Below are 55,746 nucleotides of genomic sequence, written 5' to 3' on the forward strand. Positions count from 1 at the left end.
ATCTACGCAGCAGCTAAGCGCAAAAATGTCTTTGTCATGGAGGCGATGTGGACTCGTTTCTTGCCAACTATGACTGCAGTATTTGCCGCGATTAACGCAGGAGAAATTGGCACACCACACTTTGTCTATGCCGATCACAGCCAGTATCTGCCAATCGAAAGAGCACCGCGTCTTTGGAATCGCGAACAAGGTGGCGGTGCGCATTACGATCTCGGAATTTATCCAATGCATATGGCAATTCGCACCTTAGGTTTCCCAGATTCAGTTAGCGGAAAATCGATCATGACTGACACCGGGGTTGACTCTGCAACGGCTGCTGTATTGCAATACAACAACGGCAGCCTGGCGCTGATTAACTCTTGCATGACAATGGCAGGCACACTCACCGCGGCAATTCACGGCGATAAAGGTCGCATTGAAATTGATGGTTGGTTCTTCGAACAGACCACATTTAGCATCTTCGATAATAAGCATCAGCTAGTGCGCACTTATGAAGAGAAAATTGCGGGACGCGGAATGCAATATCAAGCAATTCACGTTGAAGAGTGCATCGCTAAAGGGCTAACTGAAAGTCCAATTCTTAGCCTTGCTGAAACTGTAAAAATTATGGAAGTTATGGAGCAGGTTCACGTCTTTTAAGCCTGGCTTGCCCGTATCTGACTAATCGCGTTACTATTTATACATGACACTTCGCAGCCTCCTCCTTCGCTGCCGTGGCGGGGCCAAGTAACCGGTCCCCTCGCCGCGGGGTTTGTCGCACCGGTAAAACCCGACAAAACCCAAAAAATTAGGAGTTAAGAAATGTCTCAAGATAAGAATTTCCCTGATCAAAAACCTTCCGCGATGCCCGTGCATCGTTATTCATCATTTATTCCAGTAGATCTCAAAGATCGCACCTGGCCAACTAAGCAGATGACCAAGGCGCCGCAGTGGTGTTCGGTTGATCTTCGCGATGGCAATCAAGCGTTGATCGATCCCATGGATACACCACGTAAATTGGCGATGTTTAAGCTTTTGGTAAAGATGGGCTACAAAGAGATCGAAGTTGGTTTCCCATCTGCATCACAAACTGATTTTGATTTCGTTCGTAAAATCATTGACGAAGATATGATCCCCGATGATGTTGTCATCCAGGTTCTTACTCAAGCCCGCGAACCGTTAATCCGCCGTACCTATGAAGCGATCAAAGGCTCTAAGCAAGCGATCGTCCACCTTTATAACTCAACATCTACTCTGCAACGTCGCGTGGTCTTTGGCCTAGATAAAGAAGGCATAAAGAAGATCGCAACTGATGGTGCGCAACTCTGTCTTGATCTGGTTTCAACTGTGCCTGGCACCAAGGTTTCCTTTGAATATTCACCTGAGTCATATACCGGCACCGAACTTGAATTCGCAGTTGAAGTTTGCAACGCGGTAAATGCGATCTGGAAGCCAACTCCGCAGTGGAAGACGATCATGAACTTGCCAGCAACAGTTGAGATGGCAACGCCAAATGTTTACGCCGATTCGATCGAGTGGATGTGTCGTAACCTGGTAAATCGTGAGAGCGTAATTGTTTCACTTCACCCACATAACGATCGTGGCACCGGTGTTGCAGCAGCAGAACTTGGTTATTTAGCAGGAGCAGATCGCATTGAAGGAACGCTCTTTGGAAATGGAGAGCGCACCGGAAATGTTTGTCTGGTAACTCTTGGTATGAACTTGGTTTCACATGGCATCGATCCGATGATCGATTTCTCAGATATCGATGAGATCCGCCGCACCGTGGAATATGCCAACCAACTTCGCGTTCCAGAACGCCATCCATATGGTGGAGATCTAGTCTTCACCGCCTTCTCTGGTTCGCATCAAGATGCGATTAAGAAAGGCTTTGAGCACCTTGAAAGAGATGCGCAGGCGGCGGGCGTTGATAAAGATAAGTTCACTTGGGCGATTCCGTATCTGCCAATTGATCCAAAAGATATTGGTCGTTCATACGAAGCAGTTATCCGCGTTAACTCGCAATCTGGCAAGGGTGGAGTTTCTTATCTGATGAAGCACGAGCATCATCTTGATCTGCCACGTCGCCATCAAATTGAATTTAGTCGCGTTGTGCAGGCTAAGACAGATACTGAAGGTGGCGAGATTACTTCAGATGCGCTGTGGCATATCTTCGAAGATGAGTATCTGCCAACTGAATCTGCGCCTTGGGGACGTTTCAGACTTAAAGGACTTTCGCAGACTTCAGTATTAAATGAAGATGTTCACCTAACTGTGACAATTCTTGATCGCGGTGAAGTTAAAGAACTTTCTGGCCAAGGCAACGGTCCAATCGCTGCCTTCTGCAATATCTTGCAGAACTACGGCGTAGATGTTCGAGTCCTTGATTACTACGAGCATGCACTTTCTGCCGGTGGCGATGCATCAGCTGCTGCCTACCTGGAGTGCTCAATCGGTAGCGAAGTTTTCTGGGGCGTCGGAATCGACCCAAACACCACAACTGCTTCACTTAAAGCGGTCGTGTCTGCAATAAATCGCGCTATTCGCTGACTACCTTTACCTTCGTGAGCCTTTATCGTGACGAAGCAATTATTTTGCGCACCCAGAAGTTGGGTGAAGCAGATCGCATCATCACGCTCTTAACTCGCGAACATGGTCGCGTTCGTGGCGTTGCCAAAGGCGTTCGCCGCACCATGTCTAAATTCGGAGCGCGCCTTGAACCCGGTAGCCATGTAGATATCCAACTTCATAAAGGGCGCACCTTCGACACGATCACCCAAGTTGAAGCGATCAATAATTACGGTGAAGCGCTAACTGATGATTACCAGCGCTGGACAATCGCATCAGCGATTCTGGAAACGGCGGAACGTTTTACTTCGCAGGAATACGAACCAGCGCTGCAAGAGTTTCAATTGGTTGTTGGCGGCATGAAGGCGCTAGCCGAAAATCGTTATGACGCATCGCTTATCTTGGATGCATTCTTACTGCGCTCACTTGCTATCGGTGGCTATGCGCCATCAACTACCAATTGTTCACGCTGTGAAAAACCCGGACCACATCGCTACTTCTCACTCGTTGGCGGGGGATCGGTCTGTATGGAATGTCGTCCATCGGCATCGGCAACTCCCTCCCCCGAGACTCTGCAATTACTTGGCGCGCTTTTGAGTAGTGATTGGGATATCGCGCAAGCAAGTGAACCGCGCCATCGCCGCGAGGCTAGTGGTTTAGTCATTGCTTACTTACAATGGCATCTCGAACGTGGCCTACGAAGCCTGCCGATCGTGGAGAGAGTTTAAGAGTTGAGCAAAAAGATCGAGATCCCAGAACACATCGCGATTGTGATGGATGGCAATGGCCGTTGGGCAAAAGATCGCGGACTCGCGCGCACCGCAGGACATGAAGCTGGCGAAAAAGTTCTATTTGATTTGGTCGAAGCAGCAATTGGTTTTGGCGTGAAAGAGCTAAGCGCTTACGCTTTTTCAACTGAAAACTGGAAGCGCACCCCCGAAGAAGTTAAATTCTTGATGGGTTACAGCCGCGATGTATTGCGCAAGCGACGAGATCGTTTAAATGAGATGGGTGTAAAGATTCAATGGATCGGCCGCCCACAGCGTTTATGGAAATCAGTTATCTCAGAGCTCGAAGAAGCCCAAGAGTTAACAAGGAAGAACAAGACCTTAACTTTAAATATGTGCGTTAACTACGGGGGACGTTCTGAACTCGTAGATGCCACAACTGCACTGGCGCGCGATGTAAAGCGTGGCAAGTTAAAGCCCGATGCGATTACTGAAAAGACGATTGAGAAATATCTTTACTCACCGAAGATGCGCGATGTTGATTTGTTCTTACGTTCATCAGGGGAGCAGCGCACCAGCAACTTCTTGCCGTGGCAATCGGTCTATGCCGAGTTCGTCTTTATGGATGTGTTATGGCCGGATATGACGCCAAAACAACTTTGGAAAGCTATCGAGATTTATTCGGAGCGGGATAGAAGATTCGGAAAAGCGTAGCGATTCCCGAATTGATTGAAATGTGGGAAGGCTTGACCTTCCCAACCGTGGGGATTGCGGGAAGGCTTAAGGCTTAGCACTTAGCGCAGAGGCCAAAGATCTCTGCGGTATGCCCAACATCTCGAAAGCCATGTTCTTCAGCCATCATCTTCGCCCACTTTTCAATTGCGCCGCCTTCAATTTCAACGGTATCGCCGCAACCTTTGCAGACTAGGTGATGGTGGTGCTCTTCTCCGCATAAGCGATAGATAGCTTCACCGTCATCGCGGCGCAGAACATCAACGATCTTGTCGTTAACCAAACTCTGCAGCGCGCGATAAACGGTGGTTAAACCGATGCTTTCGCCTTCACGTTGCATGAGGCGATAAATTTCCTGCGCGCTGGCAAAACCACCAGCGCGCTCAAGGGTGCTCAGAACCCTTGGGTTGGATCTAGACAACTTTTATTCCATACCGTGGAGCGAACCGACCAGCGCCCACATCACAAGAACACCAACGATAGTTGCCATGATTGTGTATCGAGATTTATGTCGTGAATGTGCCTCTGGCAAAATGTGTGAAGTCGCGAGATATATAACAATTCCGGCAAAGAGCGCCAGATAAAGTCCAACGAAGTTATCGTTGACGGCAAAACTAGAGCCAATCGCGGCACCGCTGATACGGGCAATTGCATCAACGCCAAGGAGCCAGAGCCCCTTCTTGCTCCATGATCCGCTCTTAATTAAAAATGAAACTGTATTTAGGCCATCAGAAAATGCGTGGACAAGAAGTGCGATAAAAACTGCAACGCCTAAGTTATTGCTGACTGAAAATGCCACACCTAGTGCAACGCCATCAAGAAATACGTGACCACCCATGGCAAGGGCACCAAATGCGCCAGCGATGTTAGATGAGTGTTCATGTTCGTGGCCGTAATCAGATTCGGCGGGTTCGTGTGAACCGAAGAGTTGTTCGTAGAAGTGCAAAAGCAAGAAACCTGCAATCAACGCAATTGAAGCAGCAGGTGCATGGAGAATCTCTTGGGTATTTAACTCGAAGATTTCTGGAAGAAGATCAAAGGCGACTAGACCAAGGAGTAGTCCTGCCGATAGCCCAAGTATGAGATGGAGGCGATCCTTAGATTTAATGGCCAAGTAACCGCCGGTGGTTGTTGCGATTGCAGTCGAAGCTGCCAAGATGATTGCGATATTCATGGCTGGAAGGTATCACAAATGAAAATGGTTTTCATTTCCGTATGCCATCTACGGCGTGGCGCTAGGCTCAAGCCATGATCGCGATCGCAAGATTTGAGCAGGCGTTGAGCCAAGCTGTGGATTTTCGTGCTGAACTCGAGTCGGTGAAGGCGGTTTTATCAGAGGCAGCTGGATTTATCTCAGCCACGATCGGTCAGAATTTAGATGAGCCAACCCTTTGGGTCTTAACGACTGAATGGGAGAACGTCGGTTCTTATCGCAGGGCGCTGAGTTCAACTCGTGCAAAGTTAGAGGCGATTCCAGTGCTGGCTCGCGCAATCGATGAACCCGGAGCCTACGAGTAAACTAAGCACACGATAGCAACGCCCGTTGTGATTCGCCGACAGCCAGCCGGATGGAGATTTTGAGATGGCCGTAGATCGTTTAGAAAATATTGTTTCCCTCGCCAAGCGACGTGGATTTGTTTATCCCTCATCAGAAATTTACGGCGGACTTCGCGCCTCTTGGGATTACGGCCCGCTCGGAGTTGAACTTAAGAACAATGTAAAGCGCCAATGGTGGAAATCCATGGTGATGGGCCGTGAAGATGTTGTCGGCCTCGACTCATGTGTGATCTTGGCGCGCGAAGTCTGGGAAGCATCTGGACACGTTGCCACATTTAGCGATCCGCTTACCGAATGTACCGCTTGTAATAAGCGTTACCGCGCAGACCATCTTGAAGAAGCATATGAAGCAAAGCATAAGAAGAAGCTTGAATCACTTGCCGATATGAACTGCCCAGCTTGCGGAAATAAAGGCCATTTCACAACTCCAAAACAATTCTCTGGTCTGCTAAAAACTTTCCTTGGACCAGTAGAAGATGAATCAGGACTTGCTTATCTGCGCCCTGAAACCGCGCAAGGAATCTTTATCAACTTTGATCAGGTAATGACGACATCACGTCGCAAGCCACCATTTGGTATTGGCCAGATTGGAAAATCATTCCGTAACGAAATTACCCCTGGAAACTTTATCTTCCGTACTCGCGAATTTGAGCAGATGGAGATGGAGTTCTTCGTAGTACCTGGAACCGATGAAGATTGGCACCAGTACTGGATCGATACTCGTCTTGCTTGGTATAAAGATCTCGGAATCAATCCTGATCGCTTGCGTATCTATGATCATCCAAAAGAGAAGTTGTCACATTATTCAAAGCGCACCGCAGATATTGAATACAAGTTTGAATTTGCAGGCACCGAATGGGGCGAGCTCGAAGGTATTGCTAACCGCACAGATTTCGATCTAAAGGCGCACTCTGCTGCATCCGGTAAGGATCTTTCTTACTTCGATCAAGAGAAGAACGAACGCTGGACACCTTATGTAATCGAACCCGCAGCAGGTGTAGACCGTTGCGCACTTACCTTCCTTATGGATGCCTTCACTGAAGATGAAGCGCCAAATGCCAAAGGCGAGATGGAAAAGCGCGCGGTACTTAAGCTCGATCACCGTTTAGCTCCGGTTAAGGCTGCCGTATTGCCGCTTTCACGTAACGCTGATCTTTCGCCGAAGGCGCGCGATCTTGCGGCGCAGTTGCGTAAGAACTGGAATATTGATTTCGATGATGCCGGTGCAATCGGTCGTCGCTACCGTCGCCAAGACGAAATCGGTACTCCATATTGCATCACGATTGACTTTGAGACACTTGATGATCAAGCTGTAACAATCCGCGATCGTGACACTATGGCGCAAGAGCGAATTGCTATTGATCAAGTAGAAGCTTGGCTTGCTCCACGACTTTTGGGTTGCTAACAAGTGTCGCCAACCCGTCATCTACTAAGTTGCTAACCAGTGTCATTAACTCTGCCGCTTGCAAGTGGTGACCATGTAATTGATCCACCGGTAGTTCTTGCGCCGATGGCTGGTATTACCAACTCTGCTTTTCGCGCGCTCTGTCGCGAACAAGGCGCTGGGTTATTTGTCTCGGAAATGGTTACTGCACGCGCTTTAATTGAGAGACGTCCAGATACCTTGCGCATGATCGCACCCGGCGCCGGAGAATGGCCGCGTTCGGTTCAGTTGTACAGCGTTGATCCGCACACGATGCGCGCCGCAGTAACCATGATCGGTAAAGAGAATTTAGCCGATCACATTGATATGAACTTTGGTTGTCCGGTTCCGAAGGTGACTCGCAAAGGCGGGGGAGCAGCTCTTCCTTACAAGCGAAAGTTATTTTCATCCATTGTTGATGCAGCGGTACAAGCGGCAAAGCCATTTGGAATTCCAGTCACCGTAAAGATGCGTATTGGTATTGATACCGATCACCACACATATTTAGAAGCAGCAAAGTCAGCATCAGATAGCGGTGTTGCTTGGGTAGCACTTCATGCGCGCACTGCAGAGCAGATGTATGAAGGAAAAGCTGATTGGTCGGCGATCACGCGCTTAGTTGAACACTTGAAGCCAACCGGAACGCCAGTACTTGGAAATGGCGATATCTGGTCAGGCGCAGATGGCATAGCGATGATGGAGCAGACAGGTTGCGCCGGCGTCGTTGTTGGTCGCGGATGTTTAGGACGCCCTTGGTTATTTGCCGATCTAGTTGAAGCTTTTAAGGGCGGCGATACGCGAGTCCTGCCATCGCTCTTTGAAGTGCGCGAAGTTATGTTCCGTCACGGCGAATTGATCGTGGATTACTTCGAATCCGAAGATCGTGGATGTCGCGACCTGCGCAAACATATGGCTTGGTATTTAAAGGGCTTCAGAGTTCCAAGTGAGCTCCGCCGCCAATTCGGAATGCATTCATCGTTAGCCGAACTTCGCACTCTGCTGGATCAATTAACAGATCAGCCATATCCAGTTGAAGTCGCAGAAAAACCACGTGGTCGCGTCAGCCATGGCCGTCCACCAACCCTGCCAGATGGCTGGTTGCTAGATCCAGATGAAGATGTTTCAGTTGAATTAGAAGATGCGTTTTCGGGCGGATGATCTTCTTTAAAATAATTCGCCGCGTAATTGCTGCCGTACTTCTAATTGTTATCGCTGTTCCGCTCTATGCGGTTGGTGTTACTTGGCAGGCGGCTAATAATCCACTAACCCGCAATGGCGATGTGATTGTTGTTCTCGGTGCAGCGCAGTTAAACGGTCGACCAGGTGAAGTTCTAGAAGCGCGTCTGCAAGAGGCGAAACGAATTTATGAACTCGGTCTGGCTCCACAGATTATTACCGTTGGTGCCGGCGCTCCTGGTGATCGCACAACGGAAGCAGCATCTGGAAAGTATTGGTTATCAAATAATGGTGTTAAGTCGCGCAATGTAACTTCGCTCGAAGTTGGACGCGATACTTGGGTCTCAACTGAAAACTATGTAAAGTTTATGAAGGTCAAAGATTGGAAAGATGTAATCATCGTTACCGATCCATTTCATTGTCGTCGCGCGATGACGATGGCTAATGATTTAGGGGTGGTTGCAACCTGCTCGCCCGTAAAGACTGGTCCGAACTCCTTAGAAAAATCCGGAAAGCGCTATTTAGTGCGGGAAACTGGGGCCTATCTCTCGTATGTGACCTTAGGCAGACGCGGCATTCATATCAGCGATCATTTAGGGTAGGGCTATGAGCAGCGGTACAGAGAATTACTCAGAGAAAGATCAAGAGCGCTTTCTCTTTGAACCTGCCAAGCGCGCAGGTCGTACCGAATTTATGCGCGATCGCGCCCGCGTTATTCACTCAGCAGCGCTTCGTCGCCTAGCTGCTAAAACTCAAGTCGCAGTGCCTTGGGAGAATGATTTTCAACGTACTCGCCTTTCACACTCTTTAGAATGTGCGCAGATTGGTCGCGAACTCGGTGAATCACTTGGTGCAGATCCCGACTTACTTGAAACTGCTTGTCTCTCGCATGATTTAGGCCATCCACCATTTGGCCACAACGGTGAAGAAGCGTTAGCTGAAGTCGCTAAAGATTTTGGTGGCTTTGAAGGAAATGCTCAGAGCTTTCGCTTACTTACTCGTATTGAAGCAAAGACTGTTGATGAAGATGGTTCAAGTGTTGGCTTGAATTTAACTAGAGCATCACTTGATGCGGCAACAAAATATCCCTGGCCGCGCGCGATTAACCCACGTAAATTTGGGGTCTATGACGATGATGTCGAGATCTTCAATTGGATGCGTCAAGGTGCGCCTTCTGATCGCAAATGTATCGAAGCGCAGATTATGGATTGGTCTGATGATTGCGCATATTCAGTTCATGATCTAGAAGATGCGATCTTTGTCGGTCAAGTTAAGGTCGATAACTTTGAACGCGACTTCGATATTTTGCATAAAGAGATGCGCGATGGATATGGCTCAACCGCAACTAAAGAGGAAGCAGCAGCGGCTTTGCAGCGTCTGCAACAACTTTCTTGCTGGCCGCGTTATTACGATGGCAGCCATCGCTCACTTGCTCGCTTAAAGGATTCAACTTCACAACTTATTGGTCGCTTTGTACTTGCCGCAGAACTGGAAACACGCAAAGTTCACGGTCATGGTGCACTCCGCCGTTACGAGGCAGATCTAGTTATTCCACGTGAACAAGAAGTAGAAGTAGATTTCCTGAAGGCAGTGGCCGGTTATTACTTAATCAACGCAGCAATTTCGCAAGAGCGTTATGCCAAGCAGCAGATCGTTATTAAGGAGCTAGTTGAGATGTTGCATAAGCACGCTGCAACTTCACTGGACTCGATCTTCGTTAAAGATTGGGAACGCTCCAGCGATGAGACCGCGCGCATGCGCATCATCATCGACCAAGTGGCTAGCCTGACCGACCCCGGCGCCTACGCGCTCCATGCCCGCTTGAGCGCGCTCTGATATCGGTCTAGAGAGATAACATGTATTTATGAGCGGACGCATTAAGGAAGAAGATGTTGCGCATGTGCGCGAGCGCTCACCTATCGATGAAGTCATCGCAGATTATGTACAACTCAAATCTGCCGGTGGCGGTCAGAAGAAAGGGCTCTGTCCTTTCCACGATGAGAAATCACCTTCATTTCATGTAACCCCAAGTAAAGGCTTCTTCCACTGCTTTGGTTGTCAGGCAAGTGGCGATGTAATCGCTTTCTTAATGAAGATAGATCACTTGAGTTTTACCGAAACTATTGAACGCCTTGCTGATCGTATGGGCTATCAATTGCGCTATGAGCAAGGAAATTTCACACCAGCACCCGCCGGCAATCGCTCTCGCTTAATTGCTGCAAATGCACTGGCCGCAAAGTTCTACCAAGAACAGTTAAATACTTCACCACTTGCCGCACATGCACGCGAGCTAATGACCAAGCGCGGATTCGATAAAGGCGCCTGCGAAACTTTCGGTGTTGGTTATGCCCCAGATGAATGGGATGGCCTAACTAAGTTCTTGCGCGAGCAAGGATTTACGATCGATGAACTTGAAACTGCAGGGCTTTCCAAGATGGGACAGCGCGGACCGATCGATAAATTCCGCAATCGCCTTACCTGGCCAATCAAAGATATCTCTGGTGATGTAGTTGGTTTTGGTGCGCGAAAGCTCGCCAGTGATGAAGAAGATCAAGGCCCAAAGTATTTAAACACATCTGAGACCCCAATTTATAAGAAGAGCCAAGTCCTTTACGGCCTTGATATGGCGAAGAAAGAGATCGCGAAAAAGCGCCAGGTTGTAATCGTTGAAGGCTACACAGATGTAATGGCGGCGCAGTTAGCTGGAATAACAACCGCAGTTGCAACTTGTGGCACTGCATTTGGTGCAGACCACATCCGCATCATCCGCCGTTTACTTATGGATGACGATGCTTTCCGCGGAGAAGTTATCTTCACCTTCGATGGTGATGCGGCAGGCCAAAAGGCTGCGATGCGCGCCTTTACCGAAGATCAAAAGTTTGTAACTCAAACCTTTGTGGCCGTTGAGCCAAATGGGTTAGATCCATGCGATCTGCGCCAACAGAAAGGCGATCTAGCGCTACGCGATTTGATTGCTAAGCGCGTTCCGCTATTTGAGTTTGCGATACGTACTGAGCTTGCGCTTCATAAATTAGATTCTGCCGAAGGTCGCGTTAACGCGCTAAATGCAACTGCGCCGTTAGTTGCGCAGATTCGCGACAAGTCACTTCGCCCCGAGTACACACGTTTGCTGGCAGGATGGCTTGGCGTTGAAGTCGAGACAGTTTCTTCTGCTGTTGCGCAAGGTGTTAAGCGCCAGCCACAACAGAGCGCGCCAGTTGTAAATGGTGAAGAAGAAGCGCCACAAGTGCAGTGGCGCCCAAATCCACAAGAGCCGCGTTTAATTCTGGAACGTGAAGTATTGAAGGCGCGTCTGCAGATGCCATCTTTGATATCAAATTGGCGAGAGATTGAAAGTGGCGCCTTTACACATCCGGCCTACATTCAATTGGCTCAGATAATTGCTGCAGTTGATGAGCAGAGTTCGATTGAGATTGAACAAATCTCAGATGAGAATATGCGCGCGCTCTTTACCGAATTAAATGTCGAGCCGATTCGCGCCGATGGTGAGGTCACTGGCCATTATGTAGAAAGCATTGTTGCGCGCCTGCGCGAAGTTGGAATCTCGCGAGCGATCGCAGAACTTAAATCTTCGCTGCAACGGTTAAATCCTGTAGAAAATGAGCAGGAGTACAACCAAGCCTTCGCTAGCCTGGTGGCCCTTGAGACCACCCGCCGCGGTCTGCACGATCTCGCGCTTCGCTCGATTTAGACCCACTGCGCCTCGTGCGCTAGAGTGTGCGCCTGCACGACAAGTTGTAAATCTTTGCCCCATAGCTCAGTTGGTAGAGCGCCGAACTGTTAATTCGGATGTCCCTGGATCGAGGCCAGGTGGGGCAGCCAGCAAGAGATTTAGACCTTAAGGGTCTAAATTGAGTTTATGAAGTTAAAAGCCTCATGGAGAAATCAACTCTGGCCGCTGCGCGTTATGCGCCTCTGGCTTGGAGCTACTTGGATCTATGCCGGTTGGGATAAGGCAAGTGATCCCGGATTTTTAACTTCTGGTTCGCCAACATTTATCGGATCACAACTTGCTGCATACGCGCAAAATTCACCGATTGATTTCTTACTCAATAAAATTTTAGATCACGCAACTCAGGTTGGTATTTTGGTGATGGCTGCCGAATTTGCAATCGGCTTTGCAACACTTCTTTGGATAGCGCCAACATGGGCAGCCTTTGGCGGTTTTTTAACCTCCCTATTTCTATGGCTGTCTAGTACATGGAACGTTCAGCCATATTTCTTAGCAAGCAATTCGGTCTACACGGTTTTTTGGTTCACTTATTTCTTATTCCTCTACGGCTCTCGTCGCAAGAGCAATATCTCAATTGATCGCCGCGGCTTCATCCGCGTTTCATCGATTGCCGCACTTGCCGTTGCGAGTGCTGGGCTTGGGCGCTTGCTTCCTAAGAAATCGGCAGCGGTGAGTGCTGGCCCCGCCAAAATCATTGAAGATAGCGCGCTTGCGGTGGGTAAGATTCATAACTTCACATCTAAATCTGGATCACCTGCAGTTTTATTTAAGAGCAAAACAGGGGTTTATGCATATTCGGCAGTGTGTACCCATGAAGGTTGCACCGTGCAATACAACTCAGCAACTAAGAACCTGCAATGTGGCTGCCACGGTGCGGTATTTGATCCAGGAAAAGATGGAACAGTTGTGACAGGCCCTACAAATAAGCCGCTGCCTAAGATTAAAGTAGCCGTTGAAGGTGCCTGGATCGTAGAAGCCTAATAATCTTTACACCGAAATCACAGGATTCGCTAAGAATTAAGAGAGATGATCAAGCCATGAAAATCACACGCACACCTCTAAAAGTAACTATTGCTTTTGTTGCCGGCGCACTCTTAGCCGGAACCGTTGCAACCGCCGCGACCACAACTTCCGCAGGCAGCGTTGTAGTTTGTGCCGACAACCGCACCCAGGCTTTGACTTTAGCCAAGAACAACACATGTCCTGTTAATAAAACAGCTATTGAAATTGGCAATAACACTATAAATGCCAAGACAATTTCAGCGCTAGTCACACCATCTGTGGTTTCTATATCCGTAAAGACTGCAGCAGGCGGCGGAACTGGATCAGGATCAATTTATAAATCCAATTCGACTAGCAGCTACATCATCACCAATAACCACGTAGTTGAAGCAGCCGCAACTAGCGGCACAATTAAAGTTGAGTTTGCTGATGGCAGTGAAATTGCTGCAACTATTGTGGGCCGCGATCGCATGTATGACATCGCCGTCTTGCAGGTAAAGAAGGGTAATTTGCCAGCAATTGCACTTGGTGATTCTTCTAAGATCAGCGTCGGTGAAGAAGTACTGGCAATTGGTTCACCACTAGGGCTTGCAAATACAGTTACCCAAGGAATCATCTCTGCCCTTAATCGCCCAGTTACAGCTGGAACAACTGATTCCACATCTTATGTAAATGCAATTCAGACTGATGCGGCAATTAATCCAGGTAACTCTGGCGGCGCGCTGGTTGATGCGCAAGGTCGCATCATCGGCGTTAACTCTGCAATTGCCACACTCACTTCAGGTGGAGTCAGCGGCAGCATCGGCTTGGGATTCTCAATTCCGATCAATGAAGCAAAGCGCGTGATCGATGAAATCATTGCAACTGGTAAGTCAACACGTCCGGTGATGGGCGTCGTCTTCGATGATGTAACAGCAGATACCCAAGCAAAGATCTTGCAGTTAACTCCTGGTGAGGGCGCAGAAAAGGCTGGCGTCGTTGTTGGTTCGATTATCAAAACAATCGATGGCGTAAAGATCGCAAATCGTGATGCTGCCATTGTGAAGATCCGTTCGTACGCACCAGGTGCAGTTATTACAGTGGTAATGACCTTGCCTGATGGATCATCAAAGACCTACAAGGTCACACTCGGAACAGCTCCCGCGGTTTAATTCACCTAAAAGTTAGGTGCGCGGTAGCCTTCACCCATGGCGTTGTTTAAGTTAGAGATCTCTCTTCCAGATCGCCCAGGCGCTCTTGGGTTGCTGGCATCTGCAATTGGCGCAGCCGGTGCAGATATCCGTGGCTTAACTGTTCTGAAATCTGAAGATGGCCGCGGTTATGACGAAGTTACCGTTGCCGTGCCTGGATCTGATCCAACAGATTTAATTGAGGTTCTTGGCGCTATCGGTGGCGTTGAAGTTATCTCGTTTAACGCTCTCTAATTACTGATTACAGCTGCGCCGCTACTTGGTAGCGATGTGAAAAATCTTGGTTCAGTAAAGCCTGCTGCTTTAAATGCCGCAGTGATCGCCACCTTTGCTTGATCAATATCAGCAACTTTAAAGAGCGCTATAGCGCTTCCGCCAAAACCGCCACCGATCATTCGCCCACCCAGTGATTTATTGGCGAGAGCAGTTGCAACAGCGAGATCTAACTCGGGGCAAGATATCTCAAAGAGATCGCGTAACGATGCGTGTGATTGGGTCAAGATTTCGCCAACTGATTTGAAATCAGCGCGCTTCAAGTGTTCAACGCATTGGTGCACGCGGGCAATGTCATTTACAACATGTTCGGCTCGCATATATTCAAGTTCTGTCAACTTGCTGCGAGAACTTTCTAATTTCGACGCTGAACAATCCCGCAGCGCCTTTATGCCGAGTTTTGCCGCTGCAGATTCGCAAGAAGCGCGTCGTTCGGCGTAACCACCATCGACTAGCGCGTGGTGGGCTCGGGTATCAATAATTAAAAGCTCAAGGCCAGAACTTGCTAGATCAAAAGGAATTTGTTCGGTGCTTAGGTCGCGACAATCAAGTAAGAGCGCACTACCTGCCTGCGCCATAAGCGATACCGATTGATCCATGATTCCGCAGGGCATTCCTACATATTCATTTTCAGAACGTTGAGCTAAACGCGCTAGATCAGGTAGCGATAGATCTGCTGTAAATAATTGATTGAGTGCGATTGCGATCGAACACTCCAGTGCGGCAGATGAAGATAAACCTGCGCCGAGTGCGACTCGGCCATCTACCAAGATATCTAAGCCAGTGGTTATGCGATCGCCAAAGGCCCAGATAACTCCCAAGATGTAACGCTCCCAATCGCCAGCTTTATCAGGGGATATCTGATCAAGAGAAGTTTCAATTACTTCACCGGGACGTTGTGCTGATGCGATTCGGATCTTTCGATCGCTGCGTCGGTTAATAGCGGAATAGGTTCGATCATTTATGGCGAAGGGCATAACAAAGCCATCGCAATAATCGACATGTTCTCCGATTAAATTAACGCGCCCCGGCGCCTCGGAAATTATTTCTGGTGCTTGCCCAAAGAGCGCTGTGAAATCAGAGCTCAACATCTCGCAACTGACCTGCAGATTGTTCAGGCTTTAGATCCATGATGAACGCACCCATCGCAGATTCGCTACCTGCTAAATACTTTAACTTGCCAGGTGCGCGGCGCACACTAGTGATCTGCCAATGCAGGCGCAGTAAATCGCGACCTTCGCGCACCGGTGCTTGATGCCAGGTTGCGATGTAGGCCATATCAATTCCGAATACGCCATCTAAGCGACGCATAACTTCAAGCGAAATCCCTGGAAAAGCATCTGCTTGTTCTGGAGTTAGTTCAGCTAAGTCGGCAACTGGATTAAGCGGTGCCACATGTATTTCAAATGGATATCGAGCAGCATATGGAACAAAGGCTACCCAGTGAGCGTTCTTAGCAACGATACGAACCTGGTCTTTTAATTCGCGGGCAAGCACATCATCAAATAAAACTTTGCCGGTTTCATCCATATATTTGCGAGCAACAGCGAGCATCTTCTGAACTCGCGAAGGCAGATACGAATAGGCATAAATCTGTCCGTGTGGGTGAGAGAGAGTTACGCCAACTTCTTCACCACGATTTTCAAATGGTGCGATGTGATGGATATATGGCTCTTGCGAGAGTTCGCGCACGCGGTCGATCCATGCTTCAAGCAGAACGCGCACGCGTTGTGGCGTTAAATCTTTGAAAGAACCGCCGTGGTTATCGGTAAAGCAAATTACTTCGCACTTTCCGGCAGCGGTTCCGGCATCTGTTTCTGGTCCGACCATATCGGGGGCGGCCCAATCACCTTCTGGTTTACGTAGCGAAGGTGAGCGATTATCAAAGACCACAACTTCATAATTTGTATCAGGAACTTCAGTTAGGAGTTCACCTTTTGTCGGACAGAGCGGACATAACTCTTTCGGTGGCAAGAAGATCCGCCCCTGACGGTGGGCCGCCATTACAACCCATTCATTTAGAAGCGGATCAAGGCGAAGTTCGCCGATGCCAGGTTGTTCTTCTTTAGGGCGTTGATCTTGCGCTGTGCGAGATTGACCTTGCGAGTCGTAATACCGAATGGTGCGGCCATCTGCCATCGCTAAATTGTTGCGAATAACTCCAGCGCTTAGCTTTTTCTGCTCGCTCATAATGGGTTAACTCTAAGCCTTAACGGGTGCGATTTAGCGTTATTCAACCCAGTTAAAGGTCCGCTCCACTGCACGTTTCCATTGCGCTGCGCCAATGGTTCGGGTTTTCTCATCACTTTCTGCCTGCCATCGCCGATCTTGGCGCCATTGCGCTTTAACTTCATCGGTTGATTTCCAGAAACCAATTGCTAAGCCCGCTGCATATGCCGCACCGAGCGCTGTGGTCTCGGTAATTAAAGGTTTAACGATGTCGATGCCCATTACATCTGCTTGTAATTGCATACATAGTTGATTTGCAGTTATACCGCCATCAACTTTCATCTCAGTCATTGCAATGCCGCTATCTGCAACCATCGCTTCCATAATCTCCATAGTTTGATAGCAAATTGCATCCAAGGCAGCGCGGGCTAGGTGTGCCTTAGTTGTTGCGCGCGTTAGTCCAACAATTACTCCGCGCGCATCGCTGCGCCAATATGGTGCAAATAAACCAGAGAAGGCGGGTACAAAGTAAACGCCACCAGAGTCTTTAACCTGCAGCGCAAGCGCTTCGACTTCAGATGCAGATGAAATTATTCCGAGTTGATCACGTAACCATTGAATAGCTGAGCCAGTTACTGCAACTGAACCTTCAAGGGCATATTGCGCAGGTTGGTCACCGAATTTAAAGCAGACCGTTGTTAAGAGACCATGTTTGGAGCGAACTATTTCGGTTCCGGTATTTAGTAGCGCGAAGTTACCGGTGCCATAAGTAGTCTTGGAACTTCCCTTTTCAAAACAGGCTTGGCCAACCATGGCAGCATGTTGATCGCCGAGAATTCCGGCGATAGGGATTTGGGCTGCAAAGGGACCGGTCTTACTGGATTCACCATAAACTTCAGATGATGATTTGATCTCAGGCAAAATAGCTAATGGGATATCAAAGATTGCTAGCAGCTCGCTATCCCAAGCAAGGCTCTGCAGGTTCATAAGCATGGTGCGCGATGCATTTGTTACATCTGTTATGTGCAGACCGCCAGATAAATTCCAGGTGAGCCAAGAATCAATCGTGCCAATCCGAAGGTTTCCTGTGGCTAGCGCCTGTTTAACCGAATCCACGTTATTTAGCAGCCAATTGATTTTGCTCGCTGAAAAATATGGAGCAATCGCAAGTCCAGTGCGGCTAGTTAAGAGCTCTTTATCTGATTGAGATAGGCCATCTAGGAAATCAGCTGTCCGTGTATCTTGCCAAACAATTGCGTGATGTAGCGCTTTACCGGTCTGCGCATCCCACGCCACAATTGTTTCGCGTTGATTGGTAATGCCGATGGCGCTTATCTCTATCGAAGCCAGACCAGCCTTTTTTTCAGCGGCGGAAATTGCTTCTTTGATCACCGATTGTGTGTTCTGCCAGATCTCACCAGCATCATGTTCGACCCAACCAGGGTGAGGGGTGAATTGTTGGTGTTCCTTTTGGGCGATAGCAATGACAGCGCCTGATTTATCAAAGATCATGCAACGAGTGCTGCTCGTTCCTTGATCAAGACTGGCTATATATGACATATCCTTAAGCCTATAACGAAAGTATTCGAGACGGTAGGGCGGGAGAGTAAATGTTTGATTCGCAGTTAAATCCTGCGCAACGTATCTCCGCCCTCAAGTCTTTGGCATCAGAGGAATTCGATGTATTAATTATTGGCGGGGGAGTCACCGGTGTTGGTGCAGCGTTAGATGCCGCATCACGCGGATTAAAAGTAGCTCTAGTAGAAAACCAAGATATTGCAGCCGGTACATCAAGTCGATCAAGCAAGTTGATTCACGGTGGACTTCGCTATCTAGAACAATATGATTTTAAGTTAGTTCGCGAAGCGTTGCATGAGCGCGAGTTAATGGTTTCCTCGCTAGCACCACATTTAGTTAAGCCTGTTGGATTCTTATATCCGCTCCATGAAAAGTATCGCGAACGCACGTATGTCGGTGCAGGTCTTGCTCTCTACGATGTGCTCCGCGGTTTTCAGCGCGCACTTCCTTGGCATAAACATTTAAGCGAGAAGAAAATCGCAACCACCGCGCCATCTTTACGTGGCGATCTGATTAATGGTGCAATCAAGTACTTTGACGCTCAGGTAGACGATGCTCGTCACACCTTGGCTGTTGCACGTACTGCAGCGCGCCACGGAGTAATTATCGCTACCCGCGTTCAGTGCGAAGAGCTAGTTCGCGATGGAAAGCGCGTAGTTGGCGCGAAGGTTCGCGACCTTAACTCTGGCAAGAAGATAACTGTTAGCGCCAAGGTTACTGTGATGTGCGCTGGTATTTGGAGCGATGAGCTCCATGAAAAATTTGGAATCAAACCTGGATATAAAGTCGCCATGAGTAAAGGCGCACATATCGTGTTGCCCAAGAGCGCGATTAAATCTGAGGCCGGAATCATTCTAAAGACTTCAGTTTCAGTCCTATTTATTATTCCTTGGGCCGATAAATGGATTGTTGGTACAACAGATACTCCATATAAGGCAGATCGCACCAACCCGGTCGCCACTAAAGAAGATGTTGAATACATAATTGATCAGGCAAATCGCGTGTTACATCCCAAGATTGATGCCGCTGACATTCTCGGTGTTTATGCTGGCTTGCGTCCGCTGGTGGCAAACGCAGCAGGAGCCACAACCACAAAACTCTCACGCGAACACACCGTCGATCGCCCAGTCCCAGGATTTGTAAGTATCGCCGGCGGCAAGTACACCACCTATCGCGTTATGGGTAAGGATGTTATTGATCTAGCCGTTAACGATCTACGTCGCATCGTTGCCGAATCAATTACCGAGAAATTACCTGCAATTGGCGCTGATGGTTACTTTGCTTTGGTGCAACAGAGTGCGCAGTTGGCACAGATGAGCGGCTTAGCGCAAACAACAATTACTCATCTCCTAGATCGCTACGGATCGCTAATTAACGAAATATTTGAAATCATCGACGCAGATAAGAAGATGGCAGAACCGCTCACGCCAGAACTTGCCTATCTAAAAGCAGAGATCATTTATGCAGTAACCCATGAGGGAGCACAGAGCGTTGATGATGTTCTCTCGCGCCGCACGCGAATTGCATTTGAAGCAAGCGATGGCGGCGAAGCGATTGCCGCAACAGTTGCCACACTGATCGCTCCGATATTGGGTTGGGATGCCGCGGCGAAGAAAGCGTCCGTTTCTGAATTTACAAACCATTTAAAGAACGAACGAGCTGCGCTAGATAAATTGCTTACTCGTACCCGCTAATTCTTAATCTGATTCCTGCATCCATCAGTAGTTGGCTTCTTTGTAGGAGCAACGGTTGGCTTCGGAGTAGGTGTTGGTAGGTTTGGATCTCCCGGCAAAATCGATAGCGTAATTGGTGATCGACTTTCTGCGTGAGTACCAGTTGCATCTTTAAATCCGATTCGCCCCGTCCAAGTTCCCGCTGGCATTCCTTTAATGGTTAGCTTCCAAGATCCGCTAGTTGATCTAACCACCGTCTGAACTGGTTTAGGTTCGATTGGGTTATCGGAGTTGGTATAGAAACGAACCGTTCCTGTCACAACTGGTTTTCCATCTGGGCGAGTTACATCAACTTCTAACGTCACAGGTTTATCACTGGTCGTAAATTTCACATTCTTAAATACCAATGTGCTGGTTTCATTGATTGGCATCTGATCAACTACTTCGGGAAACCAACTTCCCTTTACCAAATCTAAGAAGGCGCTTGGCTCGCCTCGGAATACATTTAAATCAAGGCGCGATCCGGGAACTCCATACTTTGGTGCGATACCGCAAGATGAGTATTGCCAGATGATCCATTGTGATGAGCAGTTAGCAGCGGTCCAAGAGTGCACATAGCAACCACCTTCCTTAAGTCCAGGCTGTCCAAGTGGATCGGCGGGATCAATTCCATATTGCGCCAGCCAGAGTGGATATTGGCGCAGCTCGTTATCACGAACCATCGCACCTTCCAGGAAGCTCGGATATGAATACAAGATTGGCATGCGGTCGGTTTTTTCGCGCAGCACCCTAAGGAAAGTTTTTGCCCAGAGAGTTATCTGCGCCTTTGGTAGATATCTGGCACACGTTTTCCCAGACAGGCGCACACAGTTATTCTCTAAATCAAGCGCATAAGGAAGGTCGCGATCGTTGTAGCCGCCAAGTGCGCCGAGGCGCCAGATAACTTTCTGTGCCTGGGTTTGCGCATCAGTTATTACTTCAGCATCTGTCTTTACATCTGGCAAAACCGCATAATGGTAGAAACCGGTATACATTCCTGCAGCCTGCGCCGCCAATCTATCCATGATCACATATTTCAAGGCAAGCGCATCTGCTTCATCGCGAGAATCCGATGCTTTGATCATTACAAAGCGCATTCCAGCGCTGTACTTCTTAACAAAATCAATCGGTGCGCCATTCGGATGTTGCCATCGACTTACATCAGAGCCATGGATTCGCCCGCCTGGACCGAGCTGATCAATCATTACTGTTGATGAAGCGCTAGAAATTTCAGGAACAGAGCGCACTGTTATCTCACGGATATTTGAGTAAATACTCTTTGAGCCTATTTTTACCTTGGCGCGGTATTTAACTTGGGCATTTAGCGCGGTCGCAACAGCGACAACTTTCCAAGTTCCCACCCGTGCTGTTCTAGTTGAAAATCTCGTATCTTGCCATTTGCCATTTAACTGGATCTGGATCTCTACCTTTACCGCAGATTTTGCCGGCTTTAGATTTCCGTAGAGAGTGACAACTGGTTCTTCTCCACCCGGAGTTTGAAGGACGGTCAGGCTCAACTTTGAGGTAGCAGCGTTACTTGAAACAGTTTGAATTGAGAAGAGCGCAAGGCTGATGACAAGCACCGAAATTATTTTTTTCAAGCTAATTCCTCAATTTCAATCGAAGTAGATAGAACTTCTTGGATTGAGGCCTTAAGTGAGTTCTCTAGCTTTACTCTCGTCGGAGAGTATTCATGCCCACCAGAGAATTTGCGGGCATCAGAGAAATCCAATTTCAAGGTAGTTCCGTCGAATTCGGCAAGGCGAGCATCGAAGTAGGCGATCCAAGCGACGCGATCATGCGACTCAAGATGGTCTAAAACATCATTCCACCGGCTACGAAGTTCGGCCAAAGTAAGGGAAGTGGACATGGCACAAACTTTAGTGGCTGCGTTAAATAAGTTAGAGCTAGTGGCGCGGTGCGCCGATCCATTTGAAGTATTCGCCAGTTAAAACAACGCGCAAATTCTGTGCCCTATCTGGGAGTACTTGTAAATGCTGTGCGATTCGGGCGACTATCTGTTCTACCGATTTCTCGCTGACAACCCGCACCTTTGCTATCTCAGAGTTACTCAAACCTTTAGCGAGTAAGCGGAAGGTCTCGATCTGGATATCTGTGAATTCATTGAGAATAGATGAAAAGGAGTTCTCGTGCAGAGAGCCATGGCTATCTACCCAGGCCATCTTCTCCTTGGCATCTACCGCTGCAATCGAACGCACGATCGAGTGGCTAACGACGGTAAGGTCTGCGATTGATTTCTTTAAAACTATCTGCGCACCTTGTGGAATCTGTTTCTCAACTAATCCGAGCAGACGTAGATCAGGGCAGGCCGTAATCAACACAACGCCGAGTGAGGGATTTACTTTTCTAAACTTATTTATCAAGGCAAGTGCTTCAGCACCAGCAAATTGCAAATCAATTAGCGCTACTTGAGGCGATAGAAATTTATATAAATTTTCGGCGATTTCCGTGGTACTTGCTTCTGCTACAACATTTACTGAGTGCAAACGAAGCGCTGCGCTAAGAGTTGCTAACTCAAAGGCATCATCGCTTGCAACGAGAACTGTTGGAGAATTAGGCACAACTCAAGGTAGTGCATCGGTGATGTCAGGGTGAAGTGAAACTTTAAATTAATTCAAAGAAATAAACTCTGGGGCTAGCCCTACTTTATTATTTTTCGAATTGCTTCAGGAATAAACTCAATAATTGATGAAGATGAGATGGGGGCATCCTTAGATGCTAAAAGTGCAGCGCTATTGTGAATAAATGCGCCAGTTGCAGCAACGCGCGCTAAATTATTTTCATCATTTAAAATTTCAATGTAATTTGTTGCAAGAAGCGCGCCAATTATTCCTGCTAATACATCTCCACTTCCGGCTGTGGCGAGCCACGGTGTTGCTTTTGGAAGTTCAATTAAAAAATCTGGTTGCGCAATATATGTGGTTGAACCTTTCAAAAGGACTGTAACACCTAACTTGTCAGTAGCAACCATCGACCACTTTTTAGGATCTGCTTCAATCGCCTCTGAAGAGACCTGAATACCGCGCTTAGCGAGCAGCTTTGCGAGTTCTCCAGCGTGAGGAGTTATCAAAGTGGGCTGAGTTAACTTCCTGGCCCAGTCCAGCGCACCTGCATCAAGAACTGTCGGCACGCTCTGTGCGCTCATTAACTTAAACCAACGGTGGCGTAGCCAAGTTGTGTAATCGCTATATTTCTTATCGCTCACACCTGATCCAACGAGCCAAGCATCGACTTTTCCTGGTTGAACCAGCGCTTCTGGAGCAGCGTGCAGGACAAGGTGAGCCAGTCCAGATGAACTATGGAAGCGCAGAACCCCAAGGCCAGTCGCCAGCGCTGCCTTTGAAGTTAATACAGCAGCGCCTGGAAACTGCGCAGATCCAGTTATTACTCCAAGGGTTCCGCGTGAATATTTATGATCTAACGCGCTTGGAACGATGATGTGCTTCTTTGAATCTTTAGCAGTCCAACGTTGACTCTTCATGAACTCTATCTTACGCCTGATTGGCTAAAGCCAATTTTGCAAGTATTGTCCCCGTTATGGAAAAAGCACAAGGAAAAGTACGTTGGGGATTTATCGGCGCAGGTTACATTGCAAAGTTAGCGCTATATCCAGCCTTACTAAACTCAAAAGATGGTGAGATCTATGCCGTTGGCGCAAAAGATCGCGAAAGAGGGCTAGCACTCTCACCTTCAGGTTTGGTTTACACCGACTATGACGAACTCCTTGCCGATCCAAAGGTAGAGGCGATCTACATCTCGCTCCCAAATTCACTTCACATCGAATGGTCAATCAAGGCGATGCGCGCTGGAAAGCATGTGCTCTGTGAAAAGCCTGCCGCGATGAACGTTGCACAGTTAAAGGAAGCAATTGCTGTTGCAAATGAAACTGGCTTGATCTTTATGGAGGCGAGCTGGAACCGCTGGCATCCGCGCACTCTGCGCCTTAAAGAGATTGTTGATTCAGGTGTGATTGGTGAAGTAAAGACAATTCGCTCCGCATTTACTTATGACGGATTAGACCCTGCAAATATCCGTGCGATCTACGAACTCGGTGGCGGCGGGCTTTACGACCTTGGACCTTATTCAGTTGCCGCTCCTATCTGGTTAATGGACTTTGCACCAGTAAGCAATATAAAGACAGATGTGAAATGGCATCCAGGTGGATGTGATGAAACCGTTACGACATCATTTGAAATAGGCGGGGCTCACGCTGAGGCGCTGACTTCGATGAATACTCCCAACACTCTTTACTTTGATGTCGTTGGCACAAAGGGTCGAGTCTCAATGACCGGAAACGATGCCTTTAACTCGCATAACAAACCAAGCACCTTGGAAGTTGAAGTTGATGGAAAGGTAACGGTTGAAAACTTTGCCGCCTGCGATCCTTACCAACTAATGGCTGATGCTATGTCGCGCCGGATTCGCGGGGGAGAAGGTTGGCTTATGCCACATTCTCAATCGATCGCTTTCGCAGAAGTCTTTGAGCGAGCCTTTGAGGTAATGGGACGACCTTAATTAATGTCTTCACCTCTTTGGAGCCCAGGTAAATCCAATAACCCCTCGCTCATTAAATTAAATGAGCTGGCAAAGGCGAAGGATTTTTCAGAACTTCATAAGTGGTCGATAGATAACTCTGCTGACTTTTGGCGCTTTGTTGTAAGTGATTCAGAAATAGTCGGCGATTTTGGAGACACTGCAATCTCTGGCTCTGGTTTTTTTCAAACTGAATTCTTTCCAGGTGCCAAGTTAAATGTAGTCGATACCTTACTTAAGGGAGATCCCGACCAAATAGTTATAACTGAGATCTCCGAATCTGGGCAGCGCCGCACATTTACAAGAAGTGAAGTCAGGAAGTTAGCTAACCAAGTCGCACAGTCGCTATTGAGCGCTGGTGTTGTAGAAGGTGATGTAGTTGCAGCCTGCGTAGCAAATACCGCAGATGTGGTTTCTTTTGCTCTCGGTGCGCTAAAAATAGGTGCGATCTTCTCAAGCACTTCTGCAGATTTTGGTGCTGCAACCGTTTTAGATCGTTTTCAGCAGATATCTCCAAAGGTGCTGTTAGTTACTTCAGGCTATGAGTACAACGGCAAGCAGATAGATTGTCTAGAAAAAGTCAGTGAAATTGTTGCTGGCCTGCCTTCGCTAGTTAAAGTTGTTTCTATCGGATCAAAACCTAATCCATATCTTTCATTTACTGAGTGGCTCAGTTCAAGTGATGGAACGACTGAGATATCAGTTAAGGGTTCCTTTAACCGCCCTGGATTTATCCTCTTTTCATCTGGAACTACAGGTAAGCCGAAGTGCATTGTTCATAGCGCAGCAGGTGTTCTGCTTAAGACTTTAAGTGAACAGCGTTACCACCTAGATATTCGCGATGGGGATAAAGTCTTTTACTTCACTACTTGTGGCTGGATGATGTGGAACTGGTTGGTTGCCTCTCTTGCAACTGGAGCTGGCATTGTTTTATTCGATGGAAATCCAATGCATCCGGCACCTGAAAGGCTCTTTGATATCGCAGAACAGGAAGAGCTAACCTTTCTTGGAGTTTCTGCAAAGTACATAGATTCACTCCGTAAGATCGAACTTAAGGCGAGCAATTCACACGATCTTTCAAAGTTAAGAACTCTTGCATCTACTGGTTCACCGCTTAGCCACGAAGGTTTTTCTTACATCTATGGTTCGGTCTCGCCAACAGTTCACCTGGCATCAATTTCTGGCGGCACCGATATTTGTGGCTGCTTTATGTTGGGCTGGCCAGAACTCCCGGTCTTTGCAGGGCAGATACAAGTTCCCGCGCTCGGCATGGATGTGCAAGTTTTGAATTCGGATGCAAGCCTGACAAAACCTGGAGATAAAGGCGAGTTAGTTTGCGCCAGTACATTTCCTTCTGCACCACTCTTCTTCTGGGGCGATAAGGAAAATGAGAAATACCTGGCCTCTTACTTTGAAAAGTTTCCAGATATCTGGACCCACGGAGACTTTGTTGAGCCAACCCAAGAATCTGGTTTCATCATGCATGGCAGATCTGATGCCACCCTAAATGTTGCAGGTGTTCGAATTGGAACGGCTGAGATCTATCGTATTACCGAGGAGTTTGAAGAAGTTCTGGAAAGTTTGGCGGTAGCTCAGAAATACGAGAGCGATACGCGAGTAATTCTCTTTCTTAAGTTAAAACCAGGCTCCGAACTAACAACAGATCTTTCCGATCAAATAAAGCAAGCGCTAAAGCAGAAAGCGAGTCCGCGCCATGTGCCGGCTTTGATATTGCAGGCGCCGGATTTTCCTAGAACAAAGAGCGGAAAATTGGTGGAGCTAGCGGTTACGCGAGCCGTAAACAAAGAGCCAATTGATAACTTAGGAGCGCTAGCTAATCCAGAATCTCTAGAATGGTTTAAAGACTTAAATCTTTAACGCGCTCCCAAGTACGTGAACTCCAAGAGTTGATTAACGCCTGCTGCACGCTGACCACATCAACTGCCTCTTTAAAGCTCTGTCCGAACTTCGTGCCTTCAGCAATTGATTGCATAAATGAATAATCTTCAATCGCAACTAGATCTTCAAAGCCAATCGCGTTGGCTTGTCCCGGAACGAAAGCGCCATGGAATGGGAAGCGATCTCCGCCATAAATAGTGGTGTAGCCAGTGTTTAACGAAGTACCTAGCTCGTAATACTGAAGTTCATTGATCTTCTCTAAGTTCCACATCAGCGAGCCCTTAGTGCCGTAAATTTCAAAGGCATTCTGGCTCTCTGGGCCAACCACCGTGCGACTTACTTCAAAGGTACCTGTGGCGCCGTTTTCAAATGTGCAGAGCATCGATGCAAAGTCTTCGTTTTCAACATCGCCCTTTGGATCAGTTGCCTTACCGCGTGAGTAATGTCCAGCATTTCCTGAAGGAAGCGGGCGTTGCTTAATCGTTGTGTTCTGCATTCCAACAACTTCAGAGATGCCACCAACTAAGAACTGCGCCATGGAAACGCTATGGCTAAGAATGTCGCTAGATACTCCGTAACCAGCATCGGCAAGTTTAAATCTCCAAGTTAAAAGTCCGAGTTCGTCACTGCCATACATACTCAAGAAGCGACCGCGGTAATGAGTGATATCTCCAAGTGCACCACTGGCAATGAGATTCTTTGCATGAAGCACTAGCGGTGCCCAGACATAGTTATAGCCAACGCCAGTTGGAACACCAGCGGCAGTGGCTAACTTGTATGCCTGAACTGTCTGTTCTGGCTTTCCACCAATTGGCTTCTCGCTAAATACTGCTTTGCCAGCTTTAGTCGCCGCTTCGATCATTGGAAGGTGCAACATATTTGGCGCGGTTACCCAGACAGCATCAACATCATCTGCAGTTGCCGCTTCCATCCAATCACCGGTAGCGCGCTTAAATCCATAATCTGCAACTGCGCTCTTCTGGCGCGCAGGATCTACATCTGCACAAACCTGCAAGACAGGTTCAAATGAACGATCTGGAAATAGTGAAGGAATACGCAGCGCAGAACGTGAATGCGCCTGTCCCATCCAACCTAACCCAAGGACGGCGATGCGGATCTCTCTCTTCATTTACTTACCTTTCCCTACTTTTCCATTGGCAGAAGTCATTGGACAACGTGGATCTTGTACTTGATCGTTCCAAGAATCTCGGATCCAATGATGTGCTGGATCATCGCAGAAAGCCATGCTGCGCTCGGGTGCAGGCCCGGCCATAACATTCAAGAAATACATTGGATATTCAGGTGAAGCAATTGATGGGCCGTGATAACCATGAGGCACAACGTAGGTATCTCTATCGTGCAAGGTAACAGTTTCATCGACAGTTTCATCTACGGTGTAAACATGGAAAAAGCCAACACCTTCAGGATCTCCGTGATCTGATCCATCTTTGCCGATCTGGAAGTAATAAACCTCTTCGTTAATTGTTGGGCAACCAGGGAACTTATCGTGGCGATGTGGAGGCCATGATGAGAGATTTCCTCCCGGTGTTAAGACTTCACATACGAGAATCTTGTGGCATTGGGTAAAGCTAGTTGGAGTTGCAATGTTATTTACCTGGCGAGTTGCTTTGCCTGAACCGCGTACTTCAACCTGAACTTGTTCAGCAGGTGTGTAGCAGACTGGGAATTTTTCACTAGCTTCTGCAGTAAGCAGGGCAATCTCCCCAGATTTACTGCTAAATGAAACCTTTGAACCAACTGGGAGATAGATCCAATCTGAAACTGCTGCAAATACACCAGTTCTACCTTTTAGAGTAAATGCCTGGCCATCAACCGATACTGAAACGTTCTGAGCTGAGAGTGGAAGTAGAACACCTTCGCGACCGCTTAACTCAACGCTAAATTCTGATTTAGTTGCAAAGTTATAGGTATAGAAACCACAGTATTCCCAGCCAGAATCTTTTGGCGTCAGTGAGATTTCATGTTCTGCCGTCTTTAGCGAGCCCGCGGGTTTATACCAATTACTCATTTGATTTATCCATTTCTAACTAATTTTTCTAACCATTTGTGCGGCACGAGCAACTGCTGCTTCAACATCTAACTCATCGCCAAAGAGTAATGCGCGCCCCGGTACTAAGCCGCGGATATTTGGAACTTTCAGAGCGTTATCCCATTTAGCAAAGACATCTTCCCAATTACTGCCGGGATCTCCACCTAACAATAAAATTGGGCAGCTAGTGGCCGCTGCAACTTTTTCAGGGTTGGTTGGCGCAGGAATTTTCAACCAGGTAAATGCTGAAGACGAACCAAGTCCTGAGGCGATAGAAACTACTTTGATTAACTTCTCTTCAGAAGGATCAAGAACTGCTCTGCCGTTCTCATTCTTAATATATGGAAGTGGCTCAATCATCGAAACGAGTTCAAAATCTGCAAGTTGTGTTGTAACGGCAGCAACCATCTCGATTGTTCGCGCGGTGCCAGGATCGGTCTCATCGATGCGCAGCAAAGTCTTTCCACCATCTAGCCCCATGCTGCGAATATGTTCGGCATCGTAGGCAGTCAGGCGATCATCTAGTTCCCATGAAGCGCCAATAATTCCGCCGCGGTTCATAGTTCCGATCGCGACTTTGCCTTCCAAAGCACCGAGCCAAGCCAATTCTTCGAGAATATCTGCGCTAGCCATTACGCCATCAACGCCTGGAAGAGCTAAGCCTCTAACCAACTTATCGAGCAGAATAAATCGATCTGCGATCGCAGTTGGATTATTTCCTGCCGCAATTATTCCGCGCGCGGTGTGGTCGGCTGCGAGCAAGAGCAAACGACCATCTTTACCTGCAACGCTGCGACGTGATCTCTTCTTTAGAGCAAGTTGGAAAGATTTAGGGTTATTGATGCGCGCTTCAATTAGTTCGAGGTAATGCTTTTGCTCTAACTTCACCGATTGCTCCCCATCTCTTCTATAAATCTATTTAAAATCTCTAGCGTTGGCATGGCATCTGCGCACATTAACTCAGATGCCAAATAGGCACCAGCAGCATTTGCGAAGGCACCGATCTTTTCCAGATCCCACCCGCTCAGTAACCCATGGATTAACGCCCCACCAAAGGCATCTCCGGCGCCCAACCCGCAAACCAATTTTATTGGCAAAGGCTTGACGACATGCACCTTCTCTTTAGTCGCCAGCAAAACTCCATCGCCGCCCATTTTTACAATCGCTAATGTGATGCCGCGATTCAATAAATCATCTGCCGCCTTATTCGGATCGGTAATCCCCAGTGCAACATCGCATTCAGCGATATTTCCAATAGCGATCGTGCAATGTGAAAGCGCACGTTGCGCAGCAGCCCGAGCATCTTCTCTGCTCTTCCAGAACGATGGTCGATAATCTAGATCGATAATGGTTTCCTTTGCGCGGCCTCTTATCTCAAGCCACTGGAAGATACTTTCTGCAGTCGTTCCTTGAGAAAGCGCGCAGGCGCTGACCCAGAAGTTCTTAGCGCTCTTCAAAGTCTGGTCATCAATATCTGAGGCGATGAGTTGAGTATCAGGTGCTGACGGTTGGCGATGAAAAATTATCTTCGGATCTTCAGGTGGATCTTGTGAGGCAAGAACAACGGGAGTTAGTCCGCTTTCAGCAACCTTCACAAAACTTGTATCTACGCCAAAACTTTGCAGCTTATTAACTACAAACTCACCAAGTGGATCTACGCCAACCTTGGTAACAATCGCGCTCTTATGACCGAACCTTGCTGCGGCGACTGCAACATTTGTAGGAGATCCACCAATAGATTTTTGAAAAGTCTGTGGCTGGCTAAAGGAGGTGTTTATCTGCTCCGAGAAAAGATCGACGCTTATTCGACCCACAGTTAACAGGTCGAGAGGGGATGTCATCATTTCCTAACTTAAAAGAACGGAGGAGCGCTTCATTATTTATAGCCCAAACTATATAGTGAAGGTCTTGCTTAGTGGAATACGGAGTAGTCCAGCAGATGAGAATTGCAGTCATTGGCGCTGGTCGAATGGGCGCTATTCGCGCCGAAGATTTGCTTTCAGGTGGCGCTGAAGTAACTCTCTTTAACCGCAGAGATAATGTGGCGAAAGAGTTAGCTCAGAAATTGAATTGCAGTTCAGCGGAATATTCAGATCTTCTCAAGTTAAGTTTTGATGGTTATGTCGTGGCGACCGCGACAAATTCGCACATTGCAATTTTGGATCAGTTGATTCCCCTTGGAAAACCGATACTTTGCGAGAAACCAATTTCACTCACCGTTGAAGAGACAGATTTAGTAATTGAGAAATGTAAAAAGCATGGAACAGAAATCCAGGTTGGATTTCAGCGGCGCTTTGATCCACCGATTTCCGTTGCTGCCAACAAAGTTTCTTCGGGCCAAGTTGGAACGCTCTACGCGATGCACATGTACGCACACGATCACCAACCTTCTACCTTGGAATTCCTAGAAGGTAGCGGCAGTATTTATCGCGATCTACATGTTCATGATTTCGATCTTGTTAGATGGATTACTCAGAGCGAGATAAAAAAGGTCTATGCAACACAGTCTGTACGCGAACATCAACAATATGCAAAATACAACGATGCCGATGTTTCGCTAATCTCCCTAACCACCGAATCGGGAGTTCAAGTTGCAATAACTGGTACCCGCCATAATCCTATTGGCCACGATGTTCGCTTTGAAGTCTTTGGCTCTAAAGATTCAATTGCCGTAGGGCTAAATTTGAAGACACCGATTCACGATATTGAAGGGGAAATCGGCTTCAGCGAAATCAGATACACCGGCTTTATTGAACGCTTCCGCCAAGCATTTGCTGAAGAATCTCACGCCTTCATTAAATTCGTAGAAGGAAAAACTCCAAACCCATGTCCGCCTATCAATGCGCGCCAAGCGCTTCGCGTGGCCATTGCTTGTGAAGAATCAATTCTTAGTGGTTCTGCAGTAGAATTGTAATCTGATGAAGTTTGTAGCGATTGACTGGGGAACTTCATCCTTTCGCGCTTGGTTGATTGAACGCGATCAAATCTCTGACTATCTCCAAACCGATCAGGGCGTTAAGAACTTCGCCTCCGGCTCTCATAGCGCCTATCTAATTGAAGTCTTAGGTAAGTGGCAAGGACAATACGATCGCATCATCGCAATAGGAATGATTGGTTCGAGTATTGGTCTTTATGAGACTGATTTCTCTCCACTGCCGATTGATATCGATGAAGTAAGCAACTCTCTTATTCAAGTACCAAACTTTGAACCAGCTCTTTACATCGTGCCAGGTGTTTCAAAGGCTGGAGATGTAATGCGTGGGGAAGAGTCACAATCTCTTGCTTCAGGGCTTGAAAATGGGCTAGTTATATCGCCTGGAACACATAGTAAATGGGTTGAAATTAAGAGCGGAAAGATTACAGATTTTCGAACCTATCTAACTGGAGAGCTCTTTGAAATACTGAGAAATCACAGCACTCTTTCCAAGGCAACTGATTCATCAGCAAAATTAGTTGCCTCCGGAGATTTTGTAGAAGGCCTTAACGCACAAACCTCTGACTTAACGCATGATTTATTTGCAATCCGCGCCAACTGGTTACAAGGCAAGACCGAGGATGCATCGCGCGAATACCTCTCTGGGCTATTGATCGGCGCCGAAATCAAGTCTGCAAAGAGTTGGTGTCAGGCAAGTGAGGCAAGGATTGTCGCATCGGATTCTCTTGCCGAAATCTATATATTTGCGCTTTCCCACTTTGGAATTAAAGCAACCGTTGAAAATAGTGGACAACTAATCAATTACTTCGTAGCGCTAGCGAAAAAGGTGGAGAGTAAATCATGAATACATCTGAGCAACTCTTTAGTAATCTGAAATCTGCCCCAATCATCGCAATCCTTAGGGGAGTAACTCCAGATAAAGTCTTGGAGGTGGGAGATCTTCTAATTTCTGCAGGCGTTAAAGTTATCGAAGTTCCACTTAATAGTCCCGATGCCTTTTTAAGTATTAAAGCCCTGCGTGGCCATCTTTCGCCAGATTTCACCGTTGGCGCAGGTACTGTGTTAACAGTCAGCGATGTAGAAAAGATTGCCAAGGCAGGTGCTGAAATTTGTATCAGCCCTAACCTTGATTTAGAAGTTGTCTCAGCTGCCCAGAAACTTGGATTAATCCCTGTACCGGGAGTAGCAACTTCTTCAGAGTTCTTTGAAGCCTATAAACATGGCGTCAGAACTATGAAGTTATTCCCGTTCTCCAATCTAGGCGTTCCATTTATGAAAGCACTGCAATCAGTTTCACCAAAAGATGCACACTTAATTCCAGTCGGTGGGGTTTCTGTTGAAGATACTTTTGAACTTGTTCAATCAGGTGCGCTAGCAGTTGGTATCGGTAATTCACTTTACGATCCAAAAATATCAAACGATGAATTTATTGAACGCTGTTCAAGTACCAAGAAAGTAATTGCTAGATTTGCTTGATTAAGGTTATTGCCAAGATTAGACTTCATAAATACTTAGAAATCACTTAATTTAAATTATTGGGGGCTATCTTGAAAGTTACTAAGTTCGAATTATTTTTCGTTGCCCACCGCTGGCTCTTTCTAAAGATTGAAACCGATGAAGGTATTTCTGGTTGGGGCGAGCCTGTACTTGAAGGCAAGGCGCTCACGGTAGCCACAGCAGTCGACGAATTAATGGACCACGTAATTGGTAAAGATCCATTCCAGATCGAACGTCACTGGCAGAGAATGAAGAAGGGTTCCTTCTATCGTGGAGGCGCAATCATGGATTCGGCCATCTCAGGCATTGATCAAGCGCTCTGGGATATAAAAGGCAAAGCTCTAGGTGTACCTGTCTATCAATTACTTGGCGGACAAGTTCGCGATCGAGTGCGCATTTATGGCCATGTTGGTGGAGTTGGCGGAAAAGATGGATACACCCACAATCCAATCGCCGAAGATATTAAAGAGATCTTGGCTAACGCCGATACTCAGTTAGCAAGAGGCTTAACCGCACTTAAATTTGCGCCTTCTGATGGCTTAGAACATATAGACACCGCGCAAGAGCTAAAAAATATTGTTGCTCGCGTTACTGCGGTTAGAGAACATGTCGGCGATAAAATCGATATCGCACTTGATTTCCATGGCCGCTTTAGCCTTGCTATGGCTCGCAGAGTCTTCCCTTACCTAGAGCCATTAAATCTTTTATTTATTGAAGAACCGGTTCTTCCTGAATTTTCTGACAAGTTTGATTTGATCGTGGCTTCCACATCTACCCCGATTGCAACTGGAGAGCGCCTCTTCGATCGAAAAGATTACAAAGATGTGCTTCGCTCTGGAATCGCCGTTGCTCAGCCTGATTTGAGTCATGCTGGCGGCATCTCTGAATGTCGCAGAATTGCAACAATGGCTGAAACTTACGATGTCGCCGTTGCTCCGCACTGCCCACTTGGACCGATCGCCCTTGCAGCATGCTTGCAATTAGATTTTGCTACCCCGAACTTCTTAATTCAAGAACAAGTACTTGGCCTTGGTCGCGGCAATAACGGTTCGCTAATGAAGTATTTAGTTGACTACTCCGTCTTTGATGCACCCGATGGATATATCGAACTTATGACTAAGCCAGGTTTAGGTATTGAAGTAGATGAAGCAGAGGTTCGTAAGGCCGCTGAAAACGGACATCGTTGGCGCAATCCTGACTGGACGCACCACGATGGATCACTTGCAGAGTGGTAAGACTTACTCTTTAACCGCTCCGGCTGACAGGCCGCTAATGAAATATCTATTGAAGAAGATAAAGATGATTGTTAGCGGAATTAGCGCATATAACGATGCTGCCATTAACTGCGCCCAATCGATTCTATATTCGCCAACTAGCTGACCGATGCCAACCGGCACTGTCTTCATCTCTTCATCTTGGGTTAGAACAAGTGCAAATATGTACTCGTTCCAGCCAGATATAAATGAATAGATTGTTGTTGCAGCAAGTCCTGGCCAGGAGAGCGGAAGAATCACGCTACGGAAGATTCTAAAGCGCCCTGCGCCATCGATCTGTGCCGCAAGATCTAGATCTTTGGAAATTCCGTCGAAGTAACCACGCATCATCCAAGTACAGAATGGGATGGTAAATGAGACATAGGTAATGATTAGCGCCGCGTGGGTGTTAATCAAACCGAAGGTCATATAGATCTTGTAGAAAGGAATCAATAACATAATCGATGGGAATAGCTGGCTAGCGAGCAGAAAAGCCATAAATGTTCCGTGGCCTCTAAATTTAAATCTAGATAGCCCATAAGCCGCAAATGCCGAGAATGTAACGGAGATGAAGGTTGCGGCGCTAACGACTATCAGCGAGTTGCGGAAGTAAGCCAAGAATGGGTGATCAATCCAAACCTGTTTGAAAGCATGAAGCGTTGGATTCTCAGGAATAATCTGAGGAGGAAGTGAGAAGAGATCCTCTTCATTCTTTAGAGATGTAGAAATAATCCAAAGTATTGGAAAGAGGATGAGAGCAGAGAAGAAGAAAAGGACGCTATAACTTGTGAGGTTGGTTATCTTCCGAGCGACCTTTACATCGCTCATTAGCCCGTACTTCTTCTCGTTAGCCATCGGTTCTTTAATCAATGTCTCTTTAATCGTTGTCATTGCGAATCGCCCTTGAGTAGAAGTAACTTGCCGCTAGGAGAATAGTCAAGATAATTACCGACTCAGCAGCTGCTTTGCCGAAGTTGAAGTCTCCAAAGGCCTGCTGATAAATACTGATAGAGACAACCTTGGTTGCGCCAGCAGGTCCACCGGAAGTCATCAACCAAATCACCGTGAAGTGCTTAAACCACCAAGCAGTTTCAAGGATGCAGGTAACTAAAAATATAGGGCGCAAGCCTGGAAGTGTTATATGTCTGAACTGCTGGATACGAGTTGCGCCATCGATTGCAGCAGCCTCGTAACGCTCTGAAGGGATGTTCTTCATTCCAGCCAACATCATGATCATGACGATTGGATAGCCTTTCCAGGTTGCAACGAAGATAACACCGACTAGGGCAGAAGTGCTCGAATCGAACCAGGAAACATCGGAATCAATCAGACCTACGGTGTTTAAAATGTAATTGATCAGCCCATATGTTGGGTTAAAGAGCCACTTCCAGATAAGCGCAACGACAACCTCGGGTAGAAGCCAAGGAAGCATCAAGATAATTTTAAAAGTTGTAGCAAATTTTAGATTCTGATTCAAAATTACAGCCAGTAGAAGGCCGACCACAAAATTGCCAACTACTACAAAGAAAGCGAAGGTTAAGCTGATTTTGAGCGAATTTAAGAACTCTGCATCTGTCAGCAGCTCGGCATAATAACGAGCACCAACAAACTTCCATTCACTTATTAGGTTGGTGCGCTGCATACTGATGAAGATCGCATAGCCAAGTGGATATATGATCAAAGAGAAAACAATTAATAAAGTGGGCAAAGTGAAGAAGTAGCCGGAACGGCTTTCCCGCTTTTTAAATGCGCTTTTCATATTCCCTCTCTAAAGAAAATTTAGTGTTATGAAAGAGTGACATCGGGAAGAGAATTTCTTCTCTTCCCGATGTCACATTCCCTCAATTTACAGACAGACGGTTACCCGTTATCAGCGATAATCTTTCGCGCCTTTTCAGCCTGTTCTTTAGCGATCTGATCAATCGTCTTATCACCCTTTATCGCCGCCTGGTAGGCAGGAGATGCGAGAATTGCGATTGAGTTGTACCAAGGAATCTGTGGGTTAGAGAAGACTTTGCCTTCTCCCGCCTTCACAAAACCAAGGCTCATTTCTGAGTTAACTTGTGGATCAGCTTGTGCATCCAAACGAGAAGGAATGCGGTAGGTAACGTCGTTAATGCGAAGTTGATTTTCCTTATTCAAAAGGAACTTCATATACGCAATAGCAGCCGCACGGTGCTTACTCTTTCGAGCAATGGCATAACCTGACTGGTTCAAGCTAGTAGTTGCAGAAACTCCGGCTGCTGCAGGAATTGGCGCTCCGGCCAACTTACCTTTAGCTGCTGGGTTAGCTGTCAGGGCAACGCCAATTGTGTGAGGGCCAGTGATCATCATCGCTGCTTGTCCCTTACCAATCTGTACAGATGCTTCTGGGTATCCAGTTTGGAACTGACCTGGAGGAACGCAACCGACATCAACTGCATCCTTGTAAAGCTTAAGTGCAGCCTTCCATCCCGGAGAGTCAATTTCTGTGACCCATTTACCAGCAGAATTCTTGCCGACATCTACTGCTCCCATGTTGCGAGCAATTGTGTTAAATCGACCTTGACCAGAACCATTGTCGGTTCCAACCATTGCCCATCCATATTGATCGATCTTTCCATCGCCATCAGTATCTTTTGTAAGAGCCTTACATACTGTGATGAACTCTTCGAATGACTTAGGTGGCTTTACACCAGCCTTAGCAAAGAGGTCTGTGCGATACAAAATCGCTGTTGGAATGCTAAACCAAGGTGCAGAATAGATTTTTCCGCCGATAGTCATTTCGCCAACATTTTCCTTAGCAAAACCATCTATGTAATCCTGACCTAGAGCAGCGCGGAGTTCCAGAGGAATATTTAGCGCTGCCATCTTCACTGTATTAACAGCATCTGATGCATACATATCTGGAACGTTGCCAGCAATCGCCATTGCAGTGAGCTTTGTTACCAAATCGTTTGCTGGAACGCCAACAAACTTAATCTTAGTCTTTGGGCAAGCTTTCATGAATTTATCGGCAATTTCTTGCTCGACTAATCCATCTGGCTTCTCCAAAATAACAGTTGAAAGAACCGTTAAGGTTCCGGTAAATCTTGGACAGAACGAGGGGGTTATTGCAGCAGAAGCGGAGTTCAATGAAATTGTTCCGCTTACAGCAACGAGAGTTGCAGAGGCAACTGCAATAAACTTCCGTTTAGTTGCGCGCATTGTCGACCTTTCTCTTCAAGTTGATTTCCAAATGCATAGTCAAATTACTGCACAAATTGTTCAATAACTAGCAATTAAAGAAAAAATTTTTGTTATAAAAACAAAGGGTTGAAACGTTCAAAATGAAGTTCCATTTTGAACTGTTCAACGATGCAACGAATTACGGGGTGTATTCCATGCTTAAAAATAGCCTTTCCTTGACTTATCACCCCGTAGGGCGAAAAATTCCCACATGACAGTTAGCGTCCGCCACGTAGCGCGCAGGGCCCGAGTCTCAATCGGAACTGTCTCCAATGTTCTCAACCGCCCCGAAATTGTTGCCCCAGCTACCTTGGTAAAAGTGCAGCAGGCAATGGATGAACTTGGATTTGTTTCGAGTAGCTTTGCAAAAAAGATTCATTCATCAAATTCAAAGACCCTTGCTCTCTTACTGCCGGATGTCTCAAACCCACTTTTCACTGAGATAGCCCGTGGCGCAGAAGATGCCGCAAACCAAAATGGATACTCATTATTCTTATGCAACCACGATCACTCTCACGAGAAAGAACGCAAGTACATTCAAACTTTAGCTGGACAAAATGTGCAAGGCATCATGATCTGGCCTACCCGTGGCAAAACTGACAACCTTGATTTCCTACGTTCAAATAACATCGCAGTCACCTTGATTGATACCAACCGTTACTTCGATGTCCATTGTTCTGCCAAAGTTGATGGCATAAGAGGTGGACATGTTGCGATTGGACACTTAGTAGACCTAGGGCATCGCGATATAACTTATGTTTACGAAAACACCATCAATCAATTTATTGAAAGAGGCGAAGGCGCAAAGCAGGCGGCAGATGAAATGGGCGCCAACCTTAGTTTTATTGAAATTCCTTCACCAACAACTCATGGGGGAGAGTTAGGCGCCAAGAAGTTCCTTGACTCTAAATCTAAATCCTCCGCCGTCTTCTGCGGAAATGACTTGATCGCACTTGGCTTTATGCGCGGTCTAATTGAAGCCGGAATAAAAATCCCAGAAGATATCTCGGTTATGGGCTTTGACGATATCGAGCTAGCGCCTAACGCATTAGTGCCGCTCACAACTGTTGCACAGGATGGCTACCAACTCGGCTACACCGCAACAGAGCTGGTGATTCAAGAATGTGAATTACCGGATACGCATATCCATCAACATGTGCTTTTCCAGCCTGAGTTAGTGGAACGATCTTCTACCGCTGAACACCCAAGTATCCGCGAGAAAATTTCTATCGCTTAATTCTTAGCCATTAAGTGGTGGGACGGGTCGGACTTGAACCGACGACGACCGAATTATGAGTTCGGGGCTCTAACCAACTGAGCTACCGTCCCTAGTGGGGTTAACGCGAACTTTACTGTACTTAGAGGCCGGCTTTGCCGAGTAGTTCGTTTAAGTGTTCTAAATGATGATCAGCATGCGGAAGTTCTTCACGGGTATGGGTAGTTAGTACGCCAGCAACAGTGCAACCAGCGCCTTTTGCTGATGTAACTCCACCTGGTGCATCTTCAATCGCCCAGCAAATATTTGTTGGAAGACCTAATCTTTCAGCGCCGAGAATAAATGGTTCTGGGAAAGGTTTTCCGCGAGTTACTTGATCAAAGGTTACTGAATTAGCAGGCATCGGAATCTTTCCTGCGCGAGTACGAGCAATTGCTAAATCAGTAGTGCATGAGGTGACGATCGTCCAAGGAATCCCACGATCATTTAATTCGGCAAGTAGTTCAAGTGCACCTGGTACGGCATGTACTCCATCGATATCTGCAATTTCTAGATCGGTGACGCGGCGAATCCATTTTTGGATTTCGGCTTCTTCGCGATCGGCCAAGACTTTCCTTAAAGTTTGTTCGGCTGGAACACCGTGATGACCGGCAAGTGCTTGCAATGGAATACCGGCTTCATTGGCCATAGTGATCCAAGAGTTCATGACTGCTTCTTGGGAATCAACCAAAGTGCCATCTAGATCAAAGAGAAATCCAATTTTGCTCAATTACTTGGCTCGATCTTATTTTTCTTATCAGGGCGTGGATCTTGTTGCATGCCGCGACGTCCCCAGAACTCCCACATATCCATGGTGCCAAGAATTAGTGCGAATCCGAAGAGCAGATCTTCGGCAGGTGCGGAAAAGATACGAAGCCCAACGATTGCATCAGGGCTATACATAACGATGTTGCGCGATGTGAGCCACCAATTTGTTAAGAATTGAAAGGGCAAGATGATTGCATAGCTTGTCCAGAATGCTGGGCGAGTAAGAAGTGAGTTTTTGAAGAGGAAGAGATCGGCCATTACCGCAACGGCAAAGGCGGTTATCGCAATATCGCTGTAGTTCATTTACCGAACTCATCTTTACGCCAGTGAGGTTTCACCGTTGTTACGCCTTCAATGGTCATGATTGCAGCCATCGGAATAACGATAAAGAAGAGGTACTCCTCGAGTGGAATGTTTAGTGGACCAACGATGCCGAGCATCTGATCGCGATCAAAGAACCAGTGCCCCTTTGAAATTGCATATGCATCCCACAATAAAAACAATGAACTAATTGGGAGAACACTGAGGATTACTCTCTTAATTCGGCGAAGAACACCAACTTTAAGCGCGATCTCTAACCAGAAGGATCCGCAAACAGTAAAGATGAGCATCGCCATGTAACTCCACTTTTGCACGGGTAGATCTTCTCATGTAGAAACCGAAATCACAGGGCACGCTTTGGTAGTGTTACAGATATAACTCACAGGAAGGGGCCAACGATGCGTGAAATAGAGCTCGACCTTCTTCTAAAAGTTCGAAAGTATTCGCGTTACGCCGTTGGGGTCACAATTGTTCTCTCTTTCGCCTTTGCACGGATTATTGAAGAGTCAGAGATTACCTGGCAGGTTGTCATCGCTCTCATCGCCTTGGCGATAGGAATTCCACATGGGGCGCTCGATCATTTGGTCACCTTGCCGCGCAGCAACTTTAAGAAGATGGCGCTCTTCATAACGCTCTATGTGGCAGTAGCAGTGCTTGCTGTCATAGCGCTCCTTACATGGAACGTAGTCGGATTTATTCTGGTTGTAGTTATGAGCGCAGTGCACTTTGGTATTGGTGATGCGGCATTTATCTCAGAGATTGATCGCCGCAGCGAAGAGACGAAGCGCTTTCAGAAATATCTATATGCAACAGCTGCCGGAACCCTTCCCGTGGTTATTCCGTTAGTTAGCGATAAGAGCACTTCGGCACTTGAGAAGGTAAACCCAGCGCTGGTTGATTGGCATCAAGGTTTGAATAACGACTTGCTGCTCTGGGTAATGCTGATAACCGCATTCGCTCTTCTTCGCTTAGTACAACGCCGCCGCGATGGTGAAGCGATTGATTTAGTTCTGCTTTATTTATTGGCAGTTACCGCACCGCCACTTGTTGTCTTTGCAGTTTATTTCGGATGCTGGCATGCCATGCGCCACACAGCACGATTGACTTTGACTTTGCCATCTTCACAGGAGGCGTTTACCAACGGCAGCGCTAAACGCGCATTTATTCGTGCAGTATTGCCAGGTACTCCAGCGCTCGTGGGCACATTTGTCATCGCAACGTTGATAGTTCTGCTTCGTGGTGACTCGCTCGATGATCAATTCTTATGGGTATCACTCGTTGTTGTTTGGGCTTTAACTGTTCCGCATATGGCGGTAACAGCGCGACTTGATCGAAAGGCTTTAAATTGAAGTTACTGATTGCGCTAGCGATGGTCTTTATCTCCGCCGCCCCAGCAAACGCTGCGCCAAATTATATTTTCCCAGTTGCCGATTGCGCTGTTAAATATGTAAAGGCCCATCACGACTATGCAGCAAATGATATTGAGGCTAAAAAGGGATGCAAGTTTGTCTCACCAGTAAATGGCGTCATCGATGAAGTTAATCGCGTTGATAACTGGAGTGGTAAAACTAACCTGGGTATTGATCGCGGTGGTTTATATGTATCTGTAATTGGTGAAGACGGCGTTCGTTATTACGGCTCGCACTTAACTTCGGTTGTCGCATCGATTCAACCGGGCCTTACTGTGAAAGCTGGGCAAATTCTGGGAAGAGTTGGCTCAACTGGTAGCGCACGTGGAACATCACCACACCTTCACTTTGGAATCTCTTGGCCAACGCCAAGTGAGCCGAATGTCTGGTGGGTACGTCGCGGAGTTGTTGCGCCTTGGAAATATTTAGATGCCTGGAAAGCTGGAAAAGATTTATCGCCGGCTAAGGCAGTTGCTGCGGCGCTTGTTAAGAACGGTGAGATTCCACCACTTCCTAAGAAGTAAATAAAAAAATCCCCCACCGCTTTCGCGATGGGGGATTTTAGTAAACTAAGTGTTATTAGTTAGCGTTCACTGCATCGGCCTGAGGACCCTTTGGACCCTGTACGACCTCGAATGAAACTGACTGACCCTCTTCAAGGGACTTGTAACCGTTTCCTTGGATTGCTGAGTAGTGAACGAATACATCTTGTCCGCCACCATCAACTGCAATGAAACCGAAACCCTTTTCAGAGTTGAACCACTTAACTGTACCTGTTGCCATGTTTTACTTTTCCTTCGATATGTGGGTGTTTAAGAAATCCTCAAACACGGTCTTCCTCTTGCGCCAGCGATACCGAGCAAAGCACTACTGCCATGAAACGGGTCCTGATTAAGCGTCCGACTAAGGAAAAGGGTACTGCCTACACACGAGTACACCTAACTGTGGTCTAGACAGTTACGCCTAAAGGGAGCAAAATTGGGTATCTAGATAGTAAATAGCAAGCGTTTATGCCGCTGGGGAAGGTCGCATAGCGCGGTCTTGCTAGGTACTTACTAGGAGTTTGCAGAATGCAAGAGCTAAATCCATCTGGCCAGAACAGAGACCGTTTAAAGGAATCTGTCGCCGGTTTACTTGTCATACATAGCGCACCTAATGCGCTACGCCCACACATCGAATGGGGCTTGCAATCAATCTTAGGTACTTGGCTAACTTTGCAATGGCGTGATCAACCATGTGCACCAGGAACATATAGAACAACTGTTGAATTTCGAGATGTGCGAGGAAGCGCTGCGAAGATTGCATCTGCACTTCGTGGCTGGCACTACTTGAGATTTGAAGTTCGCGAAGAATCCGAACTCGGGGGAGAGTTCTATCGATCAACTCCCGAGCTCGGAATTCATCGCGCAAGTATTGATGGACTTGGCAATATTGTTTTGACCGAACATCAAATTACGGAAGCGCTCGCCAAAGGCTTTGACGATCTTTCGATTCGCGATGCGATCGATGAAATTCTGGGAAATCAATGGGAAAGAGAGTTAGCCCCATTTAGAGAAGTCGAAATCGATCAGATAATTCAACTCCGGGCGATCTAAAGAATTTGAAATAGATATACTTAGACCATGACAATCCCAGAGAGCCCAATTATCCAAATCGAACGCCGTAAAGCGATCGCTTTATTTGCATCTGTATTAATCCTCGCCGTTGCTTTATTCGGGGGATTGGTGAAGATCGGTTGGGGCATTTCTGCGCGCACTGATAGCGGAATAGTTGTAACTGGTTCGGCGCGCACTGAAGCCGTCGCCGATAACGCGGTATGGACTCTCTCTGTCTCGCTATCTCGTCCTAAGGTTGCGGATGCAGTTTCAAAGGTCGGCAGCGATGTTGAAGCAGTCACTAAGTATTTAACTGATGGCGGAATCCCATCAGAGGCTCTAACTCTGGGACCAGTTTCAACTTATGGCCAAGAAGAATGGGTCAACGGAAATTCGACTGGTCGCATCCTTAACTACCGCGCTAGTCGCGATGTAACGGTGCGCACCAAAGATGTTGAGTTGGTCTCTAAACTTTCTCAAGGTATCGGAAGCATTTTGCAATCAGGTGTAAATGTAAATAACTACGGTCCGCAGTATTACATCTCAACTTTGGCTGAACTTCGCCCGCAGTTATTGGAAGAGGCAATGAAAGATGCCAAGGTGCGCGCTGATGCGATCACCAAAGCCGTGGGCAGTCACGTCGGCGTAGTCACAGGTGTAAAGAGCGGTGTATTTCAGGTGACAACGCCAGATTCGACTATGACTTCCGATGGTGGCGCTTATGACACTACAACGATTAAAAAGACTGTTACATCGACTGTCTCGGTTACCTTTACGGTAAATAACGACTAAAGTTTTTTCATGGCCTCACGTCCGGAAGAGTTAATTGCCTATTTCGGCATGAAGCCCTTGCCGGTTGAAGAGACTTACTTCATCAATACCTATATCTCTGATGCTAAGACCGCCGAAGGCGGTCCCGCTGGCACTGCAGGCTTAGGTCTTTATTTATCTGCGCCGCGCAGTGCTTCTACTGCACACGTTCTTACTTTGGATGAAGTCTGGCATTTCTATGAAGGCGATCCTGTTGCGCTTTACGAATTTCATCCTGACGGAACAGCGCGCACAATTTTATTGGGACGCGATATCGCTGCAGGACAAGTTATGCAGCACACCATCAAGGCTGGAGTTATCCAAGCCGGTGAAGTCGCACCTGGTGGCACATGGTCACTCTTTGCCTGCACTATGTCGCCAGGATTTACCGCAACTTGTTTTAAAGGTACAACTAAATCTGAGCTCCGCGGAAAGTATGCGGGTTACGAAGAAATCATCGAACGAATGGGCGTTACTGATGGACATGAAACTTCGCTACCTGCAGATTACGTAAACGAGCGATTTAAAAGCTAGTTGTTAAAGCGGGATATTTCCGTGGGCACCGCGGCGATGTGGCGCAGCAGCAATAGTTCTAGCAAGTGCAGATCTTGTAACTTTCGGATCGATAATTTCATCAACCGCACCGATTTCAACAGCGCGGGCAACTCCACCAGAAATCTTGTCGTGTTCTGCAGCAAGTTCTAACTCCATCGCCTCACGTTGTTCAGGTGCAAGGTCAGCAAGTATCCGACGATGCAGTACGCGCACTGCAGCAACTGCGCCCATCACCGAAACCTCTGCGTTAGGCCAAGCAAATACTCGCGTTGCACCAAGTGATTTAGCGTTCATCGCCACAAATGCTCCGCCGTATGCGCGACGTGTTATCAAAGTTACGCGCGGTACAACTGCTTCACCAAAGGCGTGCAATAACTTAGCGCCACGACGCACCGCACCTTCCCACTCTTGGCCAGCGCCAGGAAGAAAGCCAGTAACGTCTGCGATAACAATTAGCGGAATTCCAAAGGCATCACAAGTGCGCACAAAGCGCGCTGCTTTCTCGCCAGCTGCTGAATCTAAAACACCACCAATATGTGCCGGATTATTTGCAATAACGCCAACGCTGCGCCCGCCAAAGCGACCCAGCACCGTTGTCATATTTTCGGCCCAAACTGGCAGCAGCTCTAACTTCTCGCCATCTTTATCCAAGATCGCATCAATAAGTGGATGAACTTCGTAACTACGCTTGCTTACAGGCGGAACGAAGGTTGAAAGATCTAAGTCGGGAATATCTGTATCCATATGGCCTTGATTTGCAAAAAGTGATGTCACATCGCGAATTTCAGCGAACGCTTCATCTTCCGATGATGCGATCACATGTGCAACGCCGCTATTTTTACTGTGTGCCTCTGGGCCGCCAAGGGAAGCCATATCCACATCTTCACCTGTCACAGATTTAACAACGTCGGGGCCGGTAACAAAGATTCGACCTTCGGGTGCGAGGACAACGATGTCGGTAAGTGCTGGCCCGTAAGCACCGCCACCAGCAGTTGGTCCAAGAACTAGAGATAGCTGTGGGATGCGACCGCTTGCCAAAATCATTGATTGAAAAACTTCACCGAATGCATCAAGGGAAGAAACGCCATCACTTAAACGCGCACCACCTGAGTGCCAGATACCGATGATGGGAAGCTGCTTAGCCATCGCTTCTTTATATGCTTCAACAATTACCTTTGAACCTGCGACCCCAAGGGCACCGCTTTTAATTGTGGCATCAGATGCAAAGACAACAACGCGATTTCCTTTAATTGCGCCAGTTGCTGCGATCATTGCGCAATCGGTGCGTTCAACGAGTAGAGATACGCTACCTGGATCGAGTAAACGTTGAATTCTTAATTCGGGATCGCGCGGGTCGACCTCTTTGTGGACCATAAAAATCAGTTTATAGAGTTGCGAAAGCCAATACAACGTTGTGGCCGCCAAAACCAAAGGAATCATTGAGCGCTGCGATTTGTCCAGCAGGCAATGAGCGTGGAGTGTCGCGCACCACATCGATAGTCACTGCAGGATCTAAATTCTCAATATTAATTGTTGGAGGAGCAAGACGTTCTTGTAGCGCCTTAACAATGAATACAGATTCAATTGCACCTGCGCCACCAAGTAGATGTCCGGTCATTGATTTAGTTGCAGATACTGCAACGTGGTCTGCGTCGACGCCGAGTGCTAAGCGCAACGCATTTGCTTCAGCAACATCGCCTGCTGGAGTTGAAGTCGCATGAGCGTTTAAGTGAACAATATCTTTTGTTGAAAGCTTGGCATCTTGTAGCGCAAATTTAATTGCGCGCTGCACACCTGAACCATCTGGGTCCGGAGCTGCGATGTGATAACCATCTGAGGAAAGCCCTTGGCCAACTAGTTCGCAGTAAATCTTGGCGCCACGTGCTTTAGCGTGCTCGTACTCTTCAAGAACTAATATTCCGCCGCCTTCACCGAGTACAAAACCATCACGGTCAGCATCGTAAGGACGTGATGCGCGCTCTGGCGCATCGTTGCGGGTAGAAAGCGCCTTCATTGCAGCAAAGCCGGCCATCGGAAGTTGGTGAATTGCTGCTTCAACGCCGCCGCTAACAATTACATCGGCGCGATTTGAGCGGATCATTTCAAGTGCATAACCAATTGCTTCAGCACCTGATGCACATGCGCTTACCGGTGTGTGGACTCCGGCGCGGGCTTGCAGTTCTAGACCAACGTTTGCAGCAGGTCCATTGGGCATCAACATCGGAACAGTGTGAGGACTGACTCCGCGTGCGCCTTTCTCTTTCAAATTATCGAATTGATCTAGCAAGGTAATAACGCCACCAATACCGGAAGCGATTACGACGCCGAGTCTTTCCTTATCAACATCTGGTGTACCTGCATCTTTCCAGGCTTCACGGGATGCAATGAGAGCAAATTGTTCTGAGCGATCAAGGCGGCGCATCTCAACGCGCTCCATCTGATCGGCAGGTTCTGTAGCAACGCGCGCTGCGAAGTGCACAGGCAAGAGTTCGCGCCAATCTTCAGTTAGAAGACGGACTCCGCTCTTACCGGCGATTAGTGCAGCCCAAGTCGATGCAACATCTCCACCAAGTGGAGTAGTTGCACCAAGACCTGTGACGACTACGCGACGTTGAGACATTTAAACTACTTATACGGCAGCGCTAACGATGAAGTTAACTGCATCTCCTACTGTTGCAAGATCAGTTACCTTCTCGTCAGGAATCTTCACGCCAAAGCGCTCTTCGCAGGCAACTACAACTTCGACCATGCTAAGTGAATCTACTTCTAGGTCGTCAGTGAAGTTTTTATCGAGTTCGATTGATGCAGCTGGAATACCAGCAACTTCTTCAACGATCTCTTTGATTCCTGCAAGTACATCTGCGGCTAAAAGTGCCATTTGTTTATTCCTTTTCTTTTATTAATTCTTGCTTTTCTCATCCGAGTCCAACAGGTTGTAATTCTCTCTGATTAGATGCGCTACTTCCTAGTAATTCGAAGGCTTATCGCCAGAAAATTATGGTTTAGGGGGTAATTTCACAACTTGCCCCGCGTAAACGAGACCTGCGCCATATCCGATTAAGAGCGCAATCTTGCCGTGAAGTTCGGGGTGTTTTGCCAGGAGCGCATCCATCGCAAGGGGGATTGATGCGGCAGAGGTATTTCCATTTGTGCGAATGTCATCTGCAATCACAACTGACTCTGGCAACTTCATCTCTTTCGCCATAGTTTCGATGATGCGCACATTTGCTTGGTGTGGAATAAATGCATCAATCTCGTTTACCGATAAGCCGGCTGAATCAAGTGCCTTAAGCGCTGCCTTGCTCATTGAGAACACGGCCCAGCGGAAAACCTTCTGACCTTCTTGCGTGATATTCGGCCACTTAACATCTGCCTTAGTTAATTGAGTTTCAGTGTTGCGAACGTCAATCCATGATGGATTCATCAAGATGGCATCGCGATTTTCCGAGTCAGATCCCCATTCAACTGGGCCAATTCCTGGTTCAGTTGATTCACCAATCACGACGGCGCCAGCGCCATCGGCGAAGATAAATGCCGTTGCGCGATCAGTTGGGTCGGTGAAATCCGAAATCTTTTCTACACCAATTACGAGAACTTTCTTCGCGCTACCGGCGCGCACCATGTCGTGTGCCATGGCAACGCCGTAACAGAACCCTGCGCAGGCAGCGCTAATGTCGAGCGCAGCCGCAGTTGGATTCCCCATTCGCTGAATAACTGCAGTTGCTGCAGAAGGTGCTTGGTGCGGATAGGTAATTGTTGCCACAACGACGGTATCAATATCGCCGATAGTAAGTTTGGCGCGAGCTAGCGCTTGTTCTGCTGCGCCAATTGCCATATCGACAACTGATTCATCTGCGCCAGCAAAGCGGCGAGATTCGATGCCGGTGCGCTGCACAATCCATTCATCACTGGAATCAATTAAATCTACGATCTCCGAGTTTGGAACCAGGCGAGATGGGCGATAGGCACCGACAGATAAAATCGTGCTCTCGCTACCAGTTTTTACTTTGATCGCCATCGCTCTACCTTAACTCTTAATTACTTACTTCTTGGTTATGTCGCAGTGCAAATTCATTAGCTAACTCAAGATCAGCAACTGCCTTGAGTGCAAAGGTTTCAACGATTGGTACCGCGCGCTTTAAGAGACCGACCAAGGTTCCAGCAGGTGGAACTTCTAGTGCACCAGATACGTTCTCGGAGAGCGTTGTCATACATAGATCCCAACGAACTGGGTTAGAGATCTGGGCAACGATGCGATCTAAGATTTCACGTCCATCACGAATTACCGCACCATCTTTATTGGAGATAACACCACACTTTGGATCTTGCACCTCAAGTGAAGCAGCAAGTGCGCGAAGCGGTGCAACCGCAGGTTCCATATAGGAAGTGTGAAATGCGCCAGCCACCGCAAGAGCGCGCACACGTGCACCTTCGGGTGCTAATTGTGCAAGCGCCTCTAAATCTCCAGCAGCAACAATCTGTCCAGCGCCGTTATCGTTTGCCGCGACCAATCCAAGATCTGCAATTGCACGAAGTACGACTTCACGATCTCCACCTAAGACCGCCGCCATCCCAGCTGGTTTAATTGCAGCGGCTTTTGCCATTTCAATTCCACGAGCACGTACCAACTTCATCGCATCCAGGTCGTTAATAACTCCTGCTAGGGCAGCAGCGGTGATTTCACCTACTGAATGACCTGCGACAAATGCAAGGTTATTTTCTTTATTGAGTGCCCGAGCACCAAGTAAACCAGCAGCAACAATTAACGGTTGGGCATTTGCGGTGTCTTTAATTTCTTCGGCATCAGCGGTTGTGCCTAAGCGAACTAGATCAAGTCCTATTTCGTGTGACCACTGCTGCACAAGGAGCTTGGCGGCAGGATCTTGTATCCATGGCTCCAGCATTCCTGGAGTCTGGGCACCTTGACCCGGTGCGACTAATGCGAGCATGGTTCAAATTTTAGGTGAGCGTGATGTTTACTACCTAGTACCTGCGCATTTCTAGCGCGGTTAATTACAAAATTAATTGCGTGTTACTAGCCACACCTGCGCACAATGCGCCGCCACATCTACTTTGCTGGCGGGCGGGCGAATGATCGGTTCGTGTGTTTGCACTGGTGTTGCGGCATCGAAGATTCTGCGGAATGAGTGTCCCCAGTTTTCATCGGGCAAGGTAAATGGTGTCTCTGATTTGGAAGAGTTAAGAAGTAATAGAAGTCCGCGCTCTGAACCAGCTTCGATAAATACTGTCAGGCTGCGCTTTTCACCATCTTGCCAGTGATCTTCATGCATCTCATGACCGCCAAGTGAGAACCACGCAATATCTTTTCGTTTCGTTCCGGCATCAACTGTGCCGGTAAAGAATTCGTGTGCGACACCTTCTAGGTACTGCTTACGAATATGGGCAAGTTCAGAGACCGCATCGAAGAGATCAGATTCTTCTTCATTTAACTTCCACTTATTTGCCCAACCACCCAGGAAGTTTGCTTCGCTATCTTCCATAAGCGGGCTCATATCTCGTGGCAGTGAGTAACCATTATTAGAACCGTTTTGAGTACGACCAATTTCATCGCCCATAGTCATCATCGGCACACCTGAAGAGAGAAGCAGCGTTGCCATCATTGATTTCTTCAATTGATGACGGTGAGCTTTAACTAAGGGATCATCGCTAGGACCTTCAACGCCGAGATTCCAAGAGCGGTTGTCGTTATGGCCATCTTTGCTATCTTCTTGATTCGGGCCGTTATGTTTATCTTGGTACATAACTAAGTCGGCCAAGGTAAAGCCATCATGTGCGGAGATGAAGTTAATTGATGAAGTTGGCCCGCGATAATAGAAAATATCGCTTGAGCCACTGATGCGCGATGCGATATCAGCAACGCCTTCGCCGTAACCGCGCGCTAAATCACCTAACCAGAACTGGCGCACCGAGTCGCGATAAGCATCGTTCCACTCGCGCCACGGATGCGGGAAATCACCTAGCGAATAACGAGTTACATCCCAAGGCTCAGCGATCATCTTAAAGTTACGTAAAACTGAATCTGCTTCGATAGCTGACATAAGCGATGAGTTAAATGCGCTGTGGCTGGTGTACAACGCTGCTGCTAAATCAAATCTAAAGCCATCTACGCCAATTACTTCAACCCACCAACGAAGTGAATCAACAATATGTCGCACCGCATGTGGATTACTGCTGGCTAAGGTGTTGCCGCATCCGGTTACATCGATGTAATTGCCTTGGCTATCTTGGCGATACCAAGCTTTATTGTCGATACCTTTAAAAGATAACGTCGGTCCACCAACTCCGCCTTCAGCGGTGTGGTTGTAAACGACATCGAGAATTACCTCAATATCGTTCTCGTGTAAGCGATCAACAGCTTCTTGTAACTCTGAAATCGGATCTGCGGTTGCCGCATATGCGCCATGCGGTGCGCTAAAGGCAATTGCGTTATAGCCCCAATGGTTTTTCCGGCCGCGGTCCCAGATAGATGGTTCGGTTAGATAAGAATGAATTGGCAGAAGTTCAAGTGCGGTAACGCCTAATTTCTTTAGATGCGCAATCGTGCTGGGATGGCCAAGTGCTTTATATGTACCGCGTTCGTTGGCGGGAATCTCTTCATTCTTTGCAGTCAAACCTTGAACATGTGCTTCGTAAATTAAAGTGTTTGCCCAAGGAACAAGCGGGCGATGTATCTCGCGCACCGGATGGTTTGTAACGACGGAGTAAGGAACAGAGCCTGCGCTATCGCGATCATCGCGCACCGTGTTATCGCCGCTTCCGATTGCATCACTTGCGACATGTCCATAAATTTCAGGGACATATTCCAATTGGCCATCTAGTTGATGGGTGTAAGGATCGATCAATAGTTTTGCCGCGTTAAAGCGCACACCATTTTCAGGTTGCCATGGGCCGTAGACGCGATAGCCATAACGTTGTCCGGCCTTTACTCCCGCTAAGTAGCCGTGCCAGATCGGGCCATTGCGATGTGACATCGCAAAGCGAGTTTCAACTAACTTGCCATTGGCCTCATTGAAGAGGCAGAGCTCGATGGCATCTGCGGCGTTAGACCAGATTGCAAAGTTTGCTCCACCATCTGTAAGTGTGGCCCCGAGGGTGAGAGGGTCGGCTGGGAGCATGGACTTATCTTGCCCTGCAAGCCTTTAAATTGGGAAACTAGACCTGCAAATTTCTGGCGAATTATGAAGATTAGCTCAGCAGCGCTCAGCAAAATAAGCCCAGGTAGCAGATCAACGCTGCGCTTTAAAAACCATGGAGTGCCATTCCTCAACATCCAGATAATTGAATCGCGACGGCTCCGGTTATTTACGGGATCGATCTTTACTTCACCGATCTCATAACCACGATGAGTTAAGAGGTTGGCATATTGTGCAGCGATAAATTGATGGCCTAATTTGCTGGGATGCATACGATCTACGTGCCATTTCTCGCGCGCATAAATATCCTGCAACGAGCGAGTCTCCATCAGTACTGCTCCAAAAGTTTTGCCAAGGGCTCTTGTAGATGCATTTACCGCGGCAACTCTGCGACGGCAGATTCGCCCAATTAGATATGGCATAGGCACGATCTTGGTTGGATCATGAAGTTCAAGCAACATAATCGTGCAACCTCTAGATACAAGTTCTAGCAAAGTCTTTCGCAAGTTCTCTGCAAACTTCTGTGGGTTGAAGTTGCTGCGCAAAAGATCATTGCCACCTACAACAACTGCTACTAAATCCGGGTTATGGAGCAAAATTTTTGGAAGTTGCTCTTCCAATACTTCAGCTGACCTTGCACCCGGGCGAGATGCATTGATAAAGATCAGCGGTTCTTGAAATGATTTAGCTAGGTGATAACTCCAGCCTAGGTTGTTACCATGGCCGTCAGAATCTCCAACACCGGATGCCGCGCTATCGCCGATCACAGCAAAGGTAAGCGGCGCGCTCATAGTTAAGCCGCCCTCAGAACTTGGAGGTTTGGCTTCTTACCGAGTGAAAGCATCTGCGAGATAGTTGAGGACCAAGGGAAGTTCTCGGCCTGGTGATGGCAACGACTGCGCAAAGTGTTATCTGTCTTCAACTTACCAATTAGCGTTTCGATCGCGTCAGCAAAGTCAGAACCGTTATTTGCCGCCACTTGCCCAACAAAATCTGAAGAATCAACGAGAAGGAATTCACCGACCGCACTTGTTTCTGAGGCAACAACCGGTGTTCCGCTGGCTAAAGATTCAAGGGCCGATAAGCAGAAAGTCTCAATTGGTCCAGGTGCAATTGAGATATCGGCTGAAGCGACAACCGATGCGAGATATTTCTTATCCGAGATATAACCGAGAAAAGTTACAGGAATATCGCGGGAAGATTCGTAAAGTTTCTTATGTAGCGGCCCAGTTCCAACATAGATTAGACGCGCATTAACTCCGCGCTTTAACAGCTCGCGCAGGGCTTGGATTGATCGCTCTGGCTTCTTCTCTGGTGAAAGTCTTCCGCAATGAACGAGAAGAATTTCGCCACCCTTTAAAAGTTTGGTGCGTAACTCAAGATCGCGGTTCTTTGGTGAGAAAGTCTTAAGATCAACGCCCAAGGGAACTTGAATCAAGTTCTTAGTTCCTATGGCAAGAAATTCTGAAGATGCAAATTTAGTTGTGGCAATTACATAGTCAAATGATTTGGCAAGCCGTTGGTTATGCCAGGCAACGAACTTCTTGGCTGAAAATGGTAGATAAGTCTTGATCAACCCGCGCAAAGTTTCGTGGCTAAATACCAACGTTGTGATCTTGCGTGACTTCGCCCAACGCCCAACGCTGGAAAGGGTAAATCGATCAGATACTTCGATGCGATCAGGTGAAAGCGCAAGCAACATATTTCTGATCTGACGATTTGATTTGATGATGCGGTATCCACCCGTAAATGGAATAAGTAAAGATGGAACTGTAATTCTGGTGCCGTGTGGCGTCTTTTCATGATGCAGACCAGCGCCTGGAACTATGTAGGTAAATTCATGGCCCTGGCTTGTATATCCAGTGCCGAGATTATGAAGCGTGGTCTTTATGCCACCGGACTTAGGGCCATAGAAATTGGCGATGTGGATAATTTTCATGCGACCAGATCTTTCTGTGATGCAACAACGCGGATAGTTTCTCGATAATGCTTAATAAGTTCTTCATTGATCTGATCCCATGTTCGATGTTCTACGGATTTACGTGCAGCTTCTTCCATTAGATCCCGCGCTGGATGCTCGGCAAGAGTGAAGACAGATTCCAAGAGTTGATGTGAGTTTGATGTGTCGATTAAAAGCCCGGTTTTTCCGTGTTCAATCAGATCTGTAGGGCCACCGGTGTCGGGGCCTACGACCACTGTTCCTGAGGCGAGTGATTCTTGAATCGCCTGGCAGAAAGTTTCGTGTTTGCCAGTATGAACAAAGACATCAAGTGCTGCCACATACCGCGCCAGTTCTGCACCAGATTGATATCCCACAAAGATTGCGTTGGGAAGATCGTCCTCTAATTTAGTTCGCGCAGGTCCATCGCCCACAATTACCAATTGGAAATCTGGGTGGCGATCGATAACTTCTAGATCACTTACTCGCTTCTCGTTTGCAAGACGGCCCACATAACCAACTAGATATTTAGGTGAAGGCTTTCTACCGCGGGTTGTTAAAAGTTCGCTACGGAAATCTGCATCAAATTTAGAAGGCTGGAAGTTTTCAATGTTTACTCCACGCTGCCAGAGCTTTATGTTTTTAACGCCAGAGTTTTCAAGATCGCGGCAGGCCCAGGATGAAGGAGCAAGAGTGAGATCGGTAGTCGAGTGAATTCGTGCGACCCAGCGTTTCAGAGTTGCATGCGCAATTGTTAAACCGTAATGACGAGCAAAGCCTGCGATATCAGTTTGATAAACCGAAACAGTTGGTATGCCGGCCTTCTTGGCTAACCGTGCAACGTAATGGCCTAAGAAGATTGGTGAAGCTAGATGGATTACATCTGGTGCAAAGCCTTCGATAAATGGTTCGAGAGTTCGCTGCGGGAGTCCCATCGGAATCAACTTCTTCATATCGATACTTGGAACGTGCTTAATCTTGTATCCGCAATATTCCTTGGGCGCGTTCTCGCTCTCAGGTGCGATAACCAGCACTTGATGTCCTTGTGATCTGCAGAATTCGAGAAGGCGAAGTACTGAGTTAGTTACGCCATTTACTTGCGGGAGGAAGGCCTCCGTTACGACAAGTATTCGCAGAGGGTTGGCGTCTTTAACTTCCAACGCCTCTCTAAATTCCAACATGGTTCACAGGTTGAAGGTTAAAACCGACTTAAAGGAACCTGTGAGGTTAAGTGTTGGCAAAGGAAAGATGAAGTATTGGTTGAGGGTTTTGCCCTAGCGGAAAAGGCTACTGGTCGGTAACATCTGCGCTATGAAGATCGCCGTATGCGTAAAGCAGGTTCCAGATTCATGGGCCGAGAAGAAGATGGTCAATGGAGTACTCGATCGCGAAAGTGTTGATGCAGTACTTAATGATCTTGATGAATATGCCGTTGAAGAAGCGCTGCGTATCGCAGAAGCTCACGGCGGCAATGAAGAGGGCGGCGCAAATACCGTCACGGTGATTTCGATGGGGCCAGAACGCGCAACTGAAGCAGTTCGCAAAGCGCTTTCAATGGGTGCAAACGATGCAATCTTGGTAACTGATGGCGCGCTCGCCGGTGCAGATGCGCTTTCAACATCTGCAGTTCTCGCCAAAGTGATTTCAGATGGCGGCTATGACTTAGTAATTTGTGGAACTGAATCAACTGATGCGCGCATGAGCGTTGTACCAGCGATGATCAGCGCTCGCCTAGGTTGGGCGCAGTTAACTTTTGCTTCCAAGGTAACCGTTGATCCTGCAGGAACAGTTGCAATTACCCGCGTTACAGAAGCTGGCGTAGATGAAATCTCTGCGGCATTTCCTTGCGTGATTAGCGTTGTTGAGAAGATCAACGAACCGCGTTACCCATCATTTAAAGGAATCATGGCAGCGAAGAAGAAGACAATTGAGCAGAAGGATTTAGCAGCAGTTGGCGCCAGTGCACAAAACGCTTGGTCACAAGTAAGCGATGCAACCCCGCGCCCACCACGCGCTGCAGGTTTGAAAGTAACCGATGAAGGTAGCGGCGGAGAAGCGCTAGTTAACTTCCTAGCAGAGAAGAAGTTGATATGAGCAAAGTATTTATCCTCACTGATTTTTCAGGTGAAAAGGCGAGCAAAACAACGGCAGAGCTAGCAACTGCTGGAGCGCGTATTGGTTCAGTAACAGCAGTTGTTCTTGCTGCCGCAGGTAAAGGGGCAGCGCTTGCTGCAACTGTAAATCAAGGTCCGATCGCCAACGTCTTGGTTGTTGAATCAGATGACTTCGCACAATTTGGTGTTGCTGCATCTGCTGATGCTCTAGCAAACTTGATCAAAGAGAACTCCCCAACTGCGGTTCTGATTGCATCTCATGCCTTCGGTAAAGAAGTCGCTGCCCGCGTTGCAGTACTTACTGAATCCGGCATCATCACAGATGCCGTGGATGTCTCAGCAGATGCCACTGCAACACAGTTGGTATTCGGCGGTTCAACAACAGTTCACTCAAAGGTTTCTCACGGAACACCAATCATCACAGTTCGCCCAAATAGCGTGGAAGCAGATCTAACTGCTGCAACTCCTGCAATCGAAAACGCGACTGCTGCTATTTCAGATGCGGCGAAGAAATCTAAGATCTCCTCATCGCAACCTCCTGTTAAGGGTGGACGTCCTGAGTTAACGGAAGCAAATATCGTTGTTTCAGG

The 55,746-nt window shown here is 47.5% G+C and carries 57 protein-coding genes and 2 tRNA genes (2 of these 59 cut by a window edge); 29 read left to right on the forward strand and 30 right to left on the reverse strand.

Annotated features, from left to right (window positions below; all coding sequences use genetic code 11):
• The 4 genes from A1sIIB106_RS01710 to A1sIIB106_RS01725 form a co-directional block, all read left to right on the forward strand.
• Window positions 1-639, forward strand: partial view of a Gfo/Idh/MocA family protein gene (locus A1sIIB106_RS01710; RefSeq protein WP_190276907.1) — the 3' portion only. Its footprint begins 315 nt before the window's first position; only the last 639 of its 954 coding nucleotides appear in the window; its start codon lies off the left edge, out of view; its stop codon occupies window positions 637-639.
• A gap of 162 nt (window positions 640-801) precedes the next feature.
• On the forward strand, window positions 802-2,529 hold the full coding sequence (gene leuA, locus A1sIIB106_RS01715; RefSeq protein WP_095670796.1) for a 2-isopropylmalate synthase: 1,728 nt from the start codon (window positions 802-804) through the stop codon (window positions 2,527-2,529).
• Between the two features lie 14 nt (window positions 2,530-2,543).
• On the forward strand, window positions 2,544-3,275 hold the full coding sequence (gene recO / locus A1sIIB106_RS01720; RefSeq protein ID WP_095677153.1) for a DNA repair protein RecO: 732 nt from the start codon (window positions 2,544-2,546) through the stop codon (window positions 3,273-3,275).
• Window positions 3,276-3,278: 3 nt separating this feature from the next.
• Entirely contained in the window at window positions 3,279-3,989 is a 711-nt protein-coding gene (locus A1sIIB106_RS01725) for an isoprenyl transferase (protein WP_095677154.1), read from the forward strand.
• A 73-nt stretch (window positions 3,990-4,062) separates the two neighbouring features.
• On the opposite strand, the gene A1sIIB106_RS01730 is transcribed toward A1sIIB106_RS01725, so the two are convergent.
• Window positions 4,063-4,428 carry a Fur family transcriptional regulator gene (locus A1sIIB106_RS01730; RefSeq protein WP_095677155.1) on the reverse strand — a complete coding sequence of 122 codons (366 nt, stop codon included), beginning with the start codon at window positions 4,426-4,428 and terminating at the stop codon, window positions 4,063-4,065.
• Between the two features lie 3 nt (window positions 4,429-4,431).
• Window positions 4,432-5,181, reverse strand: a complete 750-nt coding sequence (locus tag A1sIIB106_RS01735; RefSeq protein WP_095677156.1) for a ZIP family metal transporter — start codon at window positions 5,179-5,181, stop codon at window positions 4,432-4,434.
• Window positions 5,182-5,255: 74 nt separating this feature from the next.
• On the opposite strand from A1sIIB106_RS01735, the gene A1sIIB106_RS01740 reads away from it, so the two are divergent.
• The 10 genes from A1sIIB106_RS01740 (at window position 5,256) to A1sIIB106_RS01785 (ending at window position 14,343) form a co-directional block, all read left to right on the forward strand.
• Window positions 5,256-5,525 (forward strand): antibiotic biosynthesis monooxygenase, encoded by a 270-nt coding sequence (locus tag A1sIIB106_RS01740; RefSeq protein ID WP_095677157.1) that lies wholly within the window; start codon window positions 5,256-5,258, stop codon window positions 5,523-5,525.
• A gap of 64 nt (window positions 5,526-5,589) precedes the next feature.
• Entirely contained in the window at window positions 5,590-6,969 is a 1,380-nt protein-coding gene (locus A1sIIB106_RS01745) for a glycine--tRNA ligase (RefSeq protein ID WP_095677158.1), read from the forward strand.
• 39 nt (window positions 6,970-7,008) lie between these two features.
• Window positions 7,009-8,145: a tRNA dihydrouridine synthase DusB gene (dusB, locus tag A1sIIB106_RS01750; RefSeq protein ID WP_223299503.1), complete on the forward strand. Its 1,137-nt coding sequence runs from the start codon at window positions 7,009-7,011 to the stop codon at window positions 8,143-8,145.
• Complete coding sequence (locus A1sIIB106_RS01755; protein ID WP_095677159.1) at window positions 8,142-8,765, forward strand: YdcF family protein; 624 nt, start codon at window positions 8,142-8,144, stop codon at window positions 8,763-8,765. The genes dusB and A1sIIB106_RS01755 overlap by 4 nt, the downstream gene beginning before the upstream one ends.
• Before the next feature lie 4 nt (window positions 8,766-8,769).
• Complete coding sequence (locus A1sIIB106_RS01760; RefSeq protein WP_095677160.1) at window positions 8,770-9,999, forward strand: deoxyguanosinetriphosphate triphosphohydrolase; 1,230 nt, start codon at window positions 8,770-8,772, stop codon at window positions 9,997-9,999.
• Between the two features lie 28 nt (window positions 10,000-10,027).
• A complete protein-coding gene (gene dnaG, locus A1sIIB106_RS01765; protein ID WP_095677161.1) occupies window positions 10,028-11,875 on the forward strand; it encodes a DNA primase in 1,848 nt (615 codons plus the stop codon).
• 55 nt (window positions 11,876-11,930) lie between these two features.
• A tRNA-Asn gene (locus tag A1sIIB106_RS01770) sits at window positions 11,931-12,006 on the forward strand.
• A 37-nt stretch (window positions 12,007-12,043) separates the two neighbouring features.
• Window positions 12,044-12,898, forward strand: a complete 855-nt coding sequence (locus tag A1sIIB106_RS01775) for a Rieske 2Fe-2S domain-containing protein (protein ID WP_095677162.1) — start codon at window positions 12,044-12,046, stop codon at window positions 12,896-12,898.
• A gap of 56 nt (window positions 12,899-12,954) precedes the next feature.
• Complete coding sequence (locus tag A1sIIB106_RS01780) at window positions 12,955-14,070, forward strand: S1C family serine protease (protein ID WP_095677163.1); 1,116 nt, start codon at window positions 12,955-12,957, stop codon at window positions 14,068-14,070.
• Window positions 14,071-14,106: 36 nt separating this feature from the next.
• The gene (locus A1sIIB106_RS01785; protein ID WP_095677164.1) at window positions 14,107-14,343 is read left to right on the forward strand and encodes an ACT domain-containing protein; all 237 of its coding nucleotides are present in this window, start codon (window positions 14,107-14,109) and stop codon (window positions 14,341-14,343) included.
• Here A1sIIB106_RS01785 and galK read toward each other — a convergent pair.
• Genes galK through glpK form a run of 3 tightly spaced genes read right to left on the reverse strand, consistent with a single transcriptional unit; the run spans window position 14,340 to window position 18,111 of the window.
• The gene (gene galK / locus A1sIIB106_RS01790; protein WP_095677165.1) at window positions 14,340-15,473 is read right to left on the reverse strand and encodes a galactokinase; all 1,134 of its coding nucleotides are present in this window, start codon (window positions 15,471-15,473) and stop codon (window positions 14,340-14,342) included. The genes A1sIIB106_RS01785 and galK overlap by 4 nt on opposite strands.
• Window positions 15,460-16,572, reverse strand: a complete 1,113-nt coding sequence (galT, locus tag A1sIIB106_RS01795; RefSeq protein ID WP_095677166.1) for a galactose-1-phosphate uridylyltransferase — start codon at window positions 16,570-16,572, stop codon at window positions 15,460-15,462. The genes galK and galT overlap by 14 nt, the downstream gene beginning before the upstream one ends.
• Window positions 16,573-16,611: 39 nt before the next feature.
• A complete protein-coding gene (gene glpK / locus A1sIIB106_RS01800; protein WP_095677167.1) occupies window positions 16,612-18,111 on the reverse strand; it encodes a glycerol kinase GlpK in 1,500 nt (499 codons plus the stop codon).
• Between the two features lie 50 nt (window positions 18,112-18,161).
• On the opposite strand from glpK, the gene A1sIIB106_RS01805 reads away from it, so the two are divergent.
• A complete protein-coding gene (locus A1sIIB106_RS01805; RefSeq protein ID WP_095677168.1) occupies window positions 18,162-19,823 on the forward strand; it encodes a glycerol-3-phosphate dehydrogenase/oxidase in 1,662 nt (553 codons plus the stop codon).
• Here the strand turns inward: A1sIIB106_RS01805 and A1sIIB106_RS01810 are convergent.
• The 4 genes from A1sIIB106_RS01810 to A1sIIB106_RS01825 all read right to left on the reverse strand — a co-directional run bounded on the left by A1sIIB106_RS01810 (window position 19,820) and on the right by A1sIIB106_RS01825 (window position 23,343).
• Window positions 19,820-21,442 carry a glycoside hydrolase family 25 protein gene (locus A1sIIB106_RS01810; protein ID WP_095677169.1) on the reverse strand — a complete coding sequence of 541 codons (1,623 nt, stop codon included), beginning with the start codon at window positions 21,440-21,442 and terminating at the stop codon, window positions 19,820-19,822. The two genes, A1sIIB106_RS01805 and A1sIIB106_RS01810, sit on opposite strands and share 4 nt — an antisense overlap.
• Entirely contained in the window at window positions 21,439-21,711 is a 273-nt protein-coding gene (locus A1sIIB106_RS01815) for a hypothetical protein (protein WP_095677170.1), read from the reverse strand. The genes A1sIIB106_RS01810 and A1sIIB106_RS01815 overlap by 4 nt, the downstream gene beginning before the upstream one ends.
• Before the next feature lie 37 nt (window positions 21,712-21,748).
• Window positions 21,749-22,423, reverse strand: a complete 675-nt coding sequence (locus tag A1sIIB106_RS01820; RefSeq protein WP_095677171.1) for a helix-turn-helix domain-containing protein — start codon at window positions 22,421-22,423, stop codon at window positions 21,749-21,751.
• A gap of 80 nt (window positions 22,424-22,503) precedes the next feature.
• Window positions 22,504-23,343, reverse strand: a complete 840-nt coding sequence (locus A1sIIB106_RS01825; RefSeq protein WP_095677172.1) for an ADP-dependent NAD(P)H-hydrate dehydratase — start codon at window positions 23,341-23,343, stop codon at window positions 22,504-22,506.
• Between the two features lie 56 nt (window positions 23,344-23,399).
• On the opposite strand from A1sIIB106_RS01825, the gene A1sIIB106_RS01830 reads away from it, so the two are divergent.
• A complete protein-coding gene (locus tag A1sIIB106_RS01830; protein WP_095677173.1) occupies window positions 23,400-24,377 on the forward strand; it encodes a Gfo/Idh/MocA family protein in 978 nt (325 codons plus the stop codon).
• A 3-nt stretch (window positions 24,378-24,380) separates the two neighbouring features.
• Complete coding sequence (locus A1sIIB106_RS01835; RefSeq protein WP_095677174.1) at window positions 24,381-26,273, forward strand: acetoacetate--CoA ligase; 1,893 nt, start codon at window positions 24,381-24,383, stop codon at window positions 26,271-26,273.
• Here A1sIIB106_RS01835 and A1sIIB106_RS01840 read toward each other — a convergent pair.
• The 4 genes from A1sIIB106_RS01840 to iolC are packed head-to-tail and all read right to left on the reverse strand — an operon-like array spanning window position 26,254 to window position 30,188.
• On the reverse strand, window positions 26,254-27,423 hold the full coding sequence (locus tag A1sIIB106_RS01840; protein WP_095677175.1) for a Gfo/Idh/MocA family protein: 1,170 nt from the start codon (window positions 27,421-27,423) through the stop codon (window positions 26,254-26,256). The genes A1sIIB106_RS01835 and A1sIIB106_RS01840 overlap by 20 nt on opposite strands.
• The gene (iolB, locus tag A1sIIB106_RS01845; RefSeq protein ID WP_095677176.1) at window positions 27,424-28,323 is read right to left on the reverse strand and encodes a 5-deoxy-glucuronate isomerase; all 900 of its coding nucleotides are present in this window, start codon (window positions 28,321-28,323) and stop codon (window positions 27,424-27,426) included.
• 15 nt (window positions 28,324-28,338) lie between these two features.
• Complete coding sequence (locus A1sIIB106_RS01850) at window positions 28,339-29,232, reverse strand: Cgl0159 family (beta/alpha)8-fold protein (RefSeq protein ID WP_223299504.1); 894 nt, start codon at window positions 29,230-29,232, stop codon at window positions 28,339-28,341.
• Complete coding sequence (gene iolC / locus A1sIIB106_RS01855) at window positions 29,229-30,188, reverse strand: 5-dehydro-2-deoxygluconokinase (protein ID WP_095677177.1); 960 nt, start codon at window positions 30,186-30,188, stop codon at window positions 29,229-29,231. The genes A1sIIB106_RS01850 and iolC overlap by 4 nt, the downstream gene beginning before the upstream one ends.
• A 95-nt stretch (window positions 30,189-30,283) precedes the next feature.
• Here iolC and A1sIIB106_RS01860 point away from each other — a divergent pair, with 95 nt between their 5' ends.
• From A1sIIB106_RS01860 to dgoD, 4 genes are all read left to right on the forward strand, one after another.
• Entirely contained in the window at window positions 30,284-31,258 is a 975-nt protein-coding gene (locus A1sIIB106_RS01860) for a Gfo/Idh/MocA family protein (protein ID WP_125932738.1), read from the forward strand.
• A 4-nt stretch (window positions 31,259-31,262) separates the two neighbouring features.
• Window positions 31,263-32,123: a 2-dehydro-3-deoxygalactonokinase gene (locus tag A1sIIB106_RS01865; RefSeq protein ID WP_095677179.1), complete on the forward strand. Its 861-nt coding sequence runs from the start codon at window positions 31,263-31,265 to the stop codon at window positions 32,121-32,123.
• Window positions 32,120-32,755 (forward strand): bifunctional 4-hydroxy-2-oxoglutarate aldolase/2-dehydro-3-deoxy-phosphogluconate aldolase, encoded by a 636-nt coding sequence (locus tag A1sIIB106_RS01870; RefSeq protein WP_095677180.1) that lies wholly within the window; start codon window positions 32,120-32,122, stop codon window positions 32,753-32,755. Before A1sIIB106_RS01865 ends, A1sIIB106_RS01870 begins: the two co-directional genes overlap by 4 nt.
• A gap of 71 nt (window positions 32,756-32,826) precedes the next feature.
• The gene (dgoD, locus tag A1sIIB106_RS01875) at window positions 32,827-34,011 is read left to right on the forward strand and encodes a galactonate dehydratase (protein ID WP_095670826.1); all 1,185 of its coding nucleotides are present in this window, start codon (window positions 32,827-32,829) and stop codon (window positions 34,009-34,011) included.
• 3 nt (window positions 34,012-34,014) lie between these two features.
• Here the strand turns inward: dgoD and A1sIIB106_RS01880 are convergent, their stop codons facing one another.
• The 3 genes from A1sIIB106_RS01880 to A1sIIB106_RS01890 all read right to left on the reverse strand — a co-directional run bounded on the left by A1sIIB106_RS01880 (window position 34,015) and on the right by A1sIIB106_RS01890 (window position 37,215).
• A complete protein-coding gene (locus A1sIIB106_RS01880) occupies window positions 34,015-34,920 on the reverse strand; it encodes a carbohydrate ABC transporter permease (RefSeq protein ID WP_223298705.1) in 906 nt (301 codons plus the stop codon).
• Entirely contained in the window at window positions 34,907-35,710 is an 804-nt protein-coding gene (locus tag A1sIIB106_RS01885; protein WP_223299505.1) for a carbohydrate ABC transporter permease, read from the reverse strand. Before A1sIIB106_RS01885 ends, A1sIIB106_RS01880 begins: the two co-directional genes overlap by 14 nt.
• Window positions 35,711-35,889: 179 nt before the next feature.
• On the reverse strand, window positions 35,890-37,215 hold the full coding sequence (locus A1sIIB106_RS01890; RefSeq protein ID WP_095677181.1) for an ABC transporter substrate-binding protein: 1,326 nt from the start codon (window positions 37,213-37,215) through the stop codon (window positions 35,890-35,892).
• A gap of 232 nt (window positions 37,216-37,447) precedes the next feature.
• Here A1sIIB106_RS01890 and A1sIIB106_RS01895 point away from each other — a divergent pair, with 232 nt between their 5' ends.
• Window positions 37,448-38,473 (forward strand): LacI family DNA-binding transcriptional regulator, encoded by a 1,026-nt coding sequence (locus A1sIIB106_RS01895; protein ID WP_095677182.1) that lies wholly within the window; start codon window positions 37,448-37,450, stop codon window positions 38,471-38,473.
• 15 nt (window positions 38,474-38,488) lie between these two features.
• Here the strand turns inward: A1sIIB106_RS01895 and A1sIIB106_RS01900 are convergent.
• The 4 genes from A1sIIB106_RS01900 to A1sIIB106_RS01915 all read right to left on the reverse strand — a co-directional run bounded on the left by A1sIIB106_RS01900 (window position 38,489) and on the right by A1sIIB106_RS01915 (window position 39,876).
• Window positions 38,489-38,565 (reverse strand) — tRNA-Ile (locus tag A1sIIB106_RS01900).
• Between the two features lie 29 nt (window positions 38,566-38,594).
• Window positions 38,595-39,221 (reverse strand): HAD-IA family hydrolase, encoded by a 627-nt coding sequence (locus tag A1sIIB106_RS01905; protein WP_095677183.1) that lies wholly within the window; start codon window positions 39,219-39,221, stop codon window positions 38,595-38,597.
• Window positions 39,218-39,562 carry a lycopene cyclase domain-containing protein gene (locus A1sIIB106_RS01910; protein WP_095677184.1) on the reverse strand — a complete coding sequence of 115 codons (345 nt, stop codon included), beginning with the start codon at window positions 39,560-39,562 and terminating at the stop codon, window positions 39,218-39,220. The genes A1sIIB106_RS01905 and A1sIIB106_RS01910 overlap by 4 nt, the downstream gene beginning before the upstream one ends.
• Window positions 39,559-39,876: a lycopene cyclase domain-containing protein gene (locus A1sIIB106_RS01915; RefSeq protein ID WP_095670831.1), complete on the reverse strand. Its 318-nt coding sequence runs from the start codon at window positions 39,874-39,876 to the stop codon at window positions 39,559-39,561. Before A1sIIB106_RS01915 ends, A1sIIB106_RS01910 begins: the two co-directional genes overlap by 4 nt.
• Before the next feature lie 102 nt (window positions 39,877-39,978).
• On the opposite strand from A1sIIB106_RS01915, the gene A1sIIB106_RS01920 reads away from it, so the two are divergent.
• Window positions 39,979-40,929, forward strand: a complete 951-nt coding sequence (locus A1sIIB106_RS01920) for a Brp/Blh family beta-carotene 15,15'-dioxygenase (protein ID WP_095677185.1) — start codon at window positions 39,979-39,981, stop codon at window positions 40,927-40,929.
• A 20-nt stretch (window positions 40,930-40,949) separates the two neighbouring features.
• Window positions 40,950-41,513: a M23 family metallopeptidase gene (locus tag A1sIIB106_RS01925; RefSeq protein WP_095677841.1), complete on the forward strand. Its 564-nt coding sequence runs from the start codon at window positions 40,950-40,952 to the stop codon at window positions 41,511-41,513.
• Between the two features lie 55 nt (window positions 41,514-41,568).
• Here the strand turns inward: A1sIIB106_RS01925 and A1sIIB106_RS01930 are convergent, their stop codons facing one another.
• Window positions 41,569-41,772 carry a cold-shock protein gene (locus tag A1sIIB106_RS01930; protein WP_017955223.1) on the reverse strand — a complete coding sequence of 68 codons (204 nt, stop codon included), beginning with the start codon at window positions 41,770-41,772 and terminating at the stop codon, window positions 41,569-41,571.
• 287 nt (window positions 41,773-42,059) lie between these two features.
• Between A1sIIB106_RS01930 and A1sIIB106_RS01935 the strand changes: the two genes are divergently transcribed.
• From A1sIIB106_RS01935 to A1sIIB106_RS01945, 3 genes are read left to right on the forward strand one after another with little or no spacing between them, the layout of a single operon-like run.
• The gene (locus A1sIIB106_RS01935; protein WP_095677186.1) at window positions 42,060-42,584 is read left to right on the forward strand and encodes a DUF3145 family protein; all 525 of its coding nucleotides are present in this window, start codon (window positions 42,060-42,062) and stop codon (window positions 42,582-42,584) included.
• A 27-nt stretch (window positions 42,585-42,611) separates the two neighbouring features.
• Window positions 42,612-43,376 carry an SIMPL domain-containing protein gene (locus tag A1sIIB106_RS01940; protein ID WP_095677187.1) on the forward strand — a complete coding sequence of 255 codons (765 nt, stop codon included), beginning with the start codon at window positions 42,612-42,614 and terminating at the stop codon, window positions 43,374-43,376.
• 9 nt (window positions 43,377-43,385) lie between these two features.
• Entirely contained in the window at window positions 43,386-43,928 is a 543-nt protein-coding gene (locus A1sIIB106_RS01945) for a cupin domain-containing protein (protein WP_095677188.1), read from the forward strand.
• Window positions 43,929-43,931: 3 nt separating this feature from the next.
• On the opposite strand, the gene A1sIIB106_RS01950 is transcribed toward A1sIIB106_RS01945, so the two are convergent.
• From A1sIIB106_RS01950 to A1sIIB106_RS01990, 9 genes are all read right to left on the reverse strand, one after another.
• Window positions 43,932-45,323, reverse strand: coding sequence for an acyl-CoA carboxylase subunit beta (locus A1sIIB106_RS01950; RefSeq protein ID WP_095677189.1), 1,392 nt, complete (start codon window positions 45,321-45,323; stop codon window positions 43,932-43,934).
• 10 nt (window positions 45,324-45,333) lie between these two features.
• Window positions 45,334-46,569: a beta-ketoacyl-ACP synthase II gene (fabF, locus tag A1sIIB106_RS01955; RefSeq protein WP_095677190.1), complete on the reverse strand. Its 1,236-nt coding sequence runs from the start codon at window positions 46,567-46,569 to the stop codon at window positions 45,334-45,336.
• A 9-nt stretch (window positions 46,570-46,578) separates the two neighbouring features.
• Window positions 46,579-46,827, reverse strand: coding sequence for an acyl carrier protein (locus A1sIIB106_RS01960; RefSeq protein WP_095670837.1), 249 nt, complete (start codon window positions 46,825-46,827; stop codon window positions 46,579-46,581).
• Between the two features lie 117 nt (window positions 46,828-46,944).
• Window positions 46,945-47,967 carry a beta-ketoacyl-ACP synthase III gene (locus A1sIIB106_RS01965; protein ID WP_095677191.1) on the reverse strand — a complete coding sequence of 341 codons (1,023 nt, stop codon included), beginning with the start codon at window positions 47,965-47,967 and terminating at the stop codon, window positions 46,945-46,947.
• A 16-nt stretch (window positions 47,968-47,983) separates the two neighbouring features.
• On the reverse strand, window positions 47,984-48,898 hold the full coding sequence (locus A1sIIB106_RS01970; RefSeq protein ID WP_095677192.1) for an ACP S-malonyltransferase: 915 nt from the start codon (window positions 48,896-48,898) through the stop codon (window positions 47,984-47,986).
• Window positions 48,899-48,970: 72 nt separating this feature from the next.
• Entirely contained in the window at window positions 48,971-51,022 is a 2,052-nt protein-coding gene (glgX, locus tag A1sIIB106_RS01975) for a glycogen debranching protein GlgX (protein ID WP_223299524.1), read from the reverse strand.
• Window positions 50,959-51,894 (reverse strand): SGNH/GDSL hydrolase family protein, encoded by a 936-nt coding sequence (locus tag A1sIIB106_RS01980; protein WP_223299506.1) that lies wholly within the window; start codon window positions 51,892-51,894, stop codon window positions 50,959-50,961. The genes glgX and A1sIIB106_RS01980 overlap by 64 nt, the downstream gene beginning before the upstream one ends.
• Window positions 51,895-51,896: 2 nt before the next feature.
• Entirely contained in the window at window positions 51,897-53,042 is a 1,146-nt protein-coding gene (locus A1sIIB106_RS01985) for a glycosyltransferase (protein WP_095677194.1), read from the reverse strand.
• Window positions 53,039-54,223, reverse strand: coding sequence for a glycosyltransferase family 4 protein (locus A1sIIB106_RS01990; protein ID WP_095677195.1), 1,185 nt, complete (start codon window positions 54,221-54,223; stop codon window positions 53,039-53,041). Before A1sIIB106_RS01990 ends, A1sIIB106_RS01985 begins: the two co-directional genes overlap by 4 nt.
• A gap of 130 nt (window positions 54,224-54,353) precedes the next feature.
• On the opposite strand from A1sIIB106_RS01990, the gene A1sIIB106_RS01995 reads away from it, so the two are divergent.
• Both A1sIIB106_RS01995 and A1sIIB106_RS02000 read left to right on the forward strand, forming a co-directional pair.
• Window positions 54,354-55,136, forward strand: coding sequence for an electron transfer flavoprotein subunit beta/FixA family protein (locus tag A1sIIB106_RS01995; RefSeq protein ID WP_095677196.1), 783 nt, complete (start codon window positions 54,354-54,356; stop codon window positions 55,134-55,136).
• Window positions 55,133-55,746: the 5' portion of an electron transfer flavoprotein subunit alpha/FixB family protein gene (locus A1sIIB106_RS02000; protein WP_095677197.1), read on the forward strand. The gene runs 340 nt beyond the window's last position; only the first 614 of its 954 coding nucleotides appear in the window; its start codon is at window positions 55,133-55,135; the stop codon falls past the right edge of the window. The genes A1sIIB106_RS01995 and A1sIIB106_RS02000 overlap by 4 nt, the downstream gene beginning before the upstream one ends.

The sequence above is a fragment of the Candidatus Planktophila lacus genome (assembly GCF_002288325.1).
GTDB classification, from domain to species: Bacteria; Actinomycetota; Actinomycetes; order Nanopelagicales; family Nanopelagicaceae; genus Planktophila; species Planktophila lacus.

What these genes read in the sequence shown, in the direction of transcription:
- leuA (WP_095670796.1), top strand. Translation starts at nt 802, where the DNA reads ATGTCTCAAGATAAGAATTTCCCTGATCAAAAACCTTCCGCGATGCCC.
- A1sIIB106_RS01735 (WP_095677156.1), bottom strand. Translation starts at nt 5,181, where the DNA reads ATGAATATCGCAATCATCTTGGCAGCTTCGACTGCAATCGCAACAACC.
- A1sIIB106_RS01740 (WP_095677157.1), top strand. Translation starts at nt 5,256, where the DNA reads ATGATCGCGATCGCAAGATTTGAGCAGGCGTTGAGCCAAGCTGTGGAT.
- A1sIIB106_RS01745 (WP_095677158.1), top strand. Translation starts at nt 5,590, where the DNA reads ATGGCCGTAGATCGTTTAGAAAATATTGTTTCCCTCGCCAAGCGACGT.
- A1sIIB106_RS01755 (WP_095677159.1), top strand. Translation starts at nt 8,142, where the DNA reads ATGATCTTCTTTAAAATAATTCGCCGCGTAATTGCTGCCGTACTTCTA.
- A1sIIB106_RS01760 (WP_095677160.1), top strand. Translation starts at nt 8,770, where the DNA reads ATGAGCAGCGGTACAGAGAATTACTCAGAGAAAGATCAAGAGCGCTTT.
- dnaG (WP_095677161.1), top strand. Translation starts at nt 10,028, where the DNA reads ATGAGCGGACGCATTAAGGAAGAAGATGTTGCGCATGTGCGCGAGCGC.
- A1sIIB106_RS01775 (WP_095677162.1), top strand. Translation starts at nt 12,044, where the DNA reads ATGAAGTTAAAAGCCTCATGGAGAAATCAACTCTGGCCGCTGCGCGTT.
- A1sIIB106_RS01780 (WP_095677163.1), top strand. Translation starts at nt 12,955, where the DNA reads ATGAAAATCACACGCACACCTCTAAAAGTAACTATTGCTTTTGTTGCC.
- A1sIIB106_RS01785 (WP_095677164.1), top strand. Translation starts at nt 14,107, where the DNA reads ATGGCGTTGTTTAAGTTAGAGATCTCTCTTCCAGATCGCCCAGGCGCT.
- galK (WP_095677165.1), bottom strand. Translation starts at nt 15,473, where the DNA reads ATGTTGAGCTCTGATTTCACAGCGCTCTTTGGGCAAGCACCAGAAATA.
- galT (WP_095677166.1), bottom strand. Translation starts at nt 16,572, where the DNA reads ATGAGCGAGCAGAAAAAGCTAAGCGCTGGAGTTATTCGCAACAATTTA.
- glpK (WP_095677167.1), bottom strand. Translation starts at nt 18,111, where the DNA reads ATGTCATATATAGCCAGTCTTGATCAAGGAACGAGCAGCACTCGTTGC.
- A1sIIB106_RS01805 (WP_095677168.1), top strand. Translation starts at nt 18,162, where the DNA reads ATGTTTGATTCGCAGTTAAATCCTGCGCAACGTATCTCCGCCCTCAAG.
- A1sIIB106_RS01815 (WP_095677170.1), bottom strand. Translation starts at nt 21,711, where the DNA reads ATGTCCACTTCCCTTACTTTGGCCGAACTTCGTAGCCGGTGGAATGAT.
- A1sIIB106_RS01825 (WP_095677172.1), bottom strand. Translation starts at nt 23,343, where the DNA reads ATGAAGAGTCAACGTTGGACTGCTAAAGATTCAAAGAAGCACATCATC.
- A1sIIB106_RS01830 (WP_095677173.1), top strand. Translation starts at nt 23,400, where the DNA reads ATGGAAAAAGCACAAGGAAAAGTACGTTGGGGATTTATCGGCGCAGGT.
- A1sIIB106_RS01835 (WP_095677174.1), top strand. Translation starts at nt 24,381, where the DNA reads ATGTCTTCACCTCTTTGGAGCCCAGGTAAATCCAATAACCCCTCGCTC.
- A1sIIB106_RS01840 (WP_095677175.1), bottom strand. Translation starts at nt 27,423, where the DNA reads ATGAAGAGAGAGATCCGCATCGCCGTCCTTGGGTTAGGTTGGATGGGA.
- iolB (WP_095677176.1), bottom strand. Translation starts at nt 28,323, where the DNA reads ATGAGTAATTGGTATAAACCCGCGGGCTCGCTAAAGACGGCAGAACAT.
- iolC (WP_095677177.1), bottom strand. Translation starts at nt 30,188, where the DNA reads ATGATGACATCCCCTCTCGACCTGTTAACTGTGGGTCGAATAAGCGTC.
- A1sIIB106_RS01860 (WP_125932738.1), top strand. Translation starts at nt 30,284, where the DNA reads ATGAGAATTGCAGTCATTGGCGCTGGTCGAATGGGCGCTATTCGCGCC.
- A1sIIB106_RS01865 (WP_095677179.1), top strand. Translation starts at nt 31,263, where the DNA reads ATGAAGTTTGTAGCGATTGACTGGGGAACTTCATCCTTTCGCGCTTGG.
- A1sIIB106_RS01870 (WP_095677180.1), top strand. Translation starts at nt 32,120, where the DNA reads ATGAATACATCTGAGCAACTCTTTAGTAATCTGAAATCTGCCCCAATC.
- A1sIIB106_RS01880 (WP_223298705.1), bottom strand. Translation starts at nt 34,920, where the DNA reads ATGACAACGATTAAAGAGACATTGATTAAAGAACCGATGGCTAACGAG.
- A1sIIB106_RS01890 (WP_095677181.1), bottom strand. Translation starts at nt 37,215, where the DNA reads ATGCGCGCAACTAAACGGAAGTTTATTGCAGTTGCCTCTGCAACTCTC.
- A1sIIB106_RS01895 (WP_095677182.1), top strand. Translation starts at nt 37,448, where the DNA reads ATGACAGTTAGCGTCCGCCACGTAGCGCGCAGGGCCCGAGTCTCAATC.
- A1sIIB106_RS01910 (WP_095677184.1), bottom strand. Translation starts at nt 39,562, where the DNA reads ATGAACTACAGCGATATTGCGATAACCGCCTTTGCCGTTGCGGTAATG.
- A1sIIB106_RS01915 (WP_095670831.1), bottom strand. Translation starts at nt 39,876, where the DNA reads ATGGCGATGCTCATCTTTACTGTTTGCGGATCCTTCTGGTTAGAGATC.
- A1sIIB106_RS01920 (WP_095677185.1), top strand. Translation starts at nt 39,979, where the DNA reads ATGCGTGAAATAGAGCTCGACCTTCTTCTAAAAGTTCGAAAGTATTCG.
- A1sIIB106_RS01925 (WP_095677841.1), top strand. Translation starts at nt 40,950, where the DNA reads ATGGTCTTTATCTCCGCCGCCCCAGCAAACGCTGCGCCAAATTATATT.
- A1sIIB106_RS01930 (WP_017955223.1), bottom strand. Translation starts at nt 41,772, where the DNA reads ATGGCAACAGGTACAGTTAAGTGGTTCAACTCTGAAAAGGGTTTCGGT.
- A1sIIB106_RS01935 (WP_095677186.1), top strand. Translation starts at nt 42,060, where the DNA reads ATGCAAGAGCTAAATCCATCTGGCCAGAACAGAGACCGTTTAAAGGAA.
- A1sIIB106_RS01940 (WP_095677187.1), top strand. Translation starts at nt 42,612, where the DNA reads ATGACAATCCCAGAGAGCCCAATTATCCAAATCGAACGCCGTAAAGCG.
- A1sIIB106_RS01945 (WP_095677188.1), top strand. Translation starts at nt 43,386, where the DNA reads ATGGCCTCACGTCCGGAAGAGTTAATTGCCTATTTCGGCATGAAGCCC.
- A1sIIB106_RS01950 (WP_095677189.1), bottom strand. Translation starts at nt 45,323, where the DNA reads ATGGTCCACAAAGAGGTCGACCCGCGCGATCCCGAATTAAGAATTCAA.
- fabF (WP_095677190.1), bottom strand. Translation starts at nt 46,569, where the DNA reads ATGTCTCAACGTCGCGTAGTCGTCACAGGTCTTGGTGCAACTACTCCA.
- A1sIIB106_RS01960 (WP_095670837.1), bottom strand. Translation starts at nt 46,827, where the DNA reads ATGGCACTTTTAGCCGCAGATGTACTTGCAGGAATCAAAGAGATCGTT.
- A1sIIB106_RS01965 (WP_095677191.1), bottom strand. Translation starts at nt 47,967, where the DNA reads ATGGCGATCAAAGTAAAAACTGGTAGCGAGAGCACGATTTTATCTGTC.
- A1sIIB106_RS01970 (WP_095677192.1), bottom strand. Translation starts at nt 48,898, where the DNA reads ATGCTCGCATTAGTCGCACCGGGTCAAGGTGCCCAGACTCCAGGAATG.
- A1sIIB106_RS01980 (WP_223299506.1), bottom strand. Translation starts at nt 51,894, where the DNA reads ATGAGCGCGCCGCTTACCTTTGCTGTGATCGGCGATAGCGCGGCATCC.
- A1sIIB106_RS01985 (WP_095677194.1), bottom strand. Translation starts at nt 53,042, where the DNA reads ATGAAAATTATCCACATCGCCAATTTCTATGGCCCTAAGTCCGGTGGC.
- A1sIIB106_RS01990 (WP_095677195.1), bottom strand. Translation starts at nt 54,223, where the DNA reads ATGTTGGAATTTAGAGAGGCGTTGGAAGTTAAAGACGCCAACCCTCTG.
- A1sIIB106_RS01995 (WP_095677196.1), top strand. Translation starts at nt 54,354, where the DNA reads ATGAAGATCGCCGTATGCGTAAAGCAGGTTCCAGATTCATGGGCCGAG.